The sequence below is a fragment of the Hydrogenophaga sp. genome (assembly GCF_031426985.1).
In the GTDB taxonomy this organism is placed as follows: Bacteria; Pseudomonadota; Gammaproteobacteria; order Burkholderiales; family Burkholderiaceae_C; genus Hydrogenophaga.
In genome coordinates, this window is record NZ_JASJOY010000043.1 from 114,578 (window position 1) to 172,248 (window position 57,671).

At 65.3% G+C, this 57,671-nt stretch carries 48 protein-coding genes (2 of these 48 running past the window's edge); 18 read left to right on the forward strand and 30 right to left on the reverse strand.

Features of this window, described 5'->3' with window-relative positions:
- The 3 genes in view from RMP09_RS06035 to RMP09_RS06045 are tightly spaced (at most 53 nt apart) and all read left to right on the forward strand, a layout consistent with a single transcriptional unit that may run on beyond the window.
- On the forward strand, positions 1-24 hold the final stretch of the coding sequence (locus tag RMP09_RS06035) for an acyl carrier protein (RefSeq protein WP_310565099.1). The gene continues 237 nt to the left of window position 1, outside the view; 24 of the gene's 261 nt are visible here — the last part of the coding sequence; the start codon falls outside the window, past its left edge; it ends in the stop codon at positions 22-24.
- Positions 21-860, forward strand: coding sequence for a hydrolase 2, exosortase A system-associated (locus tag RMP09_RS06040; protein WP_310565100.1), 840 nt, complete (start codon positions 21-23; stop codon positions 858-860). Before RMP09_RS06035 ends, RMP09_RS06040 begins: the two co-directional genes overlap by 4 nt.
- Before the next feature lie 53 nt (positions 861-913).
- Entirely contained in the window at positions 914-1,747 is an 834-nt protein-coding gene (locus RMP09_RS06045) for a hydrolase 1, exosortase A system-associated (RefSeq protein WP_310565101.1), read from the forward strand.
- A gap of 88 nt (positions 1,748-1,835) precedes the next feature.
- On the opposite strand, the gene RMP09_RS06050 is transcribed toward RMP09_RS06045, so the two are convergent.
- Both RMP09_RS06050 and RMP09_RS06055 read right to left on the reverse strand, forming a co-directional pair.
- Positions 1,836-2,909 (reverse strand): PEP-CTERM sorting domain-containing protein, encoded by a 1,074-nt coding sequence (locus RMP09_RS06050; protein ID WP_310565102.1) that lies wholly within the window; start codon positions 2,907-2,909, stop codon positions 1,836-1,838.
- An 81-nt stretch (positions 2,910-2,990) separates the two neighbouring features.
- On the reverse strand, positions 2,991-3,773 hold the full coding sequence (locus RMP09_RS06055) for a PEP-CTERM sorting domain-containing protein (RefSeq protein ID WP_310565103.1): 783 nt from the start codon (positions 3,771-3,773) through the stop codon (positions 2,991-2,993).
- A 264-nt stretch (positions 3,774-4,037) separates the two neighbouring features.
- Here RMP09_RS06055 and RMP09_RS06060 point away from each other — a divergent pair, with 264 nt between their 5' ends.
- The 6 genes from RMP09_RS06060 (at position 4,038) to RMP09_RS06085 (ending at position 11,340) form a co-directional block, all read left to right on the forward strand.
- Positions 4,038-4,910, forward strand: a complete 873-nt coding sequence (locus tag RMP09_RS06060; RefSeq protein WP_310565104.1) for a ThiF family adenylyltransferase — start codon at positions 4,038-4,040, stop codon at positions 4,908-4,910.
- Between the two features lie 85 nt (positions 4,911-4,995).
- Entirely contained in the window at positions 4,996-5,847 is an 852-nt protein-coding gene (locus RMP09_RS06065) for an outer membrane lipoprotein-sorting protein (RefSeq protein ID WP_310565105.1), read from the forward strand.
- Between the two features lie 51 nt (positions 5,848-5,898).
- The gene (locus RMP09_RS06070) at positions 5,899-7,167 is read left to right on the forward strand and encodes a hypothetical protein (RefSeq protein WP_310565106.1); all 1,269 of its coding nucleotides are present in this window, start codon (positions 5,899-5,901) and stop codon (positions 7,165-7,167) included.
- Between the two features lie 55 nt (positions 7,168-7,222).
- Complete coding sequence (locus RMP09_RS06075) at positions 7,223-9,553, forward strand: MMPL family transporter (protein ID WP_310565107.1); 2,331 nt, start codon at positions 7,223-7,225, stop codon at positions 9,551-9,553.
- 232 nt (positions 9,554-9,785) lie between these two features.
- Positions 9,786-10,580, forward strand: a complete 795-nt coding sequence (locus tag RMP09_RS06080; RefSeq protein ID WP_310565108.1) for a methyltransferase domain-containing protein — start codon at positions 9,786-9,788, stop codon at positions 10,578-10,580.
- 19 nt (positions 10,581-10,599) lie between these two features.
- A complete protein-coding gene (locus RMP09_RS06085) occupies positions 10,600-11,340 on the forward strand; it encodes a PEP-CTERM/exosortase system-associated acyltransferase (RefSeq protein ID WP_310565109.1) in 741 nt (246 codons plus the stop codon).
- Positions 11,341-11,356: 16 nt separating this feature from the next.
- Here RMP09_RS06085 and RMP09_RS06090 read toward each other — a convergent pair whose 3' ends face one another.
- Both RMP09_RS06090 and RMP09_RS06095 read right to left on the reverse strand, forming a co-directional pair.
- Positions 11,357-12,373 (reverse strand): GNAT family N-acetyltransferase, encoded by a 1,017-nt coding sequence (locus RMP09_RS06090; RefSeq protein WP_310565110.1) that lies wholly within the window; start codon positions 12,371-12,373, stop codon positions 11,357-11,359.
- Positions 12,370-15,555 (reverse strand): VanZ family protein, encoded by a 3,186-nt coding sequence (locus RMP09_RS06095; protein ID WP_310565111.1) that lies wholly within the window; start codon positions 15,553-15,555, stop codon positions 12,370-12,372. Before RMP09_RS06095 ends, RMP09_RS06090 begins: the two co-directional genes overlap by 4 nt.
- Positions 15,556-15,777: 222 nt before the next feature.
- On the opposite strand from RMP09_RS06095, the gene RMP09_RS06100 reads away from it, so the two are divergent.
- Positions 15,778-16,926: a glycosyltransferase gene (locus tag RMP09_RS06100; protein ID WP_310565112.1), complete on the forward strand. Its 1,149-nt coding sequence runs from the start codon at positions 15,778-15,780 to the stop codon at positions 16,924-16,926.
- 34 nt (positions 16,927-16,960) lie between these two features.
- Complete coding sequence (locus tag RMP09_RS06105; protein WP_310565113.1) at positions 16,961-18,019, forward strand: glycosyltransferase family 4 protein; 1,059 nt, start codon at positions 16,961-16,963, stop codon at positions 18,017-18,019.
- 40 nt (positions 18,020-18,059) lie between these two features.
- Here RMP09_RS06105 and RMP09_RS06110 read toward each other — a convergent pair whose 3' ends face one another.
- The 3 genes from RMP09_RS06110 to RMP09_RS06120 form a co-directional block, all read right to left on the reverse strand.
- Complete coding sequence (locus tag RMP09_RS06110) at positions 18,060-19,064, reverse strand: GNAT family N-acetyltransferase (protein ID WP_310565114.1); 1,005 nt, start codon at positions 19,062-19,064, stop codon at positions 18,060-18,062.
- Positions 19,061-20,026, reverse strand: a complete 966-nt coding sequence (locus RMP09_RS06115; RefSeq protein WP_310565115.1) for a hypothetical protein — start codon at positions 20,024-20,026, stop codon at positions 19,061-19,063. Before RMP09_RS06115 ends, RMP09_RS06110 begins: the two co-directional genes overlap by 4 nt.
- A gap of 70 nt (positions 20,027-20,096) precedes the next feature.
- Positions 20,097-21,191 carry an acyltransferase gene (locus RMP09_RS06120; protein WP_310565116.1) on the reverse strand — a complete coding sequence of 365 codons (1,095 nt, stop codon included), beginning with the start codon at positions 21,189-21,191 and terminating at the stop codon, positions 20,097-20,099.
- A gap of 134 nt (positions 21,192-21,325) precedes the next feature.
- Between RMP09_RS06120 and RMP09_RS06125 the strand changes: the two genes are divergently transcribed.
- On the forward strand, positions 21,326-22,837 hold the full coding sequence (locus RMP09_RS06125) for a lipopolysaccharide biosynthesis protein (protein ID WP_310565117.1): 1,512 nt from the start codon (positions 21,326-21,328) through the stop codon (positions 22,835-22,837).
- On the forward strand, positions 22,834-23,988 hold the full coding sequence (locus RMP09_RS06130; protein WP_310565118.1) for a hypothetical protein: 1,155 nt from the start codon (positions 22,834-22,836) through the stop codon (positions 23,986-23,988). The genes RMP09_RS06125 and RMP09_RS06130 overlap by 4 nt, the downstream gene beginning before the upstream one ends.
- A gap of 7 nt (positions 23,989-23,995) precedes the next feature.
- On the opposite strand, the gene RMP09_RS06135 is transcribed toward RMP09_RS06130, so the two are convergent.
- From RMP09_RS06135 to RMP09_RS06180, 10 genes are read right to left on the reverse strand one after another with little or no spacing between them, the layout of a single operon-like run.
- Positions 23,996-25,111, reverse strand: a complete 1,116-nt coding sequence (locus RMP09_RS06135) for a hypothetical protein (RefSeq protein ID WP_310565119.1) — start codon at positions 25,109-25,111, stop codon at positions 23,996-23,998.
- Positions 25,108-27,315 (reverse strand): polysaccharide deacetylase family protein, encoded by a 2,208-nt coding sequence (locus tag RMP09_RS06140; RefSeq protein ID WP_310565120.1) that lies wholly within the window; start codon positions 27,313-27,315, stop codon positions 25,108-25,110. Before RMP09_RS06140 ends, RMP09_RS06135 begins: the two co-directional genes overlap by 4 nt.
- Entirely contained in the window at positions 27,308-28,636 is a 1,329-nt protein-coding gene (locus tag RMP09_RS06145) for a putative O-glycosylation ligase, exosortase A system-associated (protein ID WP_310565121.1), read from the reverse strand. The genes RMP09_RS06140 and RMP09_RS06145 overlap by 8 nt, the downstream gene beginning before the upstream one ends.
- On the reverse strand, positions 28,633-28,773 hold the full coding sequence (locus RMP09_RS06150) for a hypothetical protein (protein WP_310565122.1): 141 nt from the start codon (positions 28,771-28,773) through the stop codon (positions 28,633-28,635). The genes RMP09_RS06145 and RMP09_RS06150 overlap by 4 nt, the downstream gene beginning before the upstream one ends.
- A gap of 39 nt (positions 28,774-28,812) precedes the next feature.
- Positions 28,813-30,033, reverse strand: a complete 1,221-nt coding sequence (wecC, locus tag RMP09_RS06155; RefSeq protein WP_310565123.1) for a UDP-N-acetyl-D-mannosamine dehydrogenase — start codon at positions 30,031-30,033, stop codon at positions 28,813-28,815.
- A 1-nt stretch (position 30,034) separates the two neighbouring features.
- Positions 30,035-31,123 carry a hypothetical protein gene (locus tag RMP09_RS06160; RefSeq protein ID WP_310565124.1) on the reverse strand — a complete coding sequence of 363 codons (1,089 nt, stop codon included), beginning with the start codon at positions 31,121-31,123 and terminating at the stop codon, positions 30,035-30,037.
- Between the two features lie 3 nt (positions 31,124-31,126).
- A complete protein-coding gene (locus RMP09_RS06165; RefSeq protein WP_310565125.1) occupies positions 31,127-32,599 on the reverse strand; it encodes an MBOAT family protein in 1,473 nt (490 codons plus the stop codon).
- 21 nt (positions 32,600-32,620) lie between these two features.
- Positions 32,621-33,760: a non-hydrolyzing UDP-N-acetylglucosamine 2-epimerase gene (gene wecB / locus RMP09_RS06170; protein WP_310565126.1), complete on the reverse strand. Its 1,140-nt coding sequence runs from the start codon at positions 33,758-33,760 to the stop codon at positions 32,621-32,623.
- Positions 33,757-34,971, reverse strand: coding sequence for a TIGR04063 family PEP-CTERM/XrtA system glycosyltransferase (locus RMP09_RS06175; RefSeq protein WP_310565127.1), 1,215 nt, complete (start codon positions 34,969-34,971; stop codon positions 33,757-33,759). The genes wecB and RMP09_RS06175 overlap by 4 nt, the downstream gene beginning before the upstream one ends.
- A 3-nt stretch (positions 34,972-34,974) precedes the next feature.
- Positions 34,975-36,090, reverse strand: coding sequence for an acyltransferase (locus RMP09_RS06180; RefSeq protein ID WP_310565128.1), 1,116 nt, complete (start codon positions 36,088-36,090; stop codon positions 34,975-34,977).
- A gap of 6 nt (positions 36,091-36,096) precedes the next feature.
- Here RMP09_RS06180 and RMP09_RS06185 point away from each other — a divergent pair, with 6 nt between their 5' ends.
- Positions 36,097-37,446 (forward strand): phenylacetate--CoA ligase family protein, encoded by a 1,350-nt coding sequence (locus RMP09_RS06185; protein ID WP_310565129.1) that lies wholly within the window; start codon positions 36,097-36,099, stop codon positions 37,444-37,446.
- Positions 37,447-37,499: 53 nt separating this feature from the next.
- Here the strand turns inward: RMP09_RS06185 and xrtA are convergent, their stop codons facing one another.
- The 9 genes from xrtA to RMP09_RS06230 form a co-directional block, all read right to left on the reverse strand.
- Entirely contained in the window at positions 37,500-39,074 is a 1,575-nt protein-coding gene (gene xrtA / locus RMP09_RS06190) for an exosortase A (protein WP_310565130.1), read from the reverse strand.
- Entirely contained in the window at positions 39,064-40,305 is a 1,242-nt protein-coding gene (locus tag RMP09_RS06195; protein WP_310565131.1) for a TIGR03087 family PEP-CTERM/XrtA system glycosyltransferase, read from the reverse strand. The genes xrtA and RMP09_RS06195 overlap by 11 nt, the downstream gene beginning before the upstream one ends.
- Positions 40,306-40,330: 25 nt before the next feature.
- A complete protein-coding gene (locus RMP09_RS06200) occupies positions 40,331-41,383 on the reverse strand; it encodes a FemAB family XrtA/PEP-CTERM system-associated protein (RefSeq protein WP_310565132.1) in 1,053 nt (350 codons plus the stop codon).
- A complete protein-coding gene (locus RMP09_RS06205; protein WP_310565133.1) occupies positions 41,376-42,239 on the reverse strand; it encodes an XrtA system polysaccharide deacetylase in 864 nt (287 codons plus the stop codon). Before RMP09_RS06205 ends, RMP09_RS06200 begins: the two co-directional genes overlap by 8 nt.
- A 13-nt stretch (positions 42,240-42,252) precedes the next feature.
- Entirely contained in the window at positions 42,253-43,377 is a 1,125-nt protein-coding gene (locus RMP09_RS06210; protein WP_310565134.1) for an XrtA/PEP-CTERM system-associated ATPase, read from the reverse strand.
- A 3-nt stretch (positions 43,378-43,380) separates the two neighbouring features.
- Positions 43,381-44,817, reverse strand: coding sequence for a TIGR03016 family PEP-CTERM system-associated outer membrane protein (locus RMP09_RS06215; RefSeq protein WP_310565135.1), 1,437 nt, complete (start codon positions 44,815-44,817; stop codon positions 43,381-43,383).
- 130 nt (positions 44,818-44,947) lie between these two features.
- Entirely contained in the window at positions 44,948-45,886 is a 939-nt protein-coding gene (locus tag RMP09_RS06220; protein ID WP_310565136.1) for an XrtA-associated tyrosine autokinase, read from the reverse strand.
- Positions 45,887-45,892: 6 nt separating this feature from the next.
- Complete coding sequence (locus tag RMP09_RS06225; protein WP_310565137.1) at positions 45,893-47,452, reverse strand: XrtA system polysaccharide chain length determinant; 1,560 nt, start codon at positions 47,450-47,452, stop codon at positions 45,893-45,895.
- An 86-nt stretch (positions 47,453-47,538) separates the two neighbouring features.
- The gene (locus RMP09_RS06230) at positions 47,539-48,132 is read right to left on the reverse strand and encodes an XrtA/PEP-CTERM system exopolysaccharide export protein (protein WP_310565138.1); all 594 of its coding nucleotides are present in this window, start codon (positions 48,130-48,132) and stop codon (positions 47,539-47,541) included.
- Between the two features lie 267 nt (positions 48,133-48,399).
- Here RMP09_RS06230 and RMP09_RS06235 point away from each other — a divergent pair, with 267 nt between their 5' ends.
- From RMP09_RS06235 to rsxB, 3 genes are all read left to right on the forward strand, one after another.
- Positions 48,400-49,608, forward strand: a complete 1,209-nt coding sequence (locus RMP09_RS06235; RefSeq protein WP_310565139.1) for an amino acid aminotransferase — start codon at positions 48,400-48,402, stop codon at positions 49,606-49,608.
- A 204-nt stretch (positions 49,609-49,812) separates the two neighbouring features.
- Positions 49,813-51,282, forward strand: a complete 1,470-nt coding sequence (gene phaZ / locus RMP09_RS06240; protein WP_310565140.1) for a polyhydroxyalkanoate depolymerase — start codon at positions 49,813-49,815, stop codon at positions 51,280-51,282.
- A gap of 43 nt (positions 51,283-51,325) precedes the next feature.
- The gene (gene rsxB, locus RMP09_RS06245) at positions 51,326-51,988 is read left to right on the forward strand and encodes an electron transport complex subunit RsxB (RefSeq protein ID WP_310565141.1); all 663 of its coding nucleotides are present in this window, start codon (positions 51,326-51,328) and stop codon (positions 51,986-51,988) included.
- A 26-nt stretch (positions 51,989-52,014) separates the two neighbouring features.
- On the opposite strand, the gene RMP09_RS06250 is transcribed toward rsxB, so the two are convergent.
- A complete protein-coding gene (locus RMP09_RS06250; RefSeq protein WP_310565142.1) occupies positions 52,015-54,330 on the reverse strand; it encodes a methyl-accepting chemotaxis protein in 2,316 nt (771 codons plus the stop codon).
- Between the two features lie 98 nt (positions 54,331-54,428).
- Entirely contained in the window at positions 54,429-54,770 is a 342-nt protein-coding gene (locus RMP09_RS06255; RefSeq protein ID WP_310565143.1) for a hypothetical protein, read from the reverse strand.
- 141 nt (positions 54,771-54,911) lie between these two features.
- Between RMP09_RS06255 and RMP09_RS06260 the strand changes: the two genes are divergently transcribed.
- On the forward strand, positions 54,912-55,283 hold the full coding sequence (locus tag RMP09_RS06260) for a cupin domain-containing protein (protein WP_310565144.1): 372 nt from the start codon (positions 54,912-54,914) through the stop codon (positions 55,281-55,283).
- Positions 55,284-55,357: 74 nt separating this feature from the next.
- Here RMP09_RS06260 and RMP09_RS06265 read toward each other — a convergent pair whose 3' ends face one another.
- Together RMP09_RS06265 and RMP09_RS06270 are read right to left on the reverse strand one after the other, a co-directional pair.
- The gene (locus RMP09_RS06265; protein ID WP_310565145.1) at positions 55,358-55,849 is read right to left on the reverse strand and encodes a VOC family protein; all 492 of its coding nucleotides are present in this window, start codon (positions 55,847-55,849) and stop codon (positions 55,358-55,360) included.
- Positions 55,846-57,671, reverse strand: the 3' portion of a protein-coding gene (locus RMP09_RS06270) for an acetyl/propionyl/methylcrotonyl-CoA carboxylase subunit alpha (protein WP_310565146.1). It continues 226 nt past the right edge of the window; 1,826 of the gene's 2,052 nt are visible here — the last part of the coding sequence; its start codon lies off the right edge, out of view — the gene reads right to left on this strand; its stop codon occupies positions 55,846-55,848. The genes RMP09_RS06265 and RMP09_RS06270 overlap by 4 nt, the downstream gene beginning before the upstream one ends.

A 57,671-nucleotide genomic window follows, 5' to 3' on the forward strand; every position in this document is an offset into this window, starting at 1 on the left:
AGCCTGGACGGCACCGCCACATGACGCACGCAGGCCCGGACGCCCTGCCCCAGGCCTTTTTTCTGCTGGTCGACCCCGGCCAGCGCTTCTGCCTCTTCCACGCGCCGCAAGGGCCCGTGCTCAAGTCCCGCGTGCTGTATCTGCACCCCTTTGCCGAGGAAATGCACGCGTCACGCCGCGTGGTCGCCCAGCAATGCCGCGCCCTGGCCGCCGACGGGCACGCCGTGCTGCAGATCGACCTGCTCGGCTGCGGCGACAGCAGCGGCGACTTTGGCGACGCCACCTGGTCAGCCTGGGTGCAAGACGCCATGCTCGCTCTGCAGTGGTTGAACGAACACACCGCAGAAGCACCCACCTGGCTCTGGGGCCTGCGCGCCGGCGCCCTGCTGGCCTGCAACACGACCCAGGCCTGGCACGCGCAGCACCCGGCTGATCAGTTGAACCTGCTGCTGTGGCAACCGGTGGCCAGCGGCCAGCAACAACTGCAACAGTTTCTGCGCCTGCACGCGGCTGCCCAGTGGCTGGGCCGCGGCGCCATGGGCGAGCCGCCCGAACAACGGCTCGCGGCGGGCCAGCATGCGCACATCGCCGGCTACAGCCTCGCCCCCACGATGGCGGCAGAACTGGGGCCGGCCAGGCTGGAAATTCCAGAGGGTCCGGGTCAGGTTGTCGTCATCGACGCCGGCGCAGCATCACCGGCCCACCTCAGCCCCTGGATCGCCCGCCAGCAAGCGCAATGGCAAGCCATCGGCTGGCAAGTCGACGCGCAGGCGGTGACGGTCACACCGTTCTGGCAGAACGTCGTGGAATCCAGCCTGGACACCGCCCTGGACAAGGCCACCCGAGAGGCCCTGGCATGAGCATTCACCGGCTTGAGCAAACCATCACCATCCAGGGGGCGTTGCCCCCGCCCATGCTGGGGGTGTTGCACTCACCCCATACAGTCCCCTCGGGCCTCGGTGTCGTCATCGTCAATGGCGGGGCCCAGTACCGGGCGGGTGCGCACCGACTGTTTGTCCAGCTCGCTCGCCAAATGGCCGAGCAAGGCCATGCGGTGCTGCGTTTTGACTTTCCGGGGCAGGGAGACAGCCCGGGCGACTCGGTGGGTTTCGAGGAGACGGCACCGCACATTGGCGCGGCCATCGACGCACTGCACCACCACTGCCCTGCGCTGGAACAGACGGCGCTGCTGGGCCTGTGCGATGGTGCGTCGGCCAGCTTGCTGTACCTGCACGCCACCAACGATCCGCGCGTCACCCACCTCGCGCTGCTCAACCCCTGGGCTCGAAGCGAGCTGGTTCAGGCCCGCACCCAGATCCGACACTACTACCGTCAACGCCTGTTCATGCCCGATTTCTGGCGAAAACTGATGGCCGGCGGCGTGGGCTTGCGTGCCGTGCGCGAACTGCTGGGCACCATGACGCGATCACGTCGAAGCGAGCCGGCGAGCAGCGGCAACTTTCAAGGGCGCATGGCCCAGGCCTGGAAACGCTTCCCAGGCGCCCTGCTGCTGTTGATCTGCGACAAGGATCTGACGGGCCTGGAATTCATCCAGACCGCCATGGAAGCAGCCGAATGGAAAGGCGCCCTTCAACACCCTGGCCTGACCCACCACGTTGTGCAGCAGGCTGACCACACATTCTCGTCAGCGGCCGCCACGCAGGACCTCAACGCGCTGATCAGGCTCTGGGTGAAGAAAACTCTGTCAGAGAAACCGCCACTGCCGGGCGACACCCCTGCCGCGTGACGAATCCGACGCTCAGAATCTGACTCTGAAAATGGAAAAGCCGCGCTGGTGAGGCACGGCTTTTGGATCCAACCACCACCACAACCCCTCAAGTTGCGCGGCGCCTCCGCACGAGTGCCAAACCACCCAGTGCCAGACCAATCAATGCCAACGATGCAGGCTCCGGCACTTCATTGGGCGGCGTGCCCACCCGCTTGGTCAAATAGATTTCCTCACTGGCCCCTCCATCTGCAGCGATCTTGAACTGGCCCCAGAAAAGATTGCCATTCTCGTCGTATTGGGTCAGATCCATCGTCGGCGCATAGGCGATGAATTCCGGCGCGCCACTGCCACGGCTATTCGTGATCAAACACCAGTCCTGGCCCAGAGCTGTTCCCGTACAGCCAGAACCAGGAATATAAACCGGCACATTCTTCGGTGCGAGCACCATGTCCGGATCCTGAGTCAAGGTGTCATCGATCGAGTAGAGCCCATCAAAGGTGTTATCAAAAGCCCAAACAGCTTCTGGAATTGGATCGCCTGCCGCCGTCGTCAGATACACCTGCCCGCCAAAATACAGATTGGGTACCGTTGTCCCCCCCTGAGGATCGGCCAAATCGAAGTAGAACACGGGGATGCTGGACGGCGAAAGCCACTGCACCACCTCCTCAACCGTCAGAACCGGATCGTCAGGGTCGGGACCTGAATCCCCCGTGTCGGTGCCGGCATCCCCTCCCCATGTACGCACATAGATCGGGTCGGTGGTGTTGGAGCTCGTGGCATCCGGGAACGGATCCGGGTTATTGAGGACACCAGAGCCACCAGCCTTGATCAGTACACCAATATCGAGCTGCCCCGAGCCCGAGACCAACTTGCTCCAGTCACCGTATTCGAGAATAGGCAGCAAGTTGGACTTCGCTTGAACAGTTTCCAGCGCCTCAATGGAATAGGAGAGGAATTCGTCGTGGTAACTGGCGACATAGGTTCCCCCCAAGCCCCCCGTTACAGTCCCAGTCAGACACTGCAGGTTATTCAAGCCGCCACTCAGGAGCGCCTGTATGTCCGCACCGCAGGGCTCTACGTTGGGCAAGATTAGCGCGGCATTTGCTGCGCCTGAGGAAGTCAATGCAAAGGCCAAGCCGACTTTTGCAATCACTGCTTTAAAGTTGCGGTTGTTGTCCATGGAACACCTCACCAAAAAAGCATAAAAAAAGGGTGAAGGATGCAGTACATCACTCCACCCCGACTAAGAATCGCGAAAAACTCAGACTTGTTTCTTGTTGCGGCGGGCAAGGCCCAGACCTGCAAGACCCAAGCCCAGCAAAGCCAATGCGCCTGGCTCAGGCACTGTGGTCGAATCACCGCTCACCGAGATTCCGCCAGAGTGCGTGTAAACAGTGCCATCGGCACCGACAATAGGTGTCCGGCGCGGAGCAAAAGTGGAAGTAAACAACAAATCAGAGTCCCCGATTTGGCCATCAGTGTCAAAGTACGCTGCAGCGATACCGCCAACCACGTCCATATAACCGCTACCTTCGCCCGCGATCGCCCCCAACCCTGCGGTACTCGGATTGGTCAGCGTCCCCACCAGTGTTTCCCCCAGGATATAACCAAGGGACGCAAAAGCAGAAGTGTTGCCGGCCAAGCTCAACCACAGCAGTCCGTCACCAGCTGAGCCAGGTGTCGTCGTAGCGTAATCGGGCGTGCTGTCAACATAGATGTTCAGGACGCCGCCGGTGAACTGAAACGCTTCACCCAAAGTACCGGTCAGCGAATTCACAAGCGTGTAACCGGAAAATGTGTAGGTCAGTTCGCAACCACTACAAAAGGTCGAAGAGTCATTCACCTCAGTGATGCTGCCGTAGCCTTGAATGGTGTCACCTGCGACAACGGCCACTTTCTCGTTTACGGTGCCCACAGAGATGAAATCTGCACCGTAATCCGGATCCCAAGTCACCCCAGAAACGGTGACTGGTGCTGCGTGAGCCGACCCCGCAACCAGCGCTGCGGCTGCCGCGATCGACCCGAAAACTTTCTTGACTTTCATGGAGTACTCCTTGAGTGTTGAGGCCGTCGAATGAAAGATTGCACCGGCTTGGCGAACTTCAAAGCAGACTCTGTGCCAGCATAGAAAACATCAAGAAATACAAGTACATGCTGGTTTCGAGCCCACCCATCGCGAGCTCACTGATAAAAAACTCGACACTTCGTTGATCCCACTGGCCCACCGTGATGGCTGTTGGACTGGGCATGCTCTTCGCCGGAGGCTCCAGGTCGATAATGAAGTGGGATTCATCCTTGAGGACGTGACATGACCGATTTCAACCACCTCGACGCCTTCAGCCGCAACATCGGCGTCGTCAGCACCACCGAACATGAGCGCCTGCGCAACGCCACGGTGGCCATCGCCGGCATGGGTGGTGTCGGGGGGGACTACCTGATCAGTCTGATCCGTGCTGGCGTCGGCGGCTTTCATCTGGCGGAATTCGACGAATTCGAAATCCACAACTTCAACCGCCAGTACGGGGCCAACACGCAGACCATCGGCCGGCGCAAGCTGGATGTGATGGTGGAGATGGCGCTGGCCATCAACCCGGACCTGCGAATCAAGACCTTTCCCGAGGGCGTCTCGCCGGCCAACGTGAACGCATTCCTGGATGGCGTGGACCTGGCCATCGACGCGATGGACGTCTTTGCGGTGGACATGCACCCGCTGCTGGTCAATGCGGCCTCGGCCAAAGGGCTGACGACGATCGCCGCCGTGCCGCTGGGCCTGGGTTCGGGCATCCTGGCCTTTGGCCCCAAAGGCATGAGCTATGCAGACTATTTCGCCATCACCCCCGAGATGAGCGAAGACGAAAAGGTCATCCAGTTCGCGCTGGGCTTTGCGCCCGAGATGTTCCACCTGAAATATCTGGACCCCGCCTCCATCAACCTCAAGGCGCGCAAGGGGCCCAGTTCCGTCGCGGGCTGCAAGCTGTGTTCGGGCTTCATCACCACGCTGGCGCTGCTGGCGCTGCTGCACCCTGAGGAACTGCAATACGTGCCTTGGTACACCTACATGGATGCGCGGTTGAACAAGTACCGCCACCGGCGGTTGTGGATGGGCAACCGCAACCCGATCCAGCGACTCAAGAGCTTTGTGGCCAAGCAGCGGCTGGCCAAACAGGCAGCGGCGAACTGAGGCAGGACCGCGCAGGCGACAAAAAGGGCCTGCGTTAGACTGCCGCCGCGGTCATGGAACACATGACCACACCTGCGGAGCCCACATGAACCGGACGCCCTTCAACCCCATGCCCACCCCTTCGGTCGCGCCCCGCCGCACCCTGTTGCAAGGGGGGCTGGTCGTGCTGACGGCTTCGGCCTGGCCCCGGTGGGCCAGAGCGGCAGACGATGGTCTGGCATTGGCCCGGCGGGTGCACGAACGCCCCGACGGACAGGACGTCACGTCGGTGGTGACGATGACGCTGAGCCAGGAAGGCTCGAACCCGCGCGAGCGCAAGATGCTGGTGTACCGCGCCAATGATGCCAAGGGCGTCGTGTCGACGCTGATCCGTTTCACCGCCCCCGCCGACATCCAGGGCACCGGGCTGTTGACTGTGGACGCCTCAGATGGCGGCACCGACCAATGGATCTACCTGCCAGCCATGCAGCGGGTGCGGCGCGTCGACGCCAACCGCCAGGGTGGGCGCTTCGTCAATTCCGACTACTACTTCGAAGACCTCAAGGATCGCAAGCCCGCGGCCGACACGCATCGAGTCGTTGGCCGCGAAAAGGTGGGCGACGTGCTTTGCGATGTGCTGGAGAGCGTGCCGGTGCAGGCGGACAACTCGGTGTATCTCAAGCGCCTGAGCTGGATCGACCCCAAGAGTTTGCTGCCACTGCGCCTGGACTTCTTCGAAAAACGGGCCGACCAGCCCAGCAAGCGGCTGCTGATCACGCGGCGCGAGCAGGTGCAGGGCTACTGGACGGTGCTGGACAGCACGCTGAGCGATCTGGAAACGCGACACCAGACACGGCTGCAGGTGGACAAGGCGCTGTACGACCGACGGCTGCCGGCGAGCCTGTTCACCTCGCGCGCGCTGGCCGATGAGCGCCAGGAGCGCGAAGTCCGCCCCTGAACACACGATCAAAGACCGATCACTCGAACAACCAAGGATGCCGAGGCGAGGATGAAATCCACACGACACACATGGCGCGTTGCAGCACTGGGACTGCTGGGCGCCACCGGCCTGCTGGCTGCCACGGCGCAAGCCCAGGGGCTGGACCTGCGTCTTGACAGGCTGAGCGTCGAAGTCGGCGCCCTGCCCGATCACCCAGCTGCCGATGGCTTGGCGCGCGCCAGCGCAGCGGTCAGCGCCAAGGGTGCGTCCGGCGACTGGTCCTATGCGCTGGGCGCGCGAATGGACGCGGCCTCGCAGTCGGGCTCGCAGCACTTTGACCGCGTGCGTCTGGACTACACCGAAAACTACCTGCGCTGGCAAAACGAGCAGTGGCAGGTCACTGGTGGCACGCAAAACGTGATGTGGGGCCGCGTGGACGAAATTTCTCCGATCGACCGCCTGAGCCGGACCGACCTGACGCACGCAATGATCGACCGACTGCCCGAGCGGCGCCGCGCGGTGCCCGCGATCCGCGCTGAAAGCTTTGGCGACAAGAGCAAGCTGGATGTGGTCTGGCTGCCTGTGTTCGAGGAGGCCGTGATGCCGCACGACCGCAGCGTCTGGCATCCGGTGGACACGGTCAACGGGCGCATCCTGGGCATAGGCTCGCTGCCCGCGCTGGTGGGCGCGCAGATCCGCCGGGCCGATGTGGACGGCAGCGGCGGTGCCGGTGCGCGCTGGACACTGGAGGGAGCAGGCTTTGACTATGGCGTGAGCCTGCAACGGGCACGGTCTTCGCAGCCTTACTACCGCGTGCTGCCCGGCGCCACCGTGGTGCTGCAAGCGGTGCACCCCATCAGCACCGTGCTGGGGGCCGAGTTCGAGACCGAGGCTGCTGGCGCCACCTGGCGTGCCGAGATGGCCTGGAGCAGCGACAACCCGCTGACCACGACCGGCCTGCAATACCGCACCGCCCGCGGGCTGGCCTGGGTGGTGGGTGCCGAGTTTTTCCCGGGTGACAGCGAGACCCGCGTCACCCTGCAACTGGCAGGACAGCGCATCCACACCGCCGAAGCCGTGCTCGACCGCACCCGCATGACCTACCTGACCGGCGAGGTGGCGCATCCCTTTGCCCAAGGCCGCTGGCGTGCCGATCTGCGGTTCTCGCTGGGCCTGAACGACCGCGACAATTACGTCAATCCACGACTGGCCTACACCGGCATCGACCAGCACGAACTCTTCATGGCGGCCCACCTGTTTGGCGGCGCCGCCAACACGCTGGGCGGCTTCTACCGCCGCAACGACGCGCTGACCGTGGGCTGGCAAGCCAAATTCTGAAGCATTCGATGAAATCGACACGACTGGCGGCTGGCCCTGACCGAGGAGGCCGCCCGTGATCGACCGCCTGCGCAACCTGTTCATTCGGCTGCAGCAACACCCGGCCTTCCTGCGCATCACACAGCCGCCGCTGATGCGATGGCGCATGGCGGTGGCCATCATCGCCATCGTCCATCTGGCCGGTGGCGCCCTGCTGCTGTCGCTCAAGCTCAACAACGCACCGGGGCTGTACTTCCCGGCACAGGCCCCCGCCACCCTGCTGGAAAAGGAACTGCGCCGCGAGTTTCCGAACGATGAGTTCCTGATCGGGCTGTTCGAAGGCGATGCGATTTACGACAACCGCAGCCTGCAGGCCATGGACGGCATCGCCGCCGACATGGTCCGGCATCCGGACGTGGACCGGGTGTTTTCGGTCACGCGGGTGGACCACATCGTCGGCAGCGCCGACGGTTTCGTGATCGAACCCCTGATAGACGTGAATCGACTGGATCGCGACACCCCGCAGGCCCGTCGCGACCGCGTGCTCAAGGACCGGTTCGCGCCGCGCTGGCTGGCCTCGCCCGACGGAAAGGCGCTGGCGGTGGTGGTTCGCACCAAACCCCTGAGCGAGAGCCGGCAACGCCAGTCCATCGAAAGGGGCTTTCGCGCATCGGTCGAACAACACGGGCTGAGCGGGCAACTGAGCGCCGTGGCCGGGACGGTGGTGCTCGACGCAGCCGAGATGGACTCGATGCTGCGCGACACCCTGGTGTTCACGCCGCTGGTGATGGGCCTGGGCCTGGCATTGCTGTACTGGGTGGTGGGCCGCATCATCCCGGTGCTGATCGGTGCCGCCGCCATGAGCACCGCGGTGACGCTGTGCGTGGCCCTCATCGCCCTGCTGGGGCAGCCCTACACCCTGGTCACGGCCATGGTGCCGACGCTGATTTCAGCGTACACGGCCGCCAATCTTCTGCACTTCTACGCCGCCGTCAAACGCATGCGTGATGCGGGCTTCCACCGCCCCAAGCGGGTGGTCTTCGCGCTGCAGGCGGTCAACGTTCCGGCCATGTTCAACGTGTTGACCACCGCCGCCGGCATGATCAGCCTGGTGCTGGTGCCGATTCCACCGGTGCAGGTGTTCGGCCTGATCGGCGCCTTCGGCGTGTTGGCCATCTACTTTGTGGTGTTCTATCTGGTGCCACCGCTGCTGGCCAAATTCGACCACGGTCCCTGGGCCGGCGACAGCGGCGGCTTTGCCTGGACGCGTGCCATCTCCTTTGGCATGGCGCGCCTGAGCATCCGCTACGCCGGCTGGGCCGCCGGGCTGCTGTTCGTGCTGATGCTCGCCGGCGCCAGCCTGGCCTGGAAGGTGCAGGCCGAATCCGACCTGCTCAAGTTCTTCGGCCCCGAACACCCCCTGACCGTGTCCACCGAACGGGTGGAAAAAGCCCTGATCGGTGTGACGGCGCTGGAAATCGTGGTCGATGGTGCTGCGCCGGATGCTTTCAAGAGCGTGGAGATGTTGCAACGGATCCAGAAATTGCAACAACAAGTGGAAGGTTTGCCCCAGGTGGATCGGGCTTTTTCGATGATGGACATCGTCGAGGAAATGAACTGGGCGTTCAACGAAGAAGACCCGGCTTTTCGCGCCCTGCCGCGGGACGACCGCACGCTGGCGCAACTGCTGCTCATCTACGACGGCCGCGACCTGCAGGAACTGGTGAACAGCGATTTCCAGCGCATGCGCATCCTGCTCAATGTCAATGTGCACGGAGCCAATGCGATTTCGAAAGTCATTGCAGACATCGAAAAACTGATCGCCCAATCCGGTACACCGCAGCTGAAATGGCAGATTGCCGGCTATGGGCGCCTGTTTGCCGACCAGGAAGACCTGCTGGTGGTCGGGCAGATGCAGAGCTTTGCCGGAGCCTTCGGCCAGATCTTCCTGATCATGCTGCTGCTCTGGCGCACGGTGCCTGCGGCGGTCATCAGCATGCTGCCCAATCTGGCGCCCTTGCTGTGCGTGTTCATGATCATGGGGGCCAGCGGCATCTATCTGGACATGGCCACGGTGCTGATCGCCGGCGTGGTGCTGGGCATCACGGTCGACGACACCATCCACCTGCTGCACCACTACCAGATCCGGCGCGACAAAGGCCTGGGCGTGGTGTACTCCATCGCCCGCAGCGTTGAAGCGTCAGGCAAGGCGGTGCTGGCCACGTCGCTGCTGCTGGTGTCGCAGTTCCTGCTGTTGAGCACGTCCGACTTCGTGCCGACGTCCAACTTCGGCCTGCTCACCGCTGCCGGGCTGGTGGCCGGCCAGTTCCTGGAACTGGCCCTGTTGCCCGCCCTGCTGGTGCTGTGGTCGCGCCTGAAACTGCGCCATCCCATGATGCGCGTCTGATTGCGTTTTGTTACGGCCTCAGCCGAGGCGACCGTTCAGGCACCAGATAATGCCGACGGGCGCCAAACCGCAATCGATTTCACTTGGGAGTTGCTCCGGCGCAAAATCGTGTGCACCAATCAGAACGAACAACCAGCCTTTGGTCGGCCTGCTCCTTGGCCGTCATTCATTTCTGATGGAATTGGTCCGATCAACAGGACATTCCGTCAACTTCTGCACACCCCGCACTCCCATGACCACCGGCTCCTACCAGTTCGAATCTCTGGAAAACACAGAGTTTCAAACCGAGCGTCTGCAGCAGCAGGCGCAGGCGGTGCGCGGGATTGAGGCGAACCTGTTGCGCAGCGCTGGCATCGAGGCGACGCACGACGTGCTGGAAGTCGGCAGCGGCCCGGGCTTCGTCACCAGCCTGCTGGCCGAACTCGCGCCCCAGGGCAGCGTGCACGCACTCGAACCCAGCCCTGCGTTGCTGGCCCAGATCCAGACCAACGTCACCCAGCCACCCGCCAAGGGACTGTTCGTTCACCAGGGCTACGGCAACGCCATTCCCCTGCCCGACCACAGCATCGACTTTGCCTACACCCGTTTCGTGCTGCAGCATGTGCCGCACCCGGAGCAAGTGGTGGCCGATGTGCACCGTGTCACCCGCCCGGGCGGCCGGTTCTGCGTGGTCGATTCCGACGACGGGCTGGTCCTGTTCCAACCGGAAGAATCGCGCGTGAGCCGCTTGCTGGCCGACGCCCAGGCCGCCCAGGCCCGCCAGGGTGGTGATCGTTTCGTGGGCCGCAAGCTGCAGGCCCTGCTGCTGCAGGCCGGCTTTGTCAACGTCAGGGCGCGCGTCCTGACCCTCACCAGCACCGAACTGCCGTTTCCGGTGCTGTTCAACATCCTCTTGGGCTACAAGGCCTCTTTGCTGGGCGACGCGGTCGATACGCGTACCCTGTTCGAAGACTTGTCAGCCGACGTCGCAGCAGGCCGTCGCCTGGTGGTTGCGGGCGTCTTCATCGTCACAGGCGAACGCAAGTAACACCATGAAGGTACTCCCAATGGACACCAGCTATTTCCACTTCCAGGAGGTACTGCCTGGTACGGCCGCCTTTGACGACTACCAGGAAGCCCGGTACGACGTGTTCTGTGAAGAACTGGGACGCGTGGAGCCCACAGGGCAGTTCAACCGACGCGGCCACCCGATCGAGACAGACCGCTACGACGACCACAGCCGCCACTTTATTGCACGCCACAAAGAAAGCGGCATCGTCGCTGGCTTCATGCGGGTCATCATGCCCAATCCGCTGGGCCTGAACGTGATGGACCGCTACACCATCAGCGAGCCCCTCCCTTATGGCGTGCGGATCAGCCAGATCGGCGAGATCTCCCGCCTTGCGGTCACCCCGCGGTTCCGTCGCCGCCATGAGGACGAGGGCAAGTCGGTGCAGGGCGATCCTGAAAGCGAGATGCGTGGACGTCCGGAAGGCATGCGTCAACATCAGCCGGAACTGGTGCTCGGCCTCTACCGCGAGGTGTACCACCTGTGCCAGAGCGAAGGCGTGGACTACTGCGTTGCGGCGATGGATCGCCGTTTCAGCCGCCTGCTCAACACCCTGGGTTTCCCCTTCTTGGCCGTGGGTCCGGTCAATGAATACGTGTCGCCGCCGCGGCGCGTATTCCTGATCAGCGCGGCCGAAATGGAGAAATCGCTCGGCTCGCGTGAGAACTGCATCCTGCGCTTCATGCAGACTCAGCTGGAGCGACTGCAGCCCGCCGCCCCGCTGGCCATGGCCGCCTGAGCCACTGGCTGGCCCGTCAGGCCGCGCCGGCCCGCAGCCGTTTGCGCCATCGGCCCAACTGGTGCCGTGTCGCCGCCAGCCAGCCGCGCCAGTGGCGCTGGTCAAACGCCACCAGCCCGATGCGCTCGCGGCGCTGGCCCATCCAGTCGGCCTTGTAGGGGTCGTCGCCACTGAGAAAGTCCACCTCTTCCACCCGGTCCACGTCCATCACGTGGCGCATCAGCTCTGCGGTCAGCACCGATCCGGCCGAGAGCTTTTCTTGCCCCTTCACGTAGGCCAGTTTGAAGATGTTGGCCTTGCCCCCGGCCAGCAGCCACAACTGCGCCGCCACCGGCTCGCCCGCCACGTGCACCAGGCCCAGGCGCAACCAGCCCTGTTGCGCCGCCAGCCGGATCAACGCGGGCATGAACGCCGGGTTCGGCTCCGGGGTTTTCCAGCTGCGGTTGTATACCGCCACATAGGCGTCGATGGCAGCGTCTAGGTCCACGCCACCCTCGACGATCTGCAGTTGCCAGTTGCCTTGTTTGTCCAGCCGCTTGCGCGCGCGCGCGACCGTGTTGCGCAAGGCCGATGGGCGCGCGCCCCAGTACGCATCAAAACCACCGGGCTCGACGGGTTGGTACCAGTTGCCGAAGCAGAAGTACCGATCGGTCCAGAAGCCGCTGCGTCGCAGGCTCGCTTCCAGTTGCGGCAACCAGGCGCTGGCGGCGTCCAGCGGCTGCAATTGCAGCACCTCACCACCGGACACCTGACGCAATTGCCACGCCACACCATCCCAGTCGGTCGCGGCCAGTTGCCGGTCAACACCGATCGGACCGAACAGACCGCTGTAGTAGTTCGAGAGACCGTTCAACTGCCGCCCCTCACCACCCCGCATGAGCGGCAGACTTGCTCGCCCCTCAGAGGTCTCCCATCGCACCACCATCGGCGCCACAACATGCTCGAATCCGTTGGCCAGCAAGTTGTCAAACCATGCCTGCGACAAAAACAGGTCGGCTCCAACCGGCGGTTTTTCGATGGGCGCGGTGCTCATGCCGACGCTTTCTCCATTTCGGCGCGCGACCGCGCGGCCATCCACGACAGCAGCAGCATCAGCAGCAGATACCGCGGCTCATCCACCACCGAATCGAACATCGACACCACCATGAGTCCGGTCAACGCGGCCAGCAGCGCCTGCGCCGACCGCTCACCCGACCACGCCAACCGCGCACTGCGCGACAAGGCCAGCAGCAGGAGAGCGCCCAGCGCAACCACGCCCAGCCAGCCCAGGTCGAACCAGACCGCCAGCGCCATGTTCTTCACGTGCCAGGCCAAATGGTCGTCCGAGGCATACGACCAGTGATCGCTGTCCTGGTCGAAGCCACCATTGCGCACCAGCTCCCGGCCCTGCCCATCCAGCACGGCGATCATGTCAACGTCCAGCCGCGTGGGGCCCGCGTTGTACACACTCAGGCGCACCGGCCTCGTGAACCATCCCGACGCCCGGTTCAGTTCGACCGTGTTCAGCGTGGCCGACAGACTTCTCCAGCCCGGCTCGGCGTCGCGCATGAAGAAGGTGTGCGATGCACAGGTGCCCGAAGCGAGCAGCCATTTTTCGCACACACCGACCACCAGCTTCCCCCCGGGGCCGGAAGTCCGGACACGGATCCCGACCTGAACCTGCTCTCCCAGGTCTGCCACCATCGCCTGATCCAAGTACAGCATGGGCCCGGAACCCAACTGCAAGAGCGAAACACCGTCTTCTCGCAGGAACTGGTGCACCCCCATGCCACCGGAAGATCCCCTGTACATCTGCCGTGCCCAGTAGCTGCGGGCGGGAAAACGTCCCAAGCCCTGGCCCAGCAGCGCCGTCAACGCATCGTCGCCCCGCACGGACACCACATGGCGGGCATGCGCCAGCCGCGTGGCCATGTCCTGCCCCACCACCGCCATGCGTGCGCTGGCAAAAGGCCCCGTGACGATGGGATAGGCCGCCACCACCAGCAGGGCCATCAACCCCGCCACGGGCCACCAGCGGCGGGAACCTGTCGCGGCTCTGGGCCGAAGCGCGCCCACAGCCACCACACCGACGGCCAGCGCCACCGCCAGGTAGGTACTGCGCGTGAACGTGACCGCCATCGCGTAGATCGCGCCCAGCGAAGTCAGAGCGCACACAGTGCGCCACCATCCGTTGCGGCCACGCAGCGCCCCAACCAGCGCAAACGGCAGACTGGCCACCAGGAACACATCCAGATAGGCACCACCGAGCCGCATAGCCAACACCGGCCCGGCCACCCGGTACTCCGATTCAAAGTTCAGCAACCCCACAAAGACCTTGCGCTCCCACAACACCCAGGCCAGCACGCCGGCCAGCCCCACCACCATGCCCACGCCCAGCGAACGCAACACAGGCTCACCTCCGGCCAGCTGCCGGCGGATCACCAGCACCAGGAGCGCGGCCAGCAAAGCCCCCTTGAACAGCCGCAGCGAGTACCACGGGCTCAACGGGCCGTGCGGATGCGCCAGGGCCTCCAGATCCCAGGGCGCCCACCCCACCATTGCGGAGGCCAGCAAGCTCAGGCCCACCGCAACCAGCACCGCCCACCGAACGCCGTCGGGCGCCACCAGACGCGGCGGCGGCCCCCGACGCGCCCAGGCAACCGCCAGACACAGCAGCACCAAGACATCGAATTCGTCCACGTACTCCTGTCCGCTCCAGATGGTCAGGTTGAGCATCGGCAGGGCCGCCACCGCCACCGCCACCAGCGCCACCGGGCGCCACCACACCAGGGCGGCACCACCCAGCAGCAACGCGCCCACGGCCGCCTGATACAACGGGAACCTCCACAGCCACAACACGCTCAAGGCCACGACCAGCCAGAGAATGGGCGAACACCAGGCGGAGTTGCACGGTTTGGACGCGGGAGCCGCCGGTGCCACCGGTGCCCGCCCCCCTGGGAGGACGGCCCCACGCCCCACCTGTTGCAGCCCCCAGGTGACCGCAGCAGCCGCCGCGGCAGCGATCAAGGCATTGCTTGGATCGGGCCGCACGGCGGGCAGGAACAGCCGGCCCGCCTCCATGACCATGGCCACCACCCCGGCCCCCAGCCCCGCCAGCCACGGCGAACGCCGCCAGGCCCACGCCAGCAGTCCCCAGGGGGCAAACAGCAAGACGACCGGCACCGCACTTCGCACCGCGGCACCTTCACTGGTGAAGTATTGGTAGTAAAACGGCAGGAACCGGACCTCGCCGGACGACAGGCGCGTCCAGGCCTGGCCGGCCCCGCCCCAGGGCCCCGACCACCAGCCCGCCTTGGCCGACGCCGCCAGCCAGCAGGCCGCCAGCACCGGCCAGGTCCAGCGCCTCAGCATGGCGCGCCAGGCCTGCTCGTCCCAGGCCAGCGTGTGCAGGCCCAGGGCCACGCCCAGCCCCCAACCACCCGAGCGGCTGATCACCGACAGCCCCTGGCTCACACCCGACGCCACGAACAGCTGCCCGAGCTCCAGCAGCACACCGAACCCAGCCCCCAGCAAGCCCCCACGGACAACGCACGACAGCGCTGCAGCCGGCGCCACAGGGCCGTGAAGCCGTGCCCAGCGGCGCCCCCACCAAGCCCCCAGGGGCACCACCACCAGGGCTTCGGCCAGCCAACGCAGCAGGATCAGGCCCCCGCCATCGCGGGCGTACACGGGGGCGAGTCCCCAGCCCCAGAAGCCGCCGGCCAGCTTGTCCGCGAACTCGGCACCCGAGACCAGCAGATCAAAAGGGAACAGAGAAAAAAGCCCCAGGGCCAGCATGCCCGCGGGCAACACCGCGTCGGCCAGCCGTTGCCGCTGGCCGTGCCAGAGATCCAGGGCCTCGCGCCAATGGCGCATGCCCAACCCGGCCACCAACGCACCAAGCAGGCACCCCAGCGCTTCTGCCAGCAGATCGTTCAGGGAGACCGTGCGCGGAGGAAAAAACAGCTGGGTGAACTCCACGACCAGTGCCAGGACACAACCCAGCACCAACGCCAGCCCCCCCGCCTGGAAGCGTCGCCCGGCGACCCCGCCGGCGAACATCAAAGTGCCCAGAAAACCCAGCGGGACGTACAGGACACCGTTGGCCACCCAGTCCGCCCTGCCCTGCAGCCCCACATCGAGCAGTCGAATGTCCAAAAACCGCGCCCAGGCCTCGGACAGCGGCACGGCCTTGAACTCCAGCGGCACAAGACTGCCGTAAACGACGAATGCCAACCACACCAGCCAGGGCGCGCGCGCAGCCCCGCCGCCAACGGATGCCGGGCGATCAAGACTCACAATAAACCCCTTGCGCGCACCTTCACCGAACCCCCTCCATCAACCCGGCACACCTGTTGACCCAGCCGTGCGTGACGGGACACCAGCCCGCGGGGCGGAGACAACTGTAAGCTATCGCTGCCGCCGGCGCCCTGCCCCAACGCGCGCAAACCCCGAGCCATGCCATCCCAGCCCTGCCACGTCGTCCACCTGGTTTACCGCTTCACCACCGGAGGCCTCGAAAACGTCGTGGCCCAGCTGGTCAACCAACTCCCGGCCGACCGCTTTCGGCACACCATCCTGTCGCTCACCGACATCGACCCGACGTTTGCCCAGCGCATCGACCCTGCGCGCGCCGAACTCATGGCCCTGAACAAACCACCGGGCCAGCCCTTTGCGCTGTACCCCAGGGCCTGGCGCGTGCTGCGCCAGCTTAGACCCGACGTGGTGCACAGCTGCAACCTGGCGGCGCTGGAGTTCATGCCCGTGGCCGCGCTGGCCGGCGTGCCCCTTCGCGTGCACGCTGAACATGGCATGGACACCGCCGAACTCAACGGCAAAGGCTCGCGCTACCTGAGCTTGCGCCGCTTCTACCGGCATTTTGTGCACGATCAGGTCGCCGTGTCCGACGCGCTGGGCGAGTATCTGCGCACGCGGGTCGGCGTGGCGCCGGCGCACGTACACCACATCCCCAACGGGGTGGACATCCACGCGTTCCACCCCCGCCAGCCGGGCGACCCGCTACCGCCCAACTACCCCTTCGTGCCCGGCCGCGACTGGGTCATGGGCACCGTGGGCCGGCAGGTGGACATCAAGAATCCCCTGCTGCTGGTGGACGCCTTCATCGCCCTGGTCCGCAGTGGCGAGCCCGGCACCGAGCGCATGCGCCTGGCCCTGGTGGGTGACGGCCCGCTGGGCCAGGACATCCGCGAACGCCTGCAAGCGGCCGGCCTGCTCGACCGTGCCTGGCTGCCCGGCGTGCGTGGCGACGTGGCGCACATCCTGCGCGCACTCGATTGCTTCGTGTTGCCCTCGCGATCCGAAGCCACCTCCTGCACGCTGCAGGAAGCCATGGCCACCGGCCTGCCCATCGTCACCACCGACGTGGGCGGCAACGCGGCATTGCTCGACCACGGCCGCTGCGGTGCGCTGGTGCCCACGGACGACGCAACAGCACTGGCCGCACAGATCCTGCAACAGCAACGCCAGGGTCCTGACCACCCGCAGGCCGCCGCGGCACTGACCAAGGCCGGCCAGCACTACGGCCTCGACACGGTGATCCAGCGCTACCGCGCCCTGTTCCTTGGCCACGCCGACCACCATGACTGACCCCCATCGGCCCCAGCCCCTCTTGCGGGTGGTCATGAGCGGCCCCCTGCCCCCGGCCATCGGCGGCATGGCCTCGGTCCTGGGCGCGCTCGGACAGTCCGAGCTGGCACAGCGCACCGATCTGGCCCTGTTCGACACCGGCAAAAAAACACGGGAAGGCCGCAGCCTGTGGGAAGGCATCCGCAGCCGCTGGACCCTCATGCGGGAATGGAGCGCCCTGCTGCGCCGGCACCGCGCCGACATCGCCCACATCCACACCTGCAGCGGCCTGACCTTCTTCCTCGACGGCCTGCTCGCCTGGCTGGCGCGTCGCCAAGGCTGCCGCGTGGTCCTGCACATCCACGGCGGACTGTTCGACCAGTTTCTGGATGGCCTGAACCCCGTCTTGCGCGCGCTGGCCCGCCGCATCGTCCGCCGGGCCAACTTGGTGATTGCCCTGTCCGACGACTGGCAGCAGCGGCTGGAACAACGCCTGCCCGGCAGCCGCATTGCCGTGATGCCCAACGGTGTGGCCGAACCGGTGGGCCAGGCCTCTCGCGATCCGCTCGCGCCCCCCACGTTCGTCTTTCTCGGACTCCTGAGCACACTCAAGGGCGTGCCGGTGTTGCTGGAAGCGCTCAGCCGCTCCGCCGCAGACTGGCGCGTGCTGTTGGCCGGCAACGAAGGTGAACCGGGGTTTTCCGACCGTCTGCGGGCCCACATTGCCCAACGCGGCTTGGGCGCGCGCATGCAACTGCTCGGCCCTGTCGTGGGCCCCGCCAAAGACCAGCTGCTGTTGCAGGCCGACGGCTTCGTGCTGCCCTCTCTCGCCGAGGGGCTGCCCATGTCGATGCTCGAAGCCATGGCGGCACGCCTGCCCGTGGTCGTCACCAGCGTGGGCGCCATGCCCGAGGTGATCGAGGACGGTGTGGACGGTCTGCTCGTGCCCCCCGGCGACGCGGCCGCCCTGGCCGCAGCGCTTGACCGGCTCGCGCAACAGCCGCCCGCGCAGCGCGCGGCCATGGGGCGGGCGGCTCATGCCAAGTACCGCGCCCGCTACAGCGTCGACGCCATGGCGCAGCGCCTGCTGCAGCTGTACGCCGCGCTGCGCTGAGCAGCCGCCCTCCCGAGCGACCGCGACCTGCGAGAGCGGCTCAGGTGCCTGCGCCGGCATCCGGCGGCGTGCGCCGCCACACGCTCGCCAGCGAGCGCATGGCCAGGCGGATGCGCTTCTTCAGACCGTACCGCTCCAGCCGGTGGCCCACCGCATCCGAGAACCGTTCCACCCTGCCGTGCAACCACAGCCGCCAGCGGTGGCCCCAGGTCGCACGCAACAGATAAGCGTCGGCAAAGTCGGTGTGGCGCGTGGCGAAGGCGTCCTTGTAGAACGCGTGACCGGGGCCAAAGTCGAGCAGCGGATAGCGCCCCAGCGCGAACAGGTCTTCAAGGATGAGATACAGCAACACCGTGCCCGGCGAGCGATCGGCCTGCTCGGGCCGGTAGCCGATGACCTCGTACACCAGCGTCTGCCCGCGCGCGGCGCACCACGCGAACGCCACCGCCCGCCCCTGGTCGCGCAACAGATAGCCACGGGCCTCGCCCCTGGTGGCCTTGTCCTGCATGGCCTGCAGAAAGGCGGGCGTGTCCGGCAGGCCGGCCCCCAGCAACTGCGTCTGGTAGGTCTGGCGCGAAATGGCCACCGCCTCGCGGTGGAAGGCCGGCATCTCCTCCGCGCCGGTCACCACCTGCAGGGCATCGGGGTTGCCCTCCAGAAACCGTTTGACCGACCGCTTGAGGTTCTGCCGGCTCTTGGCCGAGCGACGTTGCAGGTACTCGTCAAAACCGCCGGCAATGTCCACCACGTACAGGCGCTCCTGGCGCGGGCTGTAGCACAGCCAGTCGCCCTGGCGCGAAAGCCCGCGGGCAAAGCGCTGCACCGCTGTGCGGCGCACCTGATAACCCGCCACATCCGCCGGCAAGGCGGCTGCATCCAACCCAGCCAGCTCGGGCCACTGTGCGTCGGCATCCCCGTCGCCGGGCGGTCGCAACGTCAGCAGCGCCGGCCGCCAGTCGGCCAGCACCCATTCACCAAACTGGTACTTGAAACGGACCCTGACCGTCGAGTCCACGCCGCCCCCCACCGCGCTGCCGCCGCTCAACCGAACCTCCGCCGGTACAGCTGCGACAACATGCGCCCGCCGGTGCGGTGCAATGGCGAAACCAACGGAACGCCCTGGCGGGCTGCCACCGATGGTGTTGTGAGCCCCTTGAAACCCCGCACCGCGAAGCTGTCGCGATGCCGGTCAAGAAAGGCGCACAAGCGCTCGAACCGCCTGACCACCACTTCATCGGGCCGGTCCTTGGCCCGGTTGAGCAGTTCAAAACCGTGCGAGAGCAGCACAAAAGACTGGCGCCCCTGCTCCGCCGCCTGCCACAGCAGGCCCTCCAGCTCTGGCCAGGAGCAGGCGGTCAGCTGGGCATGCCGCAAGGTGGACGTGCCATCGCGGTACACCGTCATCGGATATTCCATCACCCCATCCACCACCGTCGGTTCCACCAGCCACTGCCCAGGGCTGACACCGCTGTCCGGCCCGAACATGCTCGCGTTGTAGCTGCTGTCAAAGGCCATGCCATTGGCCGCCAGCGCCGGCAGGGTGTCGTGGTTGAAAGCGAAGCTGCCGGCGCGAAAAGTGTTGATGTCGTGCACACCGGCGCGGCGCATCAACTCCAGGCCCTTGGCGATCAGCACGGTCTGCTCTTCGCGTGAGAAGTAGCGCAGGTGCTGACGCTTGCGCTGTGGCCCGGGCAACACGGGTTCACGGGCCTCGTCCACCCATTCGGTGTGCAGGTGCAGCTGCACCTCGTGCCCGCTCTCGCGCACCAGACCGACGATTTCATCCAGCGCCGGCTGCCCGAAGCGCAGCGCAAACAGCGGCTCGATGAAGAAAACCCCGGTCAGGCCATGTTCGCGCAGCAGGCGCAACTGGTAAGGCAGGCCGTAGTCGCCACGGGTCGTGGGACCGTGAATGTAACGGCGAAAGGCGTCGGGAAATTTGCGGTCGAGGTCTTGCCAGCCCCCGCACCACACCTCGACATCCACCGTGTAGAAGACATCCAGCATCAGCAGCGCCCGTCGGTTCGATTATTTACCCAAATCGGCGGGCAGCCCATGTAGCACCTGCTCACGATCGTCAACTCAGCACACCCGAACGCGGGGTCAACACGCGGGAAAAACCGCAGCGCCAGTGCGACAACTGCTTTTCAGTTCCCCAGCTGACGGCCCAGCACGCCAGCAGAATGCCCAGCGCCAGCAAGGCTGTCTGCCAGATGGCGCCCACCGGCTGCGGGTACCAGGCCCCCAGCAGCTGCGTCATGGGCCGGTGAAACAGGTACAGCGTGAACGAGAAGCCCGCCAACGAGGCGAACACGCCCTGGTGGCGGGCAAAAAAATCCTGCACCGCAGCGGGCAGCGAGGAATAGGCAGCAATGTGCAGGCACAGCGCAAGACCGATGAGGTGATCGGTCACGAAACGCTGCGAAGCATCAAGACGCCAGAAGCCAGACACGTTTTCATACAGGTAGGACTGGATCAGCCCGTCGACATCGGTGGTGTTGATGAGCACGATGAGCGCCACCGGCCCCAGGAAACCCAGCCAAGCGCGACCCGCAGTCCAGCCCGACGCGTAGCGCCCCGACGCCGCCAGCCATGCTCCCAGGAGCCAGATGGGCAGCAGCACCAGAATGGCCGGGCCCGCGATCAGAGCAGCGGCCCCCACCAGCCACCAGCGCCGACGCTTCCCGCCGAAGAGGAACGCGCCAAAGATCACGTAGTACCACACCTCGTAACAAAGCGACCAGTAGGGATCGTTCAGGGGCACGAACGTTGCGTTGAGCCACGATTCGTTGATGAACAACAAGCTGCTGAATGTGTCCCACACGGCTGGCGGGCTGTAGTTGCTGTACCGCGCCGGATCAAACCCCGGCTGATGGCTCAACCAGAGCGCCAGCACCACGCACGCCAGCACCGCGGGCAGGGCCACCGAGTAGATGCGCGACATGCGCGCCACCGCGTACTGCTGCCAGCTGGAGGCGCGCGACGTGGTGCTGTAGTAGATGATGAAGCCCGAGAGCACGAAGAAGATGATCACCGCCTCGTGGCTGAACCACGAGAGCGGCATCCAGGCCATCGCCAGACCATCCTGGTCCATGTGGCCCAGCAGCACCGCAAAAGCCGCGATGAATCGCATGAAGTCCAGATAGGCGGACAGGGCCGGTTTCAGGGTCATGGATCGTTGTCCTCGGGACTGGCGATGGTATACGCGACAGCCGCCCAGTGCCCATACCGGCATAGACGGCTCTGTTAGGCTTCGCAACTTGCCCCTCCCCCGCACCCCGCTGCGACCACGCCCGCCACCCGCCGATGGACGATCTGAAGAAGAAAACCCTGCAAGGCCTGCTGTACCTGGGCATGGGCAAGGGGGCGGGCAAGCTCATTTCGTTTGCCACGACACTGGTCCTCGCCCGCCTGCTGGCCCCGCAGGACTACGGCCTGATGGCCCTGGTGATGGTGGTGGTGGGCTTTCTGGAGTTTTTCAACGAAATCGGCCTGGGCAGCGCCATCAAGCAGCGCCCGGAGATCACGCCAGCGCAGCTCAACGGCAGCTTCACGCTCTCGCTGCTGATCAGCACCACGCTCTTTGGCCTGCTGGTCCTGGCCGCCCCCACGGTGGCCGCCTATTACGACAACGCGGCCCTGGCGCCGGTGATGCGGGTGGTGGCGCTGAGCTTCATCATCGGCGCACTGGCCACGGTGTCCGACGCCTTGCTCGCCCGGGCGATGCAGTTCAAGCTGGTGGCGGCCGTCGAGTTCGTGATGATCGTGCTGCAAAGCGGCACCACGCTGTTGCTGGCCTGGCTCGGGCACGGGGTCTGGGCGCTGGCCTGGGGTTTCATCGTGGCGCAAGCCTTCAAGGCGGCCTGCCTGATCGCCCTGGCCCGGTGGCGCCCGAGCCGGCTGGGCGACATCGCGGCGGCGCTGGACCTGATCCGCTTCGGCCTGACCGTGACCTACAGCCGCCTGACCTGGTTCCTGTACTCCAACGCGCAGACGCTGATCATTGGCAAGACGCTCAATGCGCAGGCGCTGGGCGTGTATGCTATGGCGGAATCCCTGGCCTCGCTGCCCACCGGGCACGTCACCGGTATGGTGATCCGGGTGGCGTCGCCGCTGTTTGCCAAACTGCAGCACGACCTGCAACGCCTGAACAACGCCTTGCTGCGCATGACCACGGGCCTGGCGCTGATCAATTACCCCGTCATGGTCGGCATGGCCTGCACCGCCAGCGAACTGGTGCCGGTGGTGCTGGGGCCACAGTGGCTGCAAGCCACCCTGCCTTTGCAGGTGCTGTGCCTGGTGGGCCTGGTCAAGACGGTGGACCCACTGCTGACCCAGGCGCTGACCTCGACCGGGCAAGTGCGCTTGACGGCGCGCTACACCACCCTGTGCGCGGTCACGGTGCCGTCGGGCGTTCTGCTCGGGTCGCTCTGGGGCGGCTTGCCAGGCGCCGCCCTGGGCATTGCCGTGGCCTACCCGTTGTCGGCCATCTACCTGTTCCGGACGGTGAAACGGCACGTACATCTCTCGCTGGGGGCTTATCTGCGGGCGGTTCGCATGCCGCTGGAAGCCAGCGCCTGGATGGCGGCCTGGGTGCTGGGCGTGGCCTGGGCCTTGCGTGCCGCTGGCGTGCAGCAGGACGCGGTGCTGCTGACCGTCAAGGTGCTCACCGGCATGCTGGCCTATGCGGTATTCCTCATTTACGTGCGCCGCGACGGTTTGCGCGACGCGCACGAGGTGCTGTGCGAACTGGGGGTGCCGGCGTCCAGACTGCAACGCTGGCCGTTCACGCTGTTGTCGGAAGGACATGCGCCATGATCAGAAAAACGCCGGTGGTGGTGACCGGGGGCAGCGCCAACGCGCTTGGGGTGTTGCGTTCGCTGGCGCACTGCGACCTGACCCTGTTGTGCGACAGCACCCAGGCGACCGCCTGGCACAGCCGGCATGGCCGGAAGGTGAAGGGGGCCAACACCCGCGCGGTGTCCGTGGTGGACGATCTGCTGGCTCTGGCGGCCCGCCTGCCGGCGGGTGAGCGGCCGGTGCTGATCCTGACCGAGGAGAAGACCGTGGTGCACGTGAGCCAGGCGCGCGAGCGGCTCGCTCCCCATTTCCGCTTTCTGCTGTGCGAGGCATCCCTGCTCTCGGACCTGCAGTCCAAGGAAGGTTTCCAGCGCCTGGCGCAGCAGGCGGGATCGCCCGTGCCACAAGGCGCGGTGCTGCGCTCGGCGGCAGATCTGCCGACCACGCGCACCCTGCAATACCCCTGCGTGTTCAAACCCCTGGAACAGGACGCCACCTACGCATCGCGCTTCAAGAAGGCCTACAAGGTGGCGTCGGCCGACGAGGTGGCCGCGCTCTACCGCGAGATCGAGCCGGTGATGCCGCACATGATCGTGCAGGAGTGGCTCGACGGCGAGGACAGCGACATCTACTTCTGCCTGGGTTTCTGGGATCAACAGTCGAATCTGGTGGGCGAGAGCTTCACCGGTCGCAAAGTCCGCTCCTGGCCGCTGCAGGTGGGCGGCACCGCCAGCTGCACCTCGGCGCCCGAGGCGGCGGCCGAACTCACTCGACTGACCAACGCCTTCGCCCAGGCCACCGGTTATGTGGGCCAGATGGGCATGGAGTTCAAGCACGATGTGCGGCGCGGGGGCTTTTACATGGTCGAACCCACGGTCGGGCGCACCGACTACCAGCACGAAATCGCCACGCTCTCGGGCTGCAATGTGCTGGACATGATGGTGGAACACCTGGCTGGCGCACCGGTGGGGCGCAGCGGCCCCGCGCAGGCGGTGGTGTGGTACGACGAGGTGTCGGACGCCAAGGCCCTGGCGGCCGGCGCGCCGGACCGCTTGTTCAGCGACCGCCCACGGGTGGCAGCGGTGTGGCGCCCGCGGGACCCGATGCCGACACTGGCGGACCTGGCGCAGCGCGCCAGCGGACGGCTGCGCCGCCTGCTGGGCGGCTAAGCGCCCGTCAGGCGTCCCAGCGCAGGTGCAGCAGGCACCCGGCGTGGCGCGCGGTGTTGACCGGGGTGCACAGCAACTGTCCGGCCGGCCCCTGCCCCTGGGGGATCAGCAGGTGGCCGTAGGGCTCTTTGCCGTCGCGCGAACGAGCCAGGTACGGCATCTCCAGCAGCGGCAACCAGACGCCGTCTACACCACGATGCCACAGCGACACCGCCGCGGGTGTGGGCTGCTGGCGCCGCGGTTCGAAACTGGTCTGCAGGATGGCCGTGCCATCGCTGAGCTCGCTGGCCGCATAGGCGGGGTTGCCGATCACCACCCGCTCGCTGCGCTGGCCGGTGGTGAAATCGTGGCGGTAAATGCGGTTGATGGCATCTGCCGGGGCGTCCTGCCCCGCGTCCATGCCCCACTCCATGCCGCCTTCATCAAAGAGCATGGCGATGGCACGCCAGCTCTGGTCCCCCCCGCCGAAGCGGTGCAAGGTCCAGAATTCGTCGTCGGTGTACCAGATGGCCGATTCGTGGTCCTGGTCGCCGGTGCAGACCCACAGCCGGTTGCGGAAGCGGTCGTAGTGAATGGCGTGCACGTGCTTGATGTCGCTGCGCGCGAACGTCCAGCAAATCTCGACCTGGCGACGGTCCACGTCCACACGGGCCACGCGAATCTCACGGTGGTTGCCGTTGAGGTATTCCCCGAAGTAGGCGCAGCGGCTGGCGGGGTGCACCGCCAGCCCCCCTCTGAGGGGCATGGCCAGGGGCGGGTCGATGCCCGCCTGCGCCAAGGGCTCGGCAAAGCGCTTGTGGTGCCCGGGCGAATACCAATACACCCGGTCGAACAACACGACGAGGTCGCCTCCAGGCAGTTGGGTGAGTGTGTCGATGTCCAGCCCGGGGCGCAGCCAGCGCTTGATCCAGCTGCGGGCCAAAGCGTCCCGGAGCCGGCCGCCAGGGCTGTTGGATCGCCTGGGCAGTCGGAAGACGGCTTGCAGGCGGCGGGATTCGTAGTGGTAGCGGTACACCCAGAGATCGCGGCCACACCAGACCTGCTGCGCATCGGTCCAGATGGGCTGCAGACGGCGCCCCACGACCTGCAGGTTCGGTGCCGGTATGACAGACATCGTGGTCAAGCCGGGAGATGCCGCTGGGCCACAACCTCGTCGAACAGGGCCTGCAGCCGCGCCGCCTGCGACTGGCGCGAATACGCCAACACCGACTGGCGGTTGCGTTCGAAAGCCTGTTCGTGCCCCGACACGGCGCGGGCTTGCAGGGTGGACACGATGACCTGGCGAATCGCTTCGGGCGATGCGATGTCGGCGATCTGGCAGGCTTCAAAGCGGGCCAATTGCGCTGCAGTCCCACCGACCGGGTCGACCACGGCCAAAATGTCGCGGCCGGCGCGCAGGTACTCGTAGATCTTGGCCGGGATCTGGGTATTGAAGTTGCTGCCCTGGAACACCATCAGCAGGTCGGCGCCCATCATCTCGGCGATCGCACGCTGGTAGGGGATGGGCGGCGCCACCTCCACGCACGACGCCAGCCCGTGCTGTTGCGCGCTGGCCATCACCTCGGCGTTGTGGTGCGGCGCACGGAAGCGGATGCACAGCGCGTCGGCCTGCAGCCCCCCCTCGTCGATGAGCGAGCGCACCGCCTGGAAGAAGGTCGCAGGATCGCGTTCCTGCGGGTAGATCAGCCCGCTGTGCAACAACAGAAGCTTGTCCGCCGGCACCCCTTCGCGGTCGGGCACGGTCTGGGCAAAGGCCTCTTCGTCGTAGCCGTTCTCGATGACGTGGCATTTGTCCGCTTGTGCCGGGTAGCGCAACGCGTAGGTCTGCGCCGCACTGGCGGTGGTGAAGACGCAGGCCGACGCATGCTGCAGCACGCTGGCTTCCAGCCACTGCCAGACACGGCGCTGCACGGGATCGGTCGGGTAACCGCGGTTGAGCATGGGGTCGCGGAAGTCGGCCACCCAGGGCAGGCCGCTCAGGCGCGAGAGCGCACCACCGATGAGGTGTGCGGTCGAGATGGGATAGGTGCTCCAGATCAGGCTGGGCCGGGTCTGGCGAATCTCGCGCATGCCTTTCCAGACCGCCATGGGCCACCAGCTGGACCAGCGATCCGGCAACGCAAACAGCCGGGGATATTTGCCCTTGATCGACAGGTGCCGCGCGGCGTCCAGCGCGGTCGCCCGGATCACGCGCGCCGTGGAGGGGATGGACGGCACCAGATCGTTGCGCTGCTCTTCAAATGCGCGCGGGCTGGCCGCCAGCACCGTGCTGGACCAACCGTGCTCTGGCAGGTATTTGACGAAGTTGAGCGTGCGCAGGATGCCGCTGCTGCCCGCCTGCGGCGGAAAGTGGAAGGCGACCATCAGGGCACGCCTGCGTCCGGCCTGTTCTTCGGGCAGCACGGTGCTGCGCTGCATCAGGTTGCGCAGGAACTGCAGGTCCATGCGCCCCGCCGTCGGGCCCCAGGGGGTGAATCGCGGAATCTGCATGAGCGGGGTGTCGGCTTCGGCCACGCCCCGCTGCGTGGTGACCGCAAACCGGTAGCCCGCACGGCGGACCATTTCGATGTGCTCGGGGCCGAAGTCTTTGCCCGGCATGCCATTCGGGTAGGCAAAGGCCGCGACCTTGCCCCGGATCAACGCTTCGAGCTGCTCTCTTGCCCCGGCGATCTCTTCGTAGGCGCGCTCGGGCGTGCAACGGCTGAGGATGGGGTGCGTCACCGAATGACCACCGATGCCAAAACCCCGGGCGTGCAGGTGGCGGAGGTCGTCTTCGCTCATGGTGGGCACCTGCTGTCGCGCGCAGCCGGTGTGCGCTTCGAGCTCGACAAGCAGGCGCTCTTTTGCGTCCGGCTCCTGGTACTTCAGGAAGCGGTCCAGGCGTTCAATGCTGCGGCGACGTTCGGTGACGGAGTCGAACAGGAGGTCCTGCAGACCGTCCCAGCCCAGGGGCGGCGTCTGGGCCGGCGCGCCGCTGACGGCGTGCAGGATGCGTTCGTTCCACATGGGCAGGCCACGGTACTGACCTGCGGTGATGAAGAAGGTGGCGTGCAGGCCCAGCCGCTCCAGCACGGGCACCACGCCTGTGCGCCATTGAGGATAGCCGTCATCGAAGGTGATGCAGGCCGCGTTGGGTGGCAGGTTGCCCGCGCGCAGCGCCGTGACAGCCTCGTCCAGCGGCAGGATGCAAAAGCGCCGCATGGTGGCTTCGAGGATGGCAGAAAAGTCGGCCAGCGCGGGTTCGTCGGGCACCAGCGGGTGCCGACTGTCGGGCACTTTGTGGAACAGCAGCGTCGTGAGCTTGTCGCGGGTGAACACCTCAAGCATGCGCCACCTCACGACCCGGCACGGCCACCGCCACTTGCTGGGCAGCCTGTTCCATGAGCAGCCGGCGGATGACGCAGAGCATCACGATCTCCAGGTGGGCCAGTTCGAAGTAAGCCAGACTCACCCCTGCACCGCCGGCCATGAAAGCCACCAGCGACAGGTTGACGGAAGTCGCCAGGTCCACCGCCCACGTGACGTCCCGCTTCGACTGCTTGGCCAGCGACTGGATCTGCCAGCGGGTCATGAAGGCGCTGGCCAGCAGTGCCAAAAAAATAATCAGACCGACATAACCAAGGTCGCCCATGACCTGGAAGTAATTGCTGTGCGCCGCTTTGAACGACATCTCCTTGGGAATGTCGATGTCGATGAAGTTGGCATCGTATTTGTACTGTTCCCAGATCGGGGTGACCATGGTGGCGTCGAATCCGGCACCAAAAAACGGGTTGTCGTTGGCAATGTTGACGCTAACCTTCCACGCGGCCAGACGACCGAGGAACGAACTGTCCTGCTCGGCATCCTTGATGGTCTCGATGCGTTCGAACCAGCGATCGGGCGCAAACTGCACAACCCCCACCGCCACGATGACCACGAACACGGTGGACAGCACTTTGCGCGGGCTGGTCACCCAGTACCAGATACCCAGAATGGCCAGGGCCAGGAAGCCGCCCCGCGAGTTGGAGCCCAGGATGGTCATCACGCACAAGCCGAAGGTGCCGAGAAAGCCCCAGCGCACCCACTGGTGGGTGCTGTACTTGGCCATGTAGAGGGTCAGCGGCAGCAGCATGACCATGCCCAGCGCGTAGAGGTTGTTGTCCGACAGCGTGGAGCGCGGAATGCCGTAGATGATGTGGCTGCCGCCGGAGTTGACCATCTTCAAGCCATCAACAACGCCGTGGAACCCCAGGCCGGCCACCAACACCAGTACGGTCAGGTGGATGCGCCACCGTGTATTGAGAAAGAGCGGCGCGACCACCGCGAGGGTCATGCCCTTGATGAAATATTCCAGACGGAATTCGACCGCCGGGTTGCTGTCCCAGGCCAGCAAGGACGAGACCACCGTGTGCACGATGAACAGCATCAGCAGCACGGTCGATTTGTCGACCAGGAATTTTCCCCGGTCCTTGAGGCGTCCCATGGCCAGCGAGCCCAGCGCCAGCGCCGCAAACACGAAGGCGTAGCGGAAGCTGATCATGAACCCATAGAGGTAGATGTGCGGCGAGAGCAGGTTGGTGTAGACCCACAACAGAAAGGCGACAAAGCCGTTCATGAGGGCCATGGGGACCATGCCCAGCATGACCGCAAACACCATCAGGTCTCTCATGCCTCGTCTTCCCGTCGATACCCGAACAGGCCCAGGTTGGCGCTTCGGACCTTGGGATTGCGGGCCGCGCGCAAAGCCACCCAGCAGACATAGCCGACCAGCACGAGATCGAGCCCGAGCAACGCTGCCTCAGCCATGCACCGATCCTCGCGTTTGCAGCACCACACCCGTACTCATCACCGCAGCACCCCTTTGGTGTCGATCACCACCTTGTCCTTGGTCACCTGCGGGTCGATGTCCTTGAACTCATCGTGGTCGACCAGCAGCAACAGGATGTCGGCCTCCTTGAGCACGTCCTTCAGGCCGTGCAGCGGAAACTTCACCTTGTCCTGTGACACATTGGGTTCGCAAGCCATGATCTTGCCGATGCCCGAATGCAGCAACTGCTCGACGATCTCCATCGAAGGCGACTCGCGCAGGTCGTCGATGTTGGCCTTGAAGGCCAGTCCCAGGCAACCGATGACCGGGTCTTTGAAACGTTGGGCCTTGGCGCGCACCTTTTCGATCACCCAGTGCGGCTTGGCGTCGTTCACTTCCCGTGCGGTGCGGATCAGGCGCGCCTCTTGCGGGGCGCTGGAGACGATGAACCACGGGTCCACCGCGATGCAATGCCCGCCCACGCCCGGGCCTGGCTGCAGGATGTTCACACGCGGGTGCCGATTGGCCAGGGCGATGGTTTCCCACACGTTGATGCCCAGCCGGTCGCAGATGACCGACAGCTCGTTGGCAAACGCGATGTTGACGTCGCGGAAGGAGTTCTCGACCAGTTTGGAGAGCTCGGCGGTGCGGCTGTCGGTCTCCAGAATGGCACCGTTGCAGAAGGTCTTGTACAACGCCTTGGCCTTGGACACCCCGGCCTTGGTGGTCCCGCCGATGATGCGGTCGTTGTCCACCAGCTCGCGCAGGATGTGACCAGGCAGCACACGTTCAGGACAGTGCACGAAATGCACCTTGCCGGCCAGCTCCGGACGGCCTTCGGTGATGATCTTGGCGATCACCTCGGTGGTGCCCACCGGCGAGGTGGATTCCAGGATGACGAGATCGTCTTCCTTGACGAAGGGCACGATGGCGCGGGTGGCCGCTTCGACGTAGCTAAGGTCGGGAGCCTTGGGGTTGCCGTCCACTTCTTTGAAGGGCGTGGGCACCGCAATGATGAAGGTGTCGCCCTCCTCCGGCGTGAGCGAGGCACGCAGGTTGCCGCTGTTGACGGCTGAACGGACGAGGATATCGAGGTCGGGCTCGACGATGTGGATGCGTCCGGAGTTGATGGTCTCGACCGCCTTGGCGTTGACGTCCACACCCAGCACCTGGTGGCCCTTGGTGGCCAGCATGGAGGCGGTGGGCAGGCCGATGTAGCCCAGGCCCATGACGACGATTTTTTGCAGTTCTCTTGCCATTTCAGTTCCCTCTGTCGGTGATGTCGATAACTGGTTGTTCTGGGACGGCCTTGGCCGCAGCGGTCATGAGCAAGCGCACGCCGATGGCGTTGAGGTGTCCATCGTGTGGGCCCATGTCCAGTCGCAGCGGCGATTGGCGTTGGTGTGCCCGGTACAACGGCTCGCCCCGCACCACCGGGTATCCGGCGGCCCGCAAGCGGTGCTCCACATGGTAGCCCTCGTCAGGGCGCCGGACGCCCGCTTGCAGGTTGCGGCGGTTCATGTCGATGGCAAACACCAGCCGCACGCCCTGTAAAGAGGTGACGTCACGCAGAAATGCGTCCATCGCCGCATCGATGACGCGCTGTTGCCGCTCCGTCAGGGGCACAACCTCCGCAACCCCGGCTGCTTCGGTCAGCGCTGGTGACGTGACATGCGCGTCGGGTGCGCCGCTGCGCCAGAAATCGGGACTTGTGAGCCGTTCGCCACTGAACTTGAGTTGTGAAACCAGGTATTGCGCGAGGGCGGAACGGCGCAAAAGCTCCTTGAGCGGACCGGATGGCGCGCGCCGCCGGACAACGGGTGTCAGTCGCTCGGGGTCCAGGCAGCGCGCATGCACGTTGCCCGAGTCGCACAGGGCCTGGCTGGCATCGCTGGACTCCATCATCACCACGAAATCCCGCAGGCCGAACGTCTCGTGGGCCCAGCGGATGCGTTCCGCATAGTCCAGCAAGGACGAACCCGGACCACCCATGGCGTAGACCGGCCGCTGCCCGCCCAGGGCACGTTCGAGCTGCGCGGCTGGCCGCTGGGCCATGGGGAGCATGGCCGCCTCGACATAACTGTCGCCCACCAGCCCGATGGCATGGCTGTCGCGCTGGAAATCATGCTCGGCAGCAAAACCGTGGTTATTGGCGTGCATGTGCTGCACATCGCGCAAGTCCCAGCCGGTGGCCATGGTCCAGCGGTGGTGCGGCGGATTGGTCAGGATGTTGGGGTGGACGTGGTAACCGGTCTGGGTCGATGTCGAAATGGGCAGCGCCTGCAACAGCAACTCCACCCCGACCAGCATGGCCAGGGCGCCGAGCAACATCTGCAGGATGCGTTTCATGGCTCAGAAGTTGAAGTAGATGAAGGCGCCAGCCACGCCCCGGCTGTTGTTGAGCAGGATGAGCAGGCACACCAGCGTGGTCGACGCCCCGACCGCCCACGCCTTGCGCGCATCGCTGACATCGATCCAGCGCCGCAGGTCCTGGCCCAGCACGTTGCTGTTGCGCGGCCACAGGGCCAGCACCGTCCAAACGGCGACCAGCCACCAACCGGTCGCGGCCTTCAGCCCCGCGTTCCACAGCGCACTGGCGGTCTGGGCCGATTCGAGCGAAAGCATGGCCGCGTACACCGTGACGGCGCCGTCAAGCGTGGTGGCCCGGAACAGCACCCACGCGCCAACCACCGCCAGCATGGTGACGCCCCAGGCCAACAAGCGGCCTGCCCGTCCTCCGGGCTCGGCAGCCGAGGGAGTGGCTGCGCTCTGTGAAGCCCAAAAGCGCGCCCACAGTTGCTGCACCACGAGATACAGCCCGTGCAGCGTGCCCCAGAGCACAAATGACCAGCTGGCGCCATGCCACAGCCCGCCCAGCACCATGGTGGTCAGCAGGTTGGCGTAGCGCCGGGCCTCACCGCGCCGGTTGCCACCCAGGGCGATGTACAGGTAGTCGCGCAGGAAGTTGGACAGCGAGATGTGCCAGCGGCGCCAGAACTCGCTGATGTTGGTGGCCCGGTAGGGCGAGTTGAAGTTGAAGGGCAGGCGGATGTTGAGCATCCACGACAGCCCCACCGCCATGTCGGAGTAACCGGAGAAGTCGAAATACAGCTGCAGCGTGTAGGCCAAGGCACCGAGCCACGCCTCTTCCACGGAGATGGGAACACCGGCATCGGCGGCGTTGAACACGGCGTCGGCATAGGGGCTGATGCCGTCGGCGAGCACCACCTTCTTCAGCAGCCCGATGGCGAAGATGCCCAGCCCGACACCGAGATTGGTGAAGTCGAACCGATAGGTACTGGACAGCCCGAACTGCGGCATCATCTGCGCGTGGTGCAGCACCGGGCCGGCCACCAGGTGCGGGAAGTACGTGACGAACAACCCGTAGTGCACGAAGCGAGGCTCTCGCACGCCTTTGGCATAGGCATCCACCAGGAACGCGATCTGCGTGAAGGTGAAGAACGAAATGCCGATGGGCAGGATGATGCGTCCCAGATCCCAATGGGCGCCAGTGAGGGCATTGACATTGGCCACCAGGAACCCGGCGTACTTGAAGTACGCCAACAAGGACAGGTTGGCCGCCACCCCAAAGGTCAGCCAGGTCCTGGACCGTGTGCTCCCGATACGCCGGCCCACCACGAAGTTGAAAACGATGGACGCCAGCAGCAGCAGCGTGAACCCGGGTATCCACGCGGCGTAGAACACCAGCGACGCCACGAACAGCCACAGCGCAGCGCCGCCTTCGCTCCAGCGACCGATGGCAAAGAACCCCGCCAAGACCACAGGCAGGTAGACCCAGGCAAACAACGCAGAGGTGAACAGCATGCCCGCGAAGCTCCGGAACGATCAGGCCAACCGTGCCCCGAAGGCCCGCACTTGCGCCACGATCCGCTGCACCGCCTGTCCGTCGCCATAGGGATTGTGCGCACGCGACATGGCGGCATACGCTTTGGTGTCGGTCAGCAGGCGGCGCGCCTCGGCCACGATCTTCTCGCGTGAGGTACCCACCAGCTGGACGGTGCCGGCCTCGACCGCCTCGGGCCGTTCGGTGGTGTCGCGCATCACCAGCACCGGCTTGCCCAGCGAGGGCGCTTCTTCCTGGATGCCGCCGGAATCGGTGACGATGATGTGCGCCCGGTCCATGAGGTAGACGAAAGGCAGGTAGTCCACCGGGTCGATGAGGTGGACGTTCGCCAGGCCGCGCGCGGCCAGGATGTCGTTGACGGGCTGGCGCACATTGGGGTTGAGGTGCACCGGGTAGAGCACCTGCACGTCGGCGTGTTCGGCGGCGATGTCGGCCAGCGCGTTGCAGATGTTCTGGAAGCCTTCACCGAAGTTTTCACGCCGGTGGCCGGTGACCAGAACGAGACGACGCCGAGGGTCCAGAAAACTGAAACGCTGCGCGAATTCGGCTTGCAGTGCCGGGTCGTTGCGCAGCTTCTCCACCACCGCCAGCAAGGCGTCGATGACGGTGTTGCCGGTGACGTGGATGGCCTCGGCCACCACACCTTCGCGCAGCAGGTTGGCTTGTGAGGCGGGGGTGGGCGCGAAGTGGATGTCGGCCAGCGCACCGGTGAGCTTGCGGTTCATTTCCTCCGGAAACGGTGCGTGCTTGTTGCCGGTGCGCAGCCCCGCTTCCACATGGCCGACCGCAATGCGCGAGTAGTAGGCCGCCAGGCTGGTGGCCAGGGTGGTGGTGGTGTCGCCGTGCACCAGAACGAGGTCGGGCCGTTCCTGCTGGAACACGCCTTTGAGCCCGTGCAGGATGCTGCCGGTGATGTCGAACAGGTCCTGGCCCGGCTTCATGATGTTGAGGTCGTGCTCGGGCACGATGTCGAACAGGCGCAGCACCTGGTCGAGCATTTCGCGGTGCTGGGCGGTGACGCAGACCACGGTTTGCAGGTCTGGGCAGGCTTGCAGGCCTTTGACCAGCGGGGCCATCTTGATGGCTTCGGGACGCGTCCCGAAGACGAGCATGACTTTCATGGTTTTCCTTGTTGTGCCAGCAGCGCCTGGTACGGCGCTTCGTAGTGGGCCACGCTGTTGCGCCAGTTGCGCACTTCTTCGACAAAGCGGCGGCCGTTGTCGCGCAGCTGCGGCCAGCGGTCGCGGTGGGCCAGCATGTCCAGCACGGCGGCCGCGAGCGCGTCGCGGTCGTCGGCCTTGAACAGCCAGCCGGTTTCGCCGTGGCGGATGAGTTCTTTGTGGCCCCCCACATCGGACGCCACAAACAGGTGCCCCTGGGCCATGGCTTCCAATGGTTTGAGCGGGGTGACCAGTTCGGTCAGGCGCATGGAGTGGCGCGGATAGGCCAGCACGTCGATCAGGTCGTAGTACCGGTTGACCTCCGCGTGCGGCACGCGGCCGGTGAACACCACCCGGTCGGTCAGGCCTTGCATCTGCACCTGGGCCTTGAGCGCCGCTTCCTGCGGGCCGCCCCCGACCAGCAGCAGACACAGGTCGGGGCGCTGTTGCACCAGTTGCGGCATGGCGGCGACAAGCAGATCCAGCCCTTCATAGGCATAAAAAGAACCGATGAAACCCAGAACCGTGCGGCCCTGGAGCCCCCAGCGGGCCTGCAAGGCCGGGTCGGCCGGCTGGGCCAGCTGGAAGCCCTCGACATCGACCGCGTTGGGGATGACGGTGACTTTGGCCGACGGGATGCCGCGCCCCACGATGTCGGCGCGCAACCCTTCACAGATGGTGAACACATGTTCAGCGCGCCGAATGGCGTGCGTTTCCAGCGCGCGGGTGGCGCGGTAGCGCAAACTGCCCTCGCGCGTGCTGCCGTGGTCGACGGCGGCGTCTTCCCAGAAGGCGCGGATTTCGTACACCACCGGGATGCCGTGGCGCCGCCCGACCTGCAAGGCGGGCAGCGCATTGAGCACGGGCGAGTGGGCATGGATGATGTCGGGCCTCACCTGCTCGACCACCTGCTCCAGTCGTTGCGCTAGAGCCCGTATCAGCCGGATCTCGTTCCACACCGGCAGGCTCGGCGAAGCAGCCAAGGCGGGCGTGCGAAAGAAATCCAGCCCGTCCACCGTTTCCTGCGCCTGTGCCGTGGCCCCTTGCTTGGGGGAGGTGAGGTGAAAGGTCTGCCAGCCGCGGGCCCGCTGTTCTCGCAGCAAGGCGGCGGTGCGGAAGGTGTAGCCGCTGTGCAGCGGGATGGAGTGATCAAGGACGTGAAGAACGCGCATGTGTCAGGCGCCGATGAGCTTGCGGCTGTGTTTGCCAAGCATTTTTTTGACCACCCAGATGGTGGCGGTCGACAGCAGCAGTGCTGCCCCCGCATACAGGAACAACATGGGCAGATTGCCAGGAATCACATCCCCACCGACCCCCTTGTAGACCGAACCTTCCATCAGGTAGACCGTCGCCACCTTGATGGCGGAGATGAAGTACGCGTGGATGAAGAAGATACCGAAGCTGACTTCGGCCACGAAGTTCAGGCGATGCCCCACCAGGTGGTGATGGCGATACAGCACCCACACCAGCAGCAGACAGGCGGCCGCTTTCATGGGCATGTGGTAATGCGGTGGCACCGGCCATTGAAAGACCAGACCGGCACAGGACACCGCCACCACGATCAGCAGCGCCCACCACCAGCGCTGCACGAGCGCCATGGCCCGGTCTTTGTGGTGCGAAAACGCCATGCCAAGCAGATAGGCAGGCAACAGATACATCGCCTTGTCGATCGGGCCATTGGGCCCATCCCGCCCCACCCACGTGGACACAACCAGCAAAGGGATGATGAGCCAGTACAGGCGCGGCATGCGCCGGTCAACCCACAGCAGCAGCGGCGCCACCAGATAAAACAGGCTGATGGTCGGCACGAACCACAGGGGTGCCAGGTGCTTGCCCGTGAGCAGGAACAGCCCGACCTGCTCCCACACGGGCAGGTCGTAGAACCATGGCCACATGCCGGTGCGCTGGGTGAATTGTGTGAAGACGATGAGCGCCGGGATCGACAGGATCAGGTACGGCAAGATGACCGTGAGGAGCTTCTGGCGCAGGTAGTTGCGAAACACGAACCGGGCGCTCAGGTGCTGAAACAGATAGCCCGCGATGAAGAAAAAGAAGACCGAGCTTTCGTTGACCATCGCATCGATCAAGCGACTGGTCAGCGGCGCTTGGCTCCAGTCCAGCGACGGGATCGTGTGCGCCATGACGATGCCCATGATCGCCAAGCCACGGAAGACGTGGATGTGTTGCTGGTAGTCCCTACGTTCAGTCATGGTGTTCCTCCATGGATTGCCCGTTTTCCGCGTCAGCAGGACCGTTGTAGCACCAAAAGTGACGCCCAGGCCGACTAACATGCGTGCATGAAGCTCCGAACCCGCCTCGTATCCGACCTGCTCTTTCCACTGCAGGAACGCATCAAGAAGCACACGACGGTCGCCGTGCGCCAGGAGATGGAGGCCAGCCAGTACTGGCCGCTGGAACGGATCGAAGACCTTCGTGTGAAGCGGTTGCGTGATCTGCTGACCCACGCCAGCGACCACGTCCCCCACTACCGAGACCTGTTCAAACGACTGGCCTTTGACCCGCAAGGCGTTGGTGGCATCGGCGACCTGCAGCGCCTGCCCTTCCTGACCAAGGCCGACATCCGTGCGAACACGGACGCCATGAAGTCCGATCAGGCCCAGGGACTGGCACGCTTCAACACGGGCGGCTCCAGTGGCGAGCCGCTGGTGTTCTTCATCGGCCGTGAGCGCGTGAGCCATGACGTGGCGGCCAAGTGGCGCGCGACCCGCTGGTGGGGTGTGGACATCGGCGACCCCGAGATCGTGCTCTGGGGCTCCCCCATCGAGCTGAGTTCGCAGGACCGCATACGCCACTGGCGCGATGCGTTGATGCGCACGCAGTTGCTGCCGGCGTTCGAGATGTCGGCCGAGAAGGTGGCGGGGTTCATCGACGTCATTCGCCGCACGCGGCCGGCCATGCTGTTTGGCTATCCGTCGGCCTTTGCGCACATTGCGCGCCACGCCGAGGCACACGGCATCCGCCTGGATGACCTGGGCATTCAGGTGGCGTTTGTCACCTCCGAACGGCTGTACGACCATCAGCGTGAGTTGATCGAACGCCTGTTCAACTGCCCGGTGGCCAATGGCTACGGCGGGCGCGACGCGGGCTTCATCGCCCACCAGTGCCCCAGCGGCGGCATGCACCTGACGCACGAGGATGTGATGGTCGAGATCGTCGATGCCCAGGGCCGCGTGTTGCCGCACGGCGAGAGCGGCGAGATCGTGGTGACCCACCTGGCCACGCGCGACTTTCCGTTCATTCGCTACCGCACCGGTGACGTCGGGACGCTGGACGATCGGCCATGCAGCTGCGGCCGCACCCTGCCCTTGCTCAAGGAAATCCAGGGCCGCAGCACCGACTTTCTGGTGGCACAGGACGGCACGGTGATGCACGGCCTGTCGCTGATCTACATCGTGCGCGATCTGGCCGGCGTGAAGCAGTTCAAGATTGTTCAGGAAAGTCTGGATCGCACCGACATCCTGCTGGTGACCGACGAACGCTTCGACCGGGCGAACCTGGCGGCCATCGAACGCGGCGCCAAGGCACGACTGGGGCAAGGCGTCTCGGTGAACGTGCAACTCGTTGGTGACATCGCACCCGAGAAGTCGGGGAAATACCGGTACGTGGTCAGCAAGGTGCCCAGCTGAACGCGCCGCGTGGGCACCGCGCAGCTCGATGAGACCGGAGGTGCCGCACATGTTCAGCGCGCCTCGTAGGTGGCTTGCAAGGCGGCACGCAAGGGCTGTGCCTGTGCGCTCATGAAGTCGGCCAGCACCTGATCGGCAGCGGCCACGCGCGCGTCGTCGGCCAGGCGCTCGTCCAGCGGGGTGGACAAGGCCACGATGGCCGCGTCATCGCCCTGCCCTTGCAGCAGCTGCAAGACGCCACGGAGCTTGGCTTGCACGTCGCTGGTGGTGAACGCATCGCCGACCCAATAGAAGCGCCAGACCCGCAGGCGCTGACCGTCCGACGTGAGCCCAACGGAACCGTCGCGCAGGGTCGTCCGCAGCACGCGCAGCGTCTGCCCATTGAACGAGGTGCTGTGCCAACCCTCGTCCACCTTGGACCAACGCGGATCGTTGCTGGTGACCACGACGTTGCTGGACGAGACGAGCTTGCGGTCGCGGCTTTGCTGGCGGTAGTAGCTGATGTCGAGGTCCACCGCCTGCCCTGCGGGGTCAACAAAACCGCTTTTCCAGCGCGCCGCCGGGTTCTTGAAGGCAGGCTCCCATGGGCTGGCCGGGTTGGTCTGCGCCTGCCAGGGGGCTGATGCGGCCAGCGGCGCAACTGCAGCGGGTGCGCCGCTCACGCTGGCCTGCACACCGCGCAGGGCCAGGTGGGGCAACAGCAGCAGCAACGCGGCCAGGGCCACGGGCCACCACGCGGTCTTGTGCGCCGACGGCGCCAGGGCCTGCTGCGTTGCGGGCCAAATCGGAGCAGGCGCCTCCGGGTCGGCCCAACGAGCTCCCATGAACAGCATGGTCAGGATCACCACGCCAAAGAATATCCAACCGTAGATGAGGTGGTCCACGCCCGTGGCCAACTCATTGCCCGAAAGATGGCCCACAAGGACGATCAGGTAGGCGCGCACCCAGTTGGCCAGCAGCGGCACCAGCAGCGCGACCAGCATGAACAGCCAACGTTTGCGTGCGCTGCGGTAGCTGAGGTAGGCGAACAGGCAGCCGACCATGAGCGAGGCGATGAGGTAGCGGATGCCGCTGCAGGCCTCGACCACCGACCAGTTGCCCGAGGGGATGACGAACTGCAAGCCTTCGCGGTAGACCGGGATGCCTGTCAGCCGCAGCGCCCACACGGTGAAGTCGGCCGTGCGGTCCATGAGCCAGGGCAGCATGAAGTCGCCCACCGGGGCGGCGAAATACAGGAACAGCAGCGGGAAGGTCAGCGCACGGGCGACCGCCCAGCCCAGCACCGCCGGAACGGCCAGAATGACCAGGGTGATGAAGGCGATGTGCGTGACCACGTTGACAGCAACCATGTCCCCCGCCAGCCAGAGCAGTGCGGCCCCCGCCATCGGCACCAGCGCAGACAGCGCCGGCTGGGGCGCCAGCCACGCCACGGTGTGGCGCATGCGCCAGACCAGCCACAGGCTGATCAGCGGCACCACCGCGCCATGGGCGTAGGTCTCGGAGCTGGACCAGATGTCGATGAGGCTGCGGATGGTGTCGCGGTAGGCAAGGAACAACACGGCCCACAGGGCCAGCAGCCACATCAGCGCCGGGGTCCATTGGGGCCGAAGAGCGTGTTCAGGCGCCATGGGCAGCCTCTTGCGCCGACGGGTCGATGAAGCGGTCGATGCCGCTCAGGTGCGCATCCCAGCTGAAGTGCGCCAGGACGTGGCGCCGGGCCTGTTCACCGAGGTAGCGCCCCGTGCTCGGCGCGGCCAGCAGGTTTTCAACGGCGTGCGCAAAGGACTCGGTGGAGTCGGCGCGGAACAGGCCTTCGTCCTTGCCGGCACCGATCGCTTCGGCGCAGGACGACACCGTCACCACCGGCTGTGCCATGGCCATGGCTTCGAGAATCTTGTTCTGGATGCCGCGCGCCACCCTCAGCGGCGCAACGACGACCGCAGCGTGCTGCAGGTAGGGGCGCACGTCGGGCACCGTCCCGGTGATCACCACGTGCTGGCTGGCCAGCGCCTGAACCTTGGGAGCCGGATCGCGGCCAACGATGTAGAACGTCAGGTCGGGTTGGCGCAGGCGCAGCACGGGCAGCACCTCGGACGCGAACCAGACCGCGGCGTCGACGTTGGGCCAGTAGTCCATGGCGCCGGTGAAGACGATGGCGCGGGTGTTGCCGGCAAACGGGTTCGGCAAGGCCGCATCTGGAGCGAAAAACTCGGCATCCACGCCATTGGACAGGCTGGACACCTTGTCACGGCACTCCGGTGCCGCCTGTGTGAACAGCGCCACTTCGTTTGGTGTGACGAAGAAGGCATGCTGCGATTGCGCCGTCACCGCGCGCTCATAGGCAAGCAGTTCCCGCCCTTCCCGGGCGTAGACCCAGGACATGGGCCATCGGTGTTGCGGAACATAGGCGGTCCACTTGGCCGAGTCGACATCCACGAAATCGACCAGCATCGGCACGCCCGGCACGCCCGGCAGCAGCGGCAGCAGCGGCAGCGCGTATTGTGCCATGGCCGACGAGAACACGACGCTGGCCTGCAGCGGTTGCGCAGCCGCCACTTCGCGCACCCAGCGTTGCATGCCGGGCGAGCGGTAAAAGGCCAGCGACAGGGCTTCTCCCTGCAGCAGACCGCTCAGGCTCTTGAGCTTGGCCAGCGCCGGGTTCAGGCGTTCGACGTGCAGGTCGGGGCACAGGGCCGCCAGCGTCGCCACATGCGCTTCATCGTCCGCGTGGTCGACGAAGGTGCCGAGAAACACACGGTGCTGCTTCTGCAGGTGCCGCAGCAGGTGGTAAGACCGCACCTTGTCGCCCTTGTTGGGCGGGTACGGCAGGCGGTGCACCAGGTAGAGGACGTTGGCCATCGGGGTTCTGGTGGGTCTCAGGCTCTCAACCGAGGTTGCGCACGATGAAGGGCCCCAGCCAGTTGGCCAGCCCGAGGGGCATGCGGCGCCAGGTGGCGATCAGCAGCTTGTACTTGGCGTTCGACGGGTTGTTCTGCGGAATGCTCTCGCGCTTGTAGAGACGGTATTCGTAGTACAGCGGCGTGGGTTCGAAACCCCAGTTCTTTTTGAAAGCGTAGGGGCCGGTGCCGACCTTGCTGCGGCCGTAGTCGAACACCTTGAGACCGCGTGCGCAAGCGCGGCGCATCAGCTCCCAGTACTTGAAATCGTTGGCGGCCAGGTCGCGCGCGGCTTCGTCGTCCCCGGCGTAGTACGGCAGCACTTCGTCGCGGAAGTAGAAGCTCAGCACACTGCTCAGAGGGCGGCCTTCGGCCGAACACACGGTGAGCACTTCGCAGTCCTCGCCAAAAATGTCCATGAGCACCTGGAAGTAGCGCCTGGGCATGGCGGGCGTGCCATGGCGGTGCACGTTGTCGGCATAGAGGGCGAAGAAGCGGCTCACGTCCGCATCGATGGCCGAGCTGAGCCCGTTCTTGATGCCCTTGCGCACCATGGCGCGCTGTTTGCGCGGGATCGCCAGCATGTTTTCTTCTTCCGTGGCCAGGATGGGCTTGCGGAAGGTGACGTACAGGTCCTGCACCGGCCAGTCGGTGTGGCGGCGGCGGACGTGGCGCAGCTCCAGATGGTCCACGCCCGCGGCTTGCGCGATGCGTTGCGCCTCGGCTTCCAGTGCCTGTGCAGCCTTCTCGTCGGTGGCCGCCACACCGCCATAGACGGTGAACGGCAACCCCGTCAGCGAATGGCCGAACAGACGGCTGTGTACGCGGGCCAGGGGCAAAACGCCCAGGACGTGGCCGCCCTGCTCTGCGTACAGAAAGTGGGTTTCATGACGGAACACGTCGCGGATGACGGTTTGCCAGCCTGCGCGGTGAAAAAACGTGGCGTCAGGACAGTGTTCGACAAAGGCCTCCCATTGCGCCACCTGCGACGGGTTGCCGCTGTCGAGTCGATGGATCTGCAGGCTCGCCGAATCAGGCAACGGACACCTCGCGCGGGTGGCGGTTGAGAAAGACCCGGTCCATGCGGTCCCAGCTGAAGTCCCGAAGGAGGCGATCGAGCTTGCGTTCATTGCGACCGATGTTCACGTAGTGCCTGAAGCGCGTCCGGGCATCGATGCCCGGCACACGTGGTTGCTGGGCGTCGATTTCCCAGGGGTGGAAGTAGAAGATGGCCGACTGCGCATCGCGCACGTTGACCCGCTGCAGCATCCAGCGCGAGATGCTGTACGGCAACAGCCGAAAGAACCCGCCGCCGCTGGACGGCAGGTTGCGATCGAACAGACGCAGCGTGGTGGGCGGCAACTCCATCAGTCCAGGCCGCACCTCGTGCGCAAAGCGCGGCGCGTCGGGCATGCCGTAGTGATCGTGCCGGACGGGGTAGACGCTGGAGCTGTAGCGGTAGCCGGCCTTGAGCAAGGTGTCCAGCGCCCAAAGGTTGTCGGCGCCGATGGAGAAGCTGGGCGCGCGGTAGCCCAGCACGGCCTGGCCACCCAAGTCTTCGAGAATGTTTTTGGACCGCTGAACGTCATCGAAGAACTCGGCCTCGCTCAGGTCGCTGGCCCGCTGGTGCCCATAGCCGTGGCTGGCCAGTTCGTGACCTTGATCGACGATGCGCCGCACCAGCATCGGATAACGCTCGGCGACCCAGCCCAGGGTGAAAAAGGTGGCCTTCGTCTGGTGCCGATGGAGCAAATCGAGGATGCGCTCGACGTTGCGCTCGACACGGCATTCACGCCGGTCCCAGTCATCGCGGCGGATGTAGGGTGCAAACGCGGACACCTGAAAGTAGTCCTCGACGTCGATGGTCAGCGCGTTGGTGATGCGGCTGGGCGTCATGTGGGCTCCCGCCTCAACGTTCAGGCGGCGGCACGTCAGGCCCCGCACGCAGGCGACCGGCAGCCGAGAAGCGCCGCAGCACTTCGAGCAGTTCCAGGCCCAGACGCTCCTGACGCAACATGCTGCGCTCGATGCGCAGCAGCCGGTCGCTCAGTTGCATGGCCGACATCTGGGTCAGCTGGCGCCCAAGGTCATCGGTCAGCAAAGGATCGATAGCACCCATGCCGCTGTCACCAAAGTCCACCAGTGGTGCTGGCCTTGAGACCGGTTGCCCGGGCAGGTTCGCCCAGGGATCGCCCAGGGGCAGCGCGTTCGTGTCCGGCCCCGCGTTTTCGGCTTGCATTTCCACGATGACTTCGTTCACGTCTTCGACCGAGAAGTGGCTGGACTCGGCCAGATACCCCTGCAGCAGCAACCGGTCGCACAAGGTGTTGATGCGGCGCGGGATGCCACCGCAGAACTGGTGGATGACGTGAAACACCGCCGGATCAAACGTCGGGCTGTCGGTCGCACCGGCGCACTTGAGGCGGTGCTCGATGTAGGCACGCGTGTCTTCTTCGTCCAGCGGCCCCAGGTGGCAGCGTGCGGTGACGCGCTGGCGAAGCTGCAGCATGCCCGGGCCTTGCAGGATCTCGCGGAACTCGGGCTGCCCGACCAGGAAGGTTTGGAGCAGAGCCTGGTCACCAAACTGGAAATTGGAGAGCATGCGCAACTCTTCCACCGCCAGCGGCTGCAGGTTTTGCGCCTCGTCCACGATCAGCAGGCAACGCTTGCCTTGCGTGGTCTGGGTGATGAAAAAGGCCTCCAGCGCCATGAGCAGGTCGGCCTTGCCGGAACCGCGCACCGGCACCCCAAACGCTCCACACACCAGCTTGAGCGCGTCCTCTGCACCCAGCTGGGTGCTGACCAGGTGCGCCGCGACCACGCTGTTGGTGTCCAGGCTGTCGAGCAGGTCGCGCACGATGGTGGTCTTGCCGGCCCCCACCTCACCGGTGATGACAATGAACCCCTCACCCCGCATCACGCCGTACACCAGGTACGAACGTGCCCGCCGGTGCGGCTTGCTGCTGAAGTAGAACTGGGGATCGGGGTTGAGCTGAAAGGGTTTTCGGCTCAGCCCATAAAAGGCTTCGTACATGGTTCAGAACCGGTGATGGACCATGCCCGCGATGGAGGTCTCGCCGTAGGGGCTGGTCGGGCTGTCCTGCACCGTGCGGCGCAACTGAACACTGCCCGAGGTGCGGGGGGCCAGTTGGGTATTCAAGCGCAGGGTCAGGCTGGTGTTCGTGGTCTTCTGGCTGGCCAGGCTGCCTTCGTTGCGCTGCAGGCTCCAGTCGGCACTGACCGAGGTCAGAGGTGTCAGGCGATGCCCCACCGAAAGGCCCAGCGCCTGTTGCAGCACGAAGTCGCTGCTGTCGAAATCGTCGCCCAGCGAGATGAGCGACTGCAAGCGGCTGGTGCGACTGCGACTGAGCGTCGCGGTCACCACCGTGCGGCGCCCTTGCAAAATGGCCGAGAGGCTCTGCGTGCGCGCCAGCGTGGCCGATGACGCCAAAAAGCTCTGAAACACCTCGGTATCGCCGGGAAGGCCCAACGCCAGCAAGTTGGCCTGCACCAGCTTCGCCCGCTTGATCGGATCGGTTTCCAAGGTACGGTAATAGGCATCCAGCAGGTCGTTCAGGGTTCCCAGCGAGGCGGTCGCCGCTTGCGTGGGGCTGTTGCTCACATCACGGGCATCGCGCAATCGCCACAGGGTGAGCCCCGTGCGGTGTTCCATTTGCAAGCTGTGCGCATGGCCGAAGTACCGCTTTTGCAGATCCAGGGACAGGCGGCTGCGGGGAGACGGGCGCCAGTCGGCGCCGACACCGGCGATGCGGTACGACTCGCGCTGCACGCTGAGCACGTCGTTGCGTTCGACACCCGCCGAGGCCGTCAGCATCAGCTGTGGTGTGACGGTGTAGTTCAGATTGAGGCGCACGCTGTCCGCGCGCGTCTCGCGATCCTGCGAATAGTCCGTGGTGCCGGACTGCGCCTGGACAGACCAGCCCAACGGTCCGTTGAACACGCCCTGCAAGAGCAAGGAGAGGTCCTGCGAAAGCCTGTCGGACCGCGTGGCCTGACGGGTGTCCGACCCGGCCAGCGCGTAGCGCAATTCGTAATCGGCGGCACCGGCCAGACGGCCTTTGAGGTACGGCGAGAAGCGGTAGCTGAAGGTCGCGGAACGGTTGTTGTTGGAGATACCGCTGCCACCGCTGGGCCCGAAGGCCGAAACAGCTTCTTCGCTGGCCACGGCCGACGCATCGACATACGCACGACCATCCCAGACCTCAAGGCTCCCCTGCCCATTGAGGGCGTGACGCAGGCGGTCGTCGCTGGTCCCCTGAATGTGGTGCATCGCTCGCAGCGAATAGTCCAGCGAACCTTTGACGCGCGCCCCATTGGCCACCACCCGCACGCCAGGACTGACCTCAATGACTTGCTCGCTGCGCGCGTCCGGCGTCTGTGGGCCGTTGCTGCTGAGCGTCAAGCCGGCGGACACGCGCCCTTCCACCCAGAGCGACTGGGCGTCCTGCCCCATGGCACAGGGCGATACCAGGGCCAAAGCGCCGAGGCACCACCCGCACCGCAAGACCTGCCGGGCAGCGCGTGCAGGAACAGCGGGCAAAAGGAACGGGCTCGGTTGCAGCATGTCGTTTCTCTGTGCACGCTCAGGATGCGGCCACTTCCTTTTTGTCACGCTTCTTTTTGGTCGAACTCTCCTGCCCGTAGCCATAGCCGTACCCGTATCCATATGCAGCCTGGTCCCCGCCGCGCGCTTGATTGAGCACCATCATCTTGACCGGACACGCTTCGATGGTGGTCAGCGCATGCCGGACCTGCGACTGCAATGTCTTCTCGGCCTGCACCACCATCACGATCTGCCCCATGTGCGTGGCCAGCACACGGGATTCGGTGGTCAGCAGCAGCGGCGGCGAGTCAAAAATGATCACCCGGTCCGGATACCGACGTCCCATCTCTTCGACCAGCGACGTCATGGCGTCACTGGCCAGCAGCTCCGTCGCCCGCGGATGTGGCGTGCCACTGGGCAGCAGGGTCAGTTTCTCGACATTGGTGCGCAACATCACATCGGCCATGTCGGTGCGTTTGTCCAGCAACAGATCCAGCAGCCCAGGACTGGGGGGCAGTCCCAGGGTTTTCATGAGCGAGGGTTTGGCCACATCGGCGTCGACCAGCAACACCCGGTAGTCCAGCTCCATGGCCATGCTCATGGCCAGATTGACGGCCGTGAAACTCTTGCCCTCGCCGGGCATGGCGCTGGTGACCATGATCAGATTGCCATTGGCCACGGGCGCAGCGCTCTTTCCGCTGGCGTTGTCCAGCAAAGGACGCTTGATGACGCGGAACTCGTCAGCGGCCAGGGAGCGAGGCGCCGCCGGCGTCACAAAGCCCATCGAGTGCAGCCGATCCAGATCAAACTCGATGCGACGTGAAACGGGAGAAGGCTCGGACGCTGGCACCTGCTCGACCCGCGGAGCCTGCACGCCAGCCACCACAGGTGGCTGCGCCACCGCTGGCTCAGGCATCGCGACCCCGGCCTGCCGCAGCTGGTCCAGACGTTGGGCGGCTTTTTCAATCAAGGTGGACATGGTCTCTTACCTTCCTGTGCTGGCCATGTAGGAAAGAAATGCCATGCCGATCACAAAAATCAATACCAGCACAACGAGCGAGGCGATGAAGCGCTTGAGACTGCGCGACTCGCGCCGACGGACCGCATCGTTTCGGATCAGAGTCACCACGCCCAGCAGCGGCAGCTGCGCATGGGCGCGCAGGCTGCCAGCTTCGAAATACACGGGGCGGATCTGACTGATCAGGAACGTCACTCCCGCGCCCACCGCGAGTGCCGCCACCAGCACCGCCGGCAGCAAGAGCACGCGGTTCGGAGCCACGGGCCGGTTTTCAGCACGGGGCGGGTCGATCACACGGAAGTTCGCCATGCTGGACGCCTGATCGAGCTCCCCGCTCATGGAGACCGATTCACGACGGGACACCAGGTCCTCGTAGTTCTTTTTGTGGATTTCGTAATCGCGGTTGAGTTGCGCCAACTCGGCTTCCATCTGCGGCGCCAGCTTCATCTGCTCCTGCGCACGGCGTGCACGCGATTCGTACTCGGCCACCCGTGCCCGCAGCGAGGCGACCTGAACGTCCGATTGCGAGACCACCCTGGAGAGATCGGACAGCACCGGATCACTGTCCACCAGCACCTGCGGATTGGCCTCGGCCTGCTTCTGCAGGTCTGCGATCTCACGTTTCTTTTGATCTTCCAGTTCGCGGATCATGCGACGGGTATTGGTCACATCAGGGTGGGCCTCGGTGAACCGCTGCATCAACGCATCCAGGTTGCTTTTGAGCGTCGCCAGGCGGGTGTCAAGCTCGGGCGTTGCCAGGCTCGCGGCCGGGACGCGGGCGGCACTTTTGCGCGAGGCTTTTTCTTGCTCCAGCTGCCGGCGCGCCGCATCACGCGCGCTTTCGGCCTCACGCAATTCCAGCCGCGCCTGGTTGAGCGTCGATCCGATCTCGGCAATGCGCCCTGCCATGTCCAGCCCGCCCTGGGCCTGGAGGTCGATGTTGCGCAGCCGAAATTCCTTCAGGCGGGACTCGGCCTCGCTGAGTTTGGCTTCGTAGTTCTTGATCTGCTCTTCAATGAACCGTCGGGCGCTGTCGGAGTCGCTCTTGGAGTCCCCCAGACTCGACTCGACAAAGATGGTCAGCATCGACTGCACCACTCGCAATGCTCTGTCCGGGTTTGCGCCCCGGTACGACAGGGTGTAGAGGTTGTCGCGCCCGGTGGTTTTTATGGACAAGTCGGCTGTCACCGCGTCGATCAGCCTGTCCTGCTCGGGCTTGGACTTGGCCGCCAGATCGAGGTCGGCCATCCGGATCAGCTTTTCCACATTGGGACGGCTGATCAGCGTGCGGCTGAGCATGGTCACCTGCTGGTCCACGTTCGGCTGCACCGCCAGGCCTGCCATCAGGGGGCGCAGAATGGTCTGGGTGTCCACGTAAACCCGGGCGGACGCCTCGAACCGGTCGGGCATCAGCAGCACGCCGATGGCCCCGGCTGCGGCCACCACCCACGCGACCGCCACACCCACCCTGCGGTACTTCCACATCCCGCGCAGGATGGAGTTCAGTTGTTGAAGCAGTTCTTGCATGCGTGCGGCCTCTCGACCGATCCCTGAAAAAGAAACACCCCGCCTCGCCGACGCGCGAGACCTGAATCACAGCCGTTGGCAACGGATCAGAACCAGCCCTGCGGAATGATCAGCACGTCGCCCGGCAGCATCTCGACGTTGGCCGAAATATCGCCACGACGCACCAAGTCCTGCAAGCGCACGCTGTAACGCTTGTTGCCTTCTGCCGCGCGGACGATGGTGGCCTTGTTGCCGTCGGCAAAGTCGGTCAGTCCGCCCACGGCAATCATGACGTCCATGACCGACATTTTTTGTTTGTAGGGCAGAAACTGGGGCTTGGCCGCTTCGCCCACGACGCGAATCTGTTCGCTGTAGGGGCCGACAAAGTTGGTCACGATCACCGTCACCACGGGATCACGCACCAGCTTGGCCAGGGCTTTCTCCACATCGCGCGCGATCTGGACCGGGGTCTTGCCCTGGGCCACCAATTCATCCACCAGCGGTGTGGACACCTTGCCGTCGGGACGGACCGGCACGGTGGAAGAGAGTTCGGGGTTGCGCCAGACGTTGATATTCAAGGTATCGCCCGGACCCACGAGGTAGTTGTAGTCGGGTGATGCGGCTTGCGCAGGCGCAGCGGGCAGCTCGGCGGACCGCGTGGCACATCCCGTCAAACCGGCGGTGACCAGTGCCGCGGCCATCACGGGAAGCGCAACCCGCTGCCAAGCGAAAGGTGCATGTTTTTGCATGATTCAAGACCTCCTGAAGCGCCAAATGTTAATAAAAGTTAACACTCAAATGAATATACCGCAGACCCATGTCAGTTGGCACCCGTGAATTTGTAAGCGCTCATCCGAAATGAGGAACATCCTTGGACCCGCTGCGGATCCCGCGCCACGGCAAGCCTGGCGGCGCGCTGGCGGCCACATAAAATGATGGTTTTCCTCCAACATCTCGGGATCTTCAGCATGTCTCTTTTCTCTGCCGTCGAAATGGCCCCCCGCGACCCCATTCTGGGTCTGAACGAGCAATTTGCCGCCGACTCGAACCCCAACAAGGTCAACCTGGGCGTGGGTGTGTATTTCGACGACAACGGCAAGCTGCCGCTGCTGCAGTGCGTGCAGGCGGCTGAAAAGGCCATGATGGACAAGCCGACCGCGCGCGGTTACCTGCCCATCGACGGCATCGCCGCCTACGACGCCGCCGTCAAAGGTCTGGTGTTCGGCGCCGACTCCGAGGTGGTCAAGAGCGGCCGCGTCGCCACGGTGCAGGCCATTGGCGGCACCGGCGGCCTGAAGATCGGCGCCGACTTCCTCAAGAAGCTCAGCCCCAACGCCACTGTGCTGATCTCCGACCCGAGCTGGGAAAACCACCGCGCGCTGTTCACCAACGCCGGCTTCCCGGTCGACACCTACCCCTACTTTGACCAGAGTGCCAACGGCGGCCTGGGCGGCATCAACTTCGACGGCATGCTGGCCAAGCTCAACGCCGCCGCCGAAGGCACCATCGTGCTGCTGCACGCCTGCTGCCACAACCCGACCGGCTACGACATCAGCGCCGCCCAGTGGGACCAGGTGATCGCGGCCGTGAAGGCGCGCAAGCTGACCGCCTTCCTCGACATGGCCTACCAGGGCTTTGGCTACGGCATCGCCGAAGACGGCGCCGTGATCGCCAAGTTCGTGGCCGCCGGCCTGAACATCTTCGTGTCGACCTCGTTCTCCAAGAGCTTCAGCCTGTACGGCGAGCGCGTCGGCGCTCTGAGCGTGGTCGGCAGCAACAAAGAAGAAACCGACCGCGTGCTGAGCCAGCTCAAGATCGCGATCCGCACCAACTACTCCAACCCGCCGACCCACGGCGGCGCCATCGTGGCCGCCGTGCTGGGCAACCCCGAGCTGCGCGCCCTGTGGGAAAAGGAACTGGGCGAGATGCGCGTGCGCATCAAGGCCATGCGGCAGAAGCTGGTGGACGGCCTGAGGGCCGCTGGCGTGGCCAAGGACATGTCCTTCATCACCACCCAGATCGGCATGTTCAGTTACTCCGGCCTGTCCAAGGACCAGATGGTGCGCCTGCGCAGCGAATTCGGCGTCTACGGCACCGACACCGGGCGCATGTGCGTGGCCGCCCTGAACAGCAAGAACATCGAGTACGTCTGCCAGGCGATCGCCAAGGTCATCTGATCCTGGACATTCACTGCCCCGCCAAGGCCGCTCTTGTAGCGGCCTTTTTTTTGGGCAGCGGCCCACCGGTTGCCTCGCTGCGACAGCCCGATGAAACCTTTCACAAAGGTGACAGATGGGCTCGGAATTTAGGTGTTTTCACCCTCATGCACAGAGAAGCAAACTGTTATATTGCACTGCAACATAACCGTCCTTTGCCCCACCATGCTCTACCAGTTGTACGAAACCCAGCGCTCCTTGATGGAGCCGTTCGCAGACCTGGCCGAAGTTGCCGCCAAGATGTTCAACAACCCGGTGCTGCCGTTGAGCCAGCTGCCCATGGCGCAGCGCGTGGCCGCCGGCTACGACCTGATGCACCGCCTGGGCAAGGACTACGAGAAGCCGGCGTTCGAAATCACGACGGTGGACGTGGACGGCGTGGACGTGGCGATCTTTGAGCGCATCGAAATCGACAAGCCGTTCTGCGAGCTGCGCCGCTTCAAGCGCTTCAGCGACGACGCGGCCACGCTGAGCAAGCTCAAGGGCCAGCCGGTGGTGCTGATCGTCGCGCCGCTGTCGGGCCACTACGCCACGCTGCTGCGCGACACGGTCAAGACCATGCTCAAGGACCACAAGGTCTACATCACCGACTGGAAGAACGCCCGCCTGGTGCCGCTGTCCGAAGGTGAGTTTCACCTCGACGACTACGTCAACTATGTGCAGGAGTTCATCCGCTACCTGCAGAAGACCTACGGCAACTGCCATGTGATGAGCGTGTGCCAGCCCACGGTGCCGGTGCTGGCGGCCGTGTCGCTGATGGCCAGCCGGGGGGAAACCACGCCGCTGTCGATGACCATGATGGGCGGACCGATCGACGCGACCAAGTCGCCGACCTCGGTGAACAACCTGGCCACGCAGCGCAGCCACAGCTGGTTCGAGAACAACGTCATCTACCGTGTGCCCACCAGCTTCCCAGGGTCCGGTCGCCGCGTCTACCCCGGCTTCCTGCAGCACACCGGCTTTGTGGCCATGAACCCGGACCGCCACGCCAGCAGCCATTACGACTACTTCCAGGACCTGATCAAGGGCGACAACGAAAGCGCCGAAGCCCACCGCAAGTTCTACGACGAGTACAACGCGGTGCTGGACATGGACGCCGACTACTACCTGGAAACCATCCAGACCGTGTTCCAGGACTTCAAGCTGGTCAACGGCACTTGGGACGTCAAGAACGAAAAGGGCCAGATCGAGCGCGTGCGCCCCGAGGACATTGCCCACTCCGGTCTGCTGACCGTGGAAGGCGAGCTTGACGACATTTCGGGTTCGGGGCAGACGGCCGCCGCACACCGGCTGTGCACCGGCATCCCCAAGGCGCACCAGATGCACTACGAGGCCAAGGGTGCTGGCCACTACGGCATTTTCAGTGGCCGCCGCTGGCGCGAAATGGTGTACCCGGTGGTCAAGAGCTTCATCCTGGCCCACCAGCCGGGCAAGGTGGCCGCTGAAGCGGCTCCAGCATCCGTGGTGACGCCCGTCGCTGCACCGGCGCGCAAGCCTGCCGCCAAGACCGTGGTGGCCAAAACCGCTGCGACCAAAGCGGTGACCGCCAAGCCGACGGCGGTCGCAACCGTGCCGGCCCAGAAGCCGGCCAGCAAAGCCACCTCAGCCCGCAAGGGCAAGAGCCCGCGCGCCTGATCGCGCAGAGGCCCGGGCGCAGGGCGCCGGTATATTCGCGGCCATGAATCCGCTCGCACGGCGCATCGACGCCGCCCTGCCCCAGACCCAGTGCACGCGCTGCGGCTACCCCGACTGCGCGGCCTACGCCCAGGCCATCGCCGCGGGCGAGGCGGCCATCAACCAGTGCCCGCCCGGCGGTGTGGAGGGCATTGCCCGGCTGGCGGCCATCACCGGCCAGCCGGTCACGGCGCTGAATCCGGCCAACGGCATTGACGGCCCGCTGACCCTGGCGGTGATCGACGAGGACTGGTGCATCGGCTGCACGCTGTGCATCAAAGCCTGCCCGACCGACGCCATCGTCGGCAGCAACAAGCACATGCACACCGTCATCGAACCGTATTGCACCGGTTGCGAGCTGTGCATCCCGGCCTGCCCGGTGGACTGCATTGCCCTGGAGGTGGTGAGCGGCGAGCGCACCGGCTGGCAGGCCTGGAGTGCTGAGCAGGCCGACCTGGCGCGCAGCCGCTACGAAGCACGGCACCAGCGGCTGCAACGCGAGGAGCGCGAACAGGCCGCGGCACTGGAGGCCAAGGCGCGCATGAAGTTCGCCGACCTGGCGGCACATTCGCTGCACACCGACCCGGCCACGCTGGACAAGAAGCGCGCGGTGATCGAAGCCGCGCTGGCCCGCGCCAAGGCCAAACGCGAAAGCCAGCAGGGCTAAAGCCCGCTGGCGCAACACTCACCGGCTCAGACCGCCACCATGGACTTGTACACGCCGCAGCCCACGTACAGGTCGTCCACCTTGACCACGTAAGACATCTTGGTCTGGACGCGTCCGGTCGACGGGTTGGTGATCTCGTACTCCACCCAGCCTGGCTCGGACTCGGCCTGCAGCACGATCGCTTCCAGCAAGGCCTGGCCATCGACGCCGGTGATGTCCTGCACGCGCGAGCCGACTTTCTCGGGCTTGCCGCCAAAGGCGCGGTAGCCACCGGCGCCGTCAAGCGCGAAGACATACATGTCGCGGTCGAAGAAGCCCTGCCCCGGATCGGTCAGGTCGCGCACAAAACTGTCGCGGCCCACGCGCTGGCGGAGCTCCAGAGCGCGGTTGACCATGTCCATGGCCTCTTCGGCCGTGCCCTGCTGCAGCATGAAGCTGGACACCGCCTGCGACAGGTGCGCCGCCCGACGCTCCAGCAGATTGGACTGGCTGACCGCGCGTTCGACCATCTGGGCATTGCGCTGGGTGATCTGGTCCAGCTGGGCAACGGCCGATGAAATTTCGGTCAGGCCGCTGCTCTGCTCGGCACTGGCGGCCGAAATGAGCGACATGTTGCTCGCCACGCCGCGCACGCCGTTGACGATCTGCGTCATGTTGCTGCCGGCCGCCCGGATCTGCGAGACGCTGCCGGCCACCTGTTCGCCCGAGGCGTGGATGAGCTGGCGGATTTCCTTAGCCGACGCGGCCGAGCGTTGCGCCAGGGTGCGCACCTCGCTGGCCACCACCGCAAAGCCCCGGCCCTGCTCACCGGCGCGCGCGGCTTCCACCGCCGCGTTGAGCGCCAGGATGTTGGTCTGGAAGGCCAGGCTGTCGATGACCCCCACGATTTCGTTCATCTGCTGAGCGCTTTTCTGGATGACCTCCACCGACGCCACGGCCGCCCCCATGGACTGCGCGCCCGACTCTGCCACGTCGCGCACCTTGGCCGCCTGGGCGTCAGAATCGCCCGCCGTTTCGGCGTTCTGGTGCACCGTGCTGGACAGTTCCTGCACGCTGGCCGCCGTCTGCTCCAGGTTGGCCGCCTGCTGCTCGGTGCGCTCGGCCAGGTCGCGGTTGCCGGCGGCCAGGCTCTTGCCTGAAAACGCCACCAAGGCGGAGTTGCTGCGCACCTCGGCCACCATGGCCGACAGGTTCGCGTTCATGCCCTCCAGCAGCTCGGTCAACTCGGCCAGTTCGTCGCGCCCACGGATCTTGATGTGCGTGCGCAGATTGCCCGCGGCGGTCTGGCGCATCGCGTCGATGGCTTGCCGGAAGTCGATGACGAAGCTGAAGTAGAAGGCCAGCATCAGGTATAGCACCGCCAGCAGCCCGGCGGTCATCGCTGCGAGCGAAAAAATCAGCATGCGCTGTTCCTGGTCCACCCGCTGCCTGAGCAGGGTGTCCAGCTGGGTCTGCACCGCCTGCTGGTAGTCGGTCACGGCGGCAATGGCGCGGGTGCCGGCGGCGAAGTAGTCCGCGGCTGACTGCCCGCCCTGCGGCCCCATCGCCTGGGAGGCCCCGTTCAGGAACGCCTGCACCGACTGCGCGGTCTGCTCGCCCTTGAGTTCACCCTGGCCGTACTTTTGCGCAAAACGCTGCAAGTGCAGCACGTCGGCCGTGGCCGCCTGCGCATCGGCGATCAGCATGACCACCCGGTTGACCACCTGCGGGTCGCGCTCGGTGCTGGCCAGCTGCCCGGCACCCAGGCCACGGGCCTGGGCGAGCAGCTCGCCCCAGCGCGGCGCGTGGCTGACCGCCATGTCCATGAGGAAATAGCTCGCCGGATCGGGGTCGAACAACAGGTTGGAGCGTTCCGCCGCCGTGTAGATGAACAGGCGCAGATCGCGCACCAGCGTGCTGTGGCGCGCAAAGGATTCGGGCGCCGGCATCTGCTCGCTCGCCGACAGTTCGCCGACGGCCTGGCGCAAGGGCTTCCATTCGCCCGCGAGGTCGAAGTCGGGCCGTTCGGCCAGCGCCTGGTCCACCGCCGCCAGCCCGGTCTGCAGCTGTTGGCGGGTGGCTTGCAGCGCCGCGCGGGCGCCGGCATCGCCTGACAGCAGCATGTTGGTCTGGCCACGGTGCTTTTGCACGTCGACCACCACCGCGCTCAGGCGCTGCACCAGCTGCGATCCGTGGATCTCCGCCTCGGTGAATGTGATCGAATCGTTGACGCGTTGCGTCAGCAGCAGGCTGATGATCACCAGCGGCACGAACAGCACCAGCGCCAGCACCCCCAGCTTGGTGGGCAGACGCAGCAGACGCATGAGCTGCACGCCGGGGCGCAGCGGTTTCAGAAAAAACATGTGCAGGTACTCCACCGTTCATTGTTCTGTGGCTATCGGCTGTCCAGAGCCGAGCTTGAGGCAGATGTCATCGGGGGGCGTCCGCTGACCGGGGTGCGTCAGTGGATGCTGCGGATGCCGGACTGGCGCGCTTCGAAATGGCGGAACAGCTGCACCGCCATCGTGCGCAGGGCGTCGTCGGCCAGGTTGTGGGCATCTTTGAGCTGCTGCAGGGCGTAGCGGCGGTCGCACATCATCAGTGCGCGGCTCACACACATGCCATGACCGGCCATGCGCAAGGTGAAGTCTTCCAGCAGCTCGGGGGGCCAGGGCATGGCCAGTTCGCGCTCGCGCCAGGTCTGCGGCTGCTGTGCCCAGCGCTGGTCGCCTTGCGACAGCAGATCGTGCGCAGGCAGACTTGCCGACTGGGCGGATGACATGGACGGAGATGGGACGTTCATGGCGTTCTCCTGAAAACGGCGGCCAGCCGGTGGGTGAGTAGGACCAGAGGTTACGGACCCGCCGCATCGCCTGTGCCCTGAAAAACGCCACAAAAGCCCGCCAGCCCTTGGCTTCCCGGCCGCGCTGGGCACAATCCGGGCATGGCCACCACCTCCCGTCTGATCAAACTCACCGCCCGTCCCGAGGGCCCGCCCAGCACCGACCACCCGCGCCCGGAACGCCTGTTGCGCGGCAACCCGCTGCGCGAAACCTGGAACCTGGTCGAGGCCGGTCTGCCCGCCGGGCAGGTGTTCTGCGGCGTCTGGCGCTGCGAGCCGGGCCACTGGCGCATCGCCATGGGGCCAACCGAGCGCGAGCTGTTCACCGTGCTCGAAGGGCGCTGCCGGGTGCACGATGCGCAAGGCGGCTTCGAGGAAGCCGGCCCGGGCGAAGCGATCTACATCCCGCCCGGCTTTGAAGGTGCCTTCGAGGTGCTGGAGCCCCTGACCAAGACCTACATGATTTGCGAGTGAGCCTCTCGCGGACATGAAAAAACGCCGCCCGGTTCACACCGGGGCGGCGTCGGTCTCCTCGGCCTCGTTGGATCTCAGTTCGGCTGGCCCGCCAGCTGTGCGAACGCGCTCACCACCGCCGGCGGCGCCTGCACCAGCTCGATCAGCACGCCCTCGCCCGCGATCGGGAACTCGTCGTTCGCCTTGGGGTGCAAAAAGGTGATGTCGAAGCCCGCGGCGCCCTTGCGGATGCCCCCGGGCGCAAAACGCACGCCATTGGCCGTGAGCCATGCCACCGCCACCGGCAGGTCGTCGATCCACAGGCCTATGTGGTTGAGCGGCGTGTTGTGGACCGCCGGTTTCTTCTCGGGGTCGATGGGCTGCATCAGATCGACCTCGACCTTGAACGGGCCGCTGCCGATGGCGCAGATGTCTTCGTCCACGTTCTCGCGCTCGCTCTGGAAAGTGCCGGTCTTCTCCAGACCCAGCATGTCCACCCACAGCGTCTGCAGCCGCAGCTTGTCGGGGCCACCGATGGCGATCTGCTGGACGCCGAGGACTTTGAAAGGACGGGGCGTGCCTTTCATTTCTCGAACTCCACGATCGGCTGATCGACGACGAGGCTCTCGCCCTTGGACGCCAGCACCTTGGCCACCACGCCGTCGGCCGCGGCGAACAGCACGTTCTCCATCTTCATGGCTTCGATCACGGCCACGCGTTCACCAGCCTGCACCTTCTGGCCGACCTGCACCGCCACATCCACCAGCAGGCCCGGCATGGGCGAGAGCACGTATTTGCTCATGTCCGGCGCGGCTTTGAAGGGCATGAGCCGGTGCAGCTCGGCCATGCGCGGCGACATGACCATCGTCTCCAGCTTGGTGCCGTTGTGCTGCACCACCAGACACAACGGATTGCGCGGCGAGCCACGCTCCATCTGGGCGGTGAACGCTTCGCCATTGACCTCGCCATTGATGACGATGTCGTTCAGGCGCGAAGGCGAGCTGATCTTGTAGCGCTTCTCACCGACCTGCACCGAGGCGTAGCCGGTTTCGCCGACGAATTCGTCCACGTGCACCGCGGTGTACTTGTGCTGACCATCTGCGGCCAGACTGACCACCACATAGTCCTTGCCCACCTTGACGCCGTAGCCCGGCAGCTGGCCGCTGATGCCGGTGGCGCGCTCGCGGCTCTTGCGGCGCACGAAGGCGGCCAGGGCCACGAGGAAGTCCGGGTCGCTGTGCGGCACGTCCTCGGCACGGAAGCCGTGGGCATAGTGCAAGGCGATGAAACCGGTGTTGAAGTTGCCCGAAACGAAATCCGGGTGCGCCAGCAGCGCGGCCTGGAACGGGATGTTGCTGTTGATGCCACGGATCACGAAACCGTTGAGCGCCTCGCGCATCTTGGCGATCGCGTCGTTGCGGTCCTTGCCGTGCACGATGAGCTTGGCGATCATCGAGTCGTAGTACATCGGGATCTCGCCGCCGTCGTACACGCCGGTGTCCACGCGCACCCCGTGCTTGTGGGCCGTGTCGGCCTGCCACATCGTCTCCTTGGGCGGGTCGAAGCGCACCAGGCGGCCGGTGGACGGCAGGAAGTTGCGGAACGGATCTTCGGCGTTGATGCGGCACTCCATGGCCCAGCCGTCGCGCTTCACGTCGGCCTGGGTCAGCGGCAGCGGCTCGCCGGCCGCCACGCGGATCATCAGCTCCACCAGGTCCAGGCCGGTGATGCACTCGGTCACCGGGTGCTCCACCTGCAGGCGGGTGTTCATCTCCAGGAAGTAGAAGTCCTGGTCCTTGCCGACCACGAACTCCACCGTGCCGGCGCTCTGGTACTTCACGGCCTTGGCCAGCGCCACGGCCTGTTCGCCCATGGCCTTGCGGGTGGCGTCACTGATGAAGGGCGACGGCGCCTCCTCGATCACCTTCTGGTGGCGGCGCTGGATCGAGCACTCGCGCTCGTTCAGGTAGATCACGTTGCCGTGGCTGTCGCCCAGAATCTGGATCTCGATGTGGCGCGGCTCCTGCACGAACTTCTCGATGAAGATGCGGTCGTCGCCGAAGCTGTTGCGCGCCTCGTTCTGGCAGGCGGTGAAGCCTTCCAGCGCTTCCTTGTCGTTGAAGGCCACGCGCAGGCCCTTGCCGCCACCGCCGGCCGAGGCCTTGATCATCACCGGATAGCCGATGCCCTTGGCGATATCGACGGCTTTCTCGGCCGACTCGATGGCGTCGTTGTAGCCGGGGATGGTGTTGACCTTGGCCTCATTGGCCAGCTTCTTGGAGGCGATCTTGTCGCCCATGGCCGCGATGGAGAAGTGGCGCGGGCCGATGAAAGCGATGCCTTCGTCTTCGCAGCGCTTGGCGAAGGCTTCGTTCTCCGACAGGAAACCGTAGCCCGGGTGCACCGCTT

Coding starts and splice junctions, on each gene's coding strand:
- RMP09_RS06040 (WP_310565100.1), top strand. CDS start 21: ATGACGCACGCAGGCCCGGACGCCCTGCCCCAGGCCTTTTTTCTGCTG.
- RMP09_RS06045 (WP_310565101.1), top strand. CDS start 914: ATGCTGGGGGTGTTGCACTCACCCCATACAGTCCCCTCGGGCCTCGGT.
- RMP09_RS06050 (WP_310565102.1), bottom strand. CDS start 2,909: ATGGACAACAACCGCAACTTTAAAGCAGTGATTGCAAAAGTCGGCTTG.
- RMP09_RS06055 (WP_310565103.1), bottom strand. CDS start 3,773: ATGAAAGTCAAGAAAGTTTTCGGGTCGATCGCGGCAGCCGCAGCGCTG.
- RMP09_RS06060 (WP_310565104.1), top strand. CDS start 4,038: ATGACCGATTTCAACCACCTCGACGCCTTCAGCCGCAACATCGGCGTC.
- RMP09_RS06065 (WP_310565105.1), top strand. CDS start 4,996: ATGAACCGGACGCCCTTCAACCCCATGCCCACCCCTTCGGTCGCGCCC.
- RMP09_RS06070 (WP_310565106.1), top strand. CDS start 5,899: ATGAAATCCACACGACACACATGGCGCGTTGCAGCACTGGGACTGCTG.
- RMP09_RS06080 (WP_310565108.1), top strand. CDS start 9,786: ATGACCACCGGCTCCTACCAGTTCGAATCTCTGGAAAACACAGAGTTT.
- RMP09_RS06085 (WP_310565109.1), top strand. CDS start 10,600: ATGGACACCAGCTATTTCCACTTCCAGGAGGTACTGCCTGGTACGGCC.
- RMP09_RS06090 (WP_310565110.1), bottom strand. CDS start 12,373: ATGAGCACCGCGCCCATCGAAAAACCGCCGGTTGGAGCCGACCTGTTT.
- RMP09_RS06100 (WP_310565112.1), top strand. CDS start 15,778: ATGCCATCCCAGCCCTGCCACGTCGTCCACCTGGTTTACCGCTTCACC.
- RMP09_RS06105 (WP_310565113.1), top strand. CDS start 16,961: ATGAGCGGCCCCCTGCCCCCGGCCATCGGCGGCATGGCCTCGGTCCTG.
- RMP09_RS06115 (WP_310565115.1), bottom strand. CDS start 20,026: ATGCTGGATGTCTTCTACACGGTGGATGTCGAGGTGTGGTGCGGGGGC.
- RMP09_RS06120 (WP_310565116.1), bottom strand. CDS start 21,191: ATGACCCTGAAACCGGCCCTGTCCGCCTATCTGGACTTCATGCGATTC.
- RMP09_RS06125 (WP_310565117.1), top strand. CDS start 21,326: ATGGACGATCTGAAGAAGAAAACCCTGCAAGGCCTGCTGTACCTGGGC.
- RMP09_RS06130 (WP_310565118.1), top strand. CDS start 22,834: ATGATCAGAAAAACGCCGGTGGTGGTGACCGGGGGCAGCGCCAACGCG.
- RMP09_RS06140 (WP_310565120.1), bottom strand. CDS start 27,315: ATGCTTGAGGTGTTCACCCGCGACAAGCTCACGACGCTGCTGTTCCAC.
- RMP09_RS06145 (WP_310565121.1), bottom strand. CDS start 28,636: ATGAGAGACCTGATGGTGTTTGCGGTCATGCTGGGCATGGTCCCCATG.
- RMP09_RS06150 (WP_310565122.1), bottom strand. CDS start 28,773: ATGGCTGAGGCAGCGTTGCTCGGGCTCGATCTCGTGCTGGTCGGCTAT.
- wecC (WP_310565123.1), bottom strand. CDS start 30,033: ATGGCAAGAGAACTGCAAAAAATCGTCGTCATGGGCCTGGGCTACATC.
- RMP09_RS06160 (WP_310565124.1), bottom strand. CDS start 31,123: ATGAAACGCATCCTGCAGATGTTGCTCGGCGCCCTGGCCATGCTGGTC.
- RMP09_RS06165 (WP_310565125.1), bottom strand. CDS start 32,599: ATGCTGTTCACCTCTGCGTTGTTTGCCTGGGTCTACCTGCCTGTGGTC.
- wecB (WP_310565126.1), bottom strand. CDS start 33,760: ATGAAAGTCATGCTCGTCTTCGGGACGCGTCCCGAAGCCATCAAGATG.
- RMP09_RS06175 (WP_310565127.1), bottom strand. CDS start 34,971: ATGCGCGTTCTTCACGTCCTTGATCACTCCATCCCGCTGCACAGCGGC.
- RMP09_RS06180 (WP_310565128.1), bottom strand. CDS start 36,090: ATGTTAGTCGGCCTGGGCGTCACTTTTGGTGCTACAACGGTCCTGCTG.
- RMP09_RS06185 (WP_310565129.1), top strand. CDS start 36,097: ATGAAGCTCCGAACCCGCCTCGTATCCGACCTGCTCTTTCCACTGCAG.
- xrtA (WP_310565130.1), bottom strand. CDS start 39,074: ATGGCGCCTGAACACGCTCTTCGGCCCCAATGGACCCCGGCGCTGATG.
- RMP09_RS06195 (WP_310565131.1), bottom strand. CDS start 40,305: ATGGCCAACGTCCTCTACCTGGTGCACCGCCTGCCGTACCCGCCCAAC.
- RMP09_RS06205 (WP_310565133.1), bottom strand. CDS start 42,239: ATGACGCCCAGCCGCATCACCAACGCGCTGACCATCGACGTCGAGGAC.
- RMP09_RS06210 (WP_310565134.1), bottom strand. CDS start 43,377: ATGTACGAAGCCTTTTATGGGCTGAGCCGAAAACCCTTTCAGCTCAAC.
- RMP09_RS06215 (WP_310565135.1), bottom strand. CDS start 44,817: ATGGGGCAGGACGCCCAGTCGCTCTGGGTGGAAGGGCGCGTGTCCGCC.
- RMP09_RS06220 (WP_310565136.1), bottom strand. CDS start 45,886: ATGTCCACCTTGATTGAAAAAGCCGCCCAACGTCTGGACCAGCTGCGG.
- RMP09_RS06225 (WP_310565137.1), bottom strand. CDS start 47,452: ATGCAAGAACTGCTTCAACAACTGAACTCCATCCTGCGCGGGATGTGG.
- RMP09_RS06230 (WP_310565138.1), bottom strand. CDS start 48,132: ATGGCCGCGGCACTGGTCACCGCCGGTTTGACGGGATGTGCCACGCGG.
- RMP09_RS06235 (WP_310565139.1), top strand. CDS start 48,400: ATGTCTCTTTTCTCTGCCGTCGAAATGGCCCCCCGCGACCCCATTCTG.
- phaZ (WP_310565140.1), top strand. CDS start 49,813: ATGCTCTACCAGTTGTACGAAACCCAGCGCTCCTTGATGGAGCCGTTC.
- rsxB (WP_310565141.1), top strand. CDS start 51,326: ATGAATCCGCTCGCACGGCGCATCGACGCCGCCCTGCCCCAGACCCAG.
- RMP09_RS06250 (WP_310565142.1), bottom strand. CDS start 54,330: ATGTTTTTTCTGAAACCGCTGCGCCCCGGCGTGCAGCTCATGCGTCTG.
- RMP09_RS06255 (WP_310565143.1), bottom strand. CDS start 54,770: ATGAACGTCCCATCTCCGTCCATGTCATCCGCCCAGTCGGCAAGTCTG.
- RMP09_RS06260 (WP_310565144.1), top strand. CDS start 54,912: ATGGCCACCACCTCCCGTCTGATCAAACTCACCGCCCGTCCCGAGGGC.
- RMP09_RS06265 (WP_310565145.1), bottom strand. CDS start 55,849: ATGAAAGGCACGCCCCGTCCTTTCAAAGTCCTCGGCGTCCAGCAGATC.